At 66.9% G+C, this 43,541-nt stretch carries 47 protein-coding genes and 4 tRNA genes; 24 read left to right on the top strand and 27 right to left on the bottom strand.

Features of this window, described 5'->3' with window-relative positions:
• Positions 1-93: transposase (locus tag AC5P5R_RS20715; RefSeq protein ID WP_305099592.1), on the bottom strand; the 93-nt coding region annotated here is incomplete at its 3' end.
• A gap of 545 nt (positions 94-638) precedes the next feature.
• Here AC5P5R_RS20715 and htpG point away from each other — a divergent pair.
• The gene (gene htpG / locus AC5P5R_RS20710; protein ID WP_100438399.1) at positions 639-2,531 is read left to right on the top strand and encodes a molecular chaperone HtpG; all 1,893 of its coding nucleotides are present in this window, start codon (positions 639-641) and stop codon (positions 2,529-2,531) included.
• A gap of 197 nt (positions 2,532-2,728) precedes the next feature.
• Here htpG and AC5P5R_RS20705 read toward each other — a convergent pair whose 3' ends face one another.
• Entirely contained in the window at positions 2,729-3,028 is a 300-nt protein-coding gene (locus AC5P5R_RS20705) for a hypothetical protein (protein WP_005409088.1), read from the bottom strand.
• Between the two features lie 129 nt (positions 3,029-3,157).
• Here AC5P5R_RS20705 and ftsY point away from each other — a divergent pair, with 129 nt between their 5' ends.
• The 3 genes from ftsY (at position 3,158) to AC5P5R_RS20690 (ending at position 5,958) form a co-directional block, all read left to right on the top strand.
• A complete protein-coding gene (ftsY, locus tag AC5P5R_RS20700; protein WP_049402618.1) occupies positions 3,158-4,474 on the top strand; it encodes a signal recognition particle-docking protein FtsY in 1,317 nt (438 codons plus the stop codon).
• A gap of 84 nt (positions 4,475-4,558) precedes the next feature.
• Entirely contained in the window at positions 4,559-5,683 is a 1,125-nt protein-coding gene (gene mutY / locus AC5P5R_RS20695) for an A/G-specific adenine glycosylase (protein ID WP_100438398.1), read from the top strand.
• 5 nt (positions 5,684-5,688) lie between these two features.
• A complete protein-coding gene (locus AC5P5R_RS20690) occupies positions 5,689-5,958 on the top strand; it encodes an oxidative damage protection protein (protein WP_005409085.1) in 270 nt (89 codons plus the stop codon).
• Between the two features lie 74 nt (positions 5,959-6,032).
• Here the strand turns inward: AC5P5R_RS20690 and AC5P5R_RS20685 are convergent, their stop codons facing one another.
• The 10 genes from AC5P5R_RS20685 to AC5P5R_RS20640 all read right to left on the bottom strand — a co-directional run bounded on the left by AC5P5R_RS20685 (position 6,033) and on the right by AC5P5R_RS20640 (position 13,098).
• A complete protein-coding gene (locus AC5P5R_RS20685; protein WP_049460200.1) occupies positions 6,033-6,482 on the bottom strand; it encodes a DUF6491 family protein in 450 nt (149 codons plus the stop codon).
• Between the two features lie 221 nt (positions 6,483-6,703).
• Positions 6,704-7,417 (bottom strand): lipoprotein-releasing ABC transporter ATP-binding protein LolD, encoded by a 714-nt coding sequence (lolD, locus tag AC5P5R_RS20680; protein WP_005409083.1) that lies wholly within the window; start codon positions 7,415-7,417, stop codon positions 6,704-6,706.
• Entirely contained in the window at positions 7,410-8,651 is a 1,242-nt protein-coding gene (locus AC5P5R_RS20675; protein ID WP_005409082.1) for a lipoprotein-releasing ABC transporter permease subunit, read from the bottom strand. The genes lolD and AC5P5R_RS20675 overlap by 8 nt, the downstream gene beginning before the upstream one ends.
• A gap of 23 nt (positions 8,652-8,674) precedes the next feature.
• Positions 8,675-9,124, bottom strand: coding sequence for a hypothetical protein (locus tag AC5P5R_RS20670; RefSeq protein ID WP_100438397.1), 450 nt, complete (start codon positions 9,122-9,124; stop codon positions 8,675-8,677).
• A complete protein-coding gene (locus AC5P5R_RS20665; RefSeq protein WP_005409080.1) occupies positions 9,075-9,323 on the bottom strand; it encodes an FAD assembly factor SdhE in 249 nt (82 codons plus the stop codon). Before AC5P5R_RS20665 ends, AC5P5R_RS20670 begins: the two co-directional genes overlap by 50 nt.
• Positions 9,324-9,421: 98 nt before the next feature.
• A complete protein-coding gene (locus AC5P5R_RS20660; protein WP_005409079.1) occupies positions 9,422-10,207 on the bottom strand; it encodes a succinate dehydrogenase iron-sulfur subunit in 786 nt (261 codons plus the stop codon).
• Positions 10,208-10,273: 66 nt separating this feature from the next.
• Entirely contained in the window at positions 10,274-12,064 is a 1,791-nt protein-coding gene (sdhA, locus tag AC5P5R_RS20655; RefSeq protein WP_005409078.1) for a succinate dehydrogenase flavoprotein subunit, read from the bottom strand.
• 31 nt (positions 12,065-12,095) lie between these two features.
• Entirely contained in the window at positions 12,096-12,482 is a 387-nt protein-coding gene (sdhD, locus tag AC5P5R_RS20650; RefSeq protein ID WP_005409077.1) for a succinate dehydrogenase, hydrophobic membrane anchor protein, read from the bottom strand.
• Positions 12,479-12,871, bottom strand: coding sequence for a succinate dehydrogenase, cytochrome b556 subunit (gene sdhC / locus AC5P5R_RS20645; RefSeq protein WP_005409076.1), 393 nt, complete (start codon positions 12,869-12,871; stop codon positions 12,479-12,481). The genes sdhD and sdhC overlap by 4 nt, the downstream gene beginning before the upstream one ends.
• Before the next feature lie 56 nt (positions 12,872-12,927).
• Positions 12,928-13,098, bottom strand: a complete 171-nt coding sequence (locus tag AC5P5R_RS20640) for a DUF1674 domain-containing protein (protein WP_005409075.1) — start codon at positions 13,096-13,098, stop codon at positions 12,928-12,930.
• A gap of 39 nt (positions 13,099-13,137) precedes the next feature.
• On the opposite strand from AC5P5R_RS20640, the gene ygfZ reads away from it, so the two are divergent.
• Positions 13,138-14,013, top strand: a complete 876-nt coding sequence (ygfZ, locus tag AC5P5R_RS20635; protein WP_099484521.1) for a CAF17-like 4Fe-4S cluster assembly/insertion protein YgfZ — start codon at positions 13,138-13,140, stop codon at positions 14,011-14,013.
• Between the two features lie 106 nt (positions 14,014-14,119).
• Here ygfZ and AC5P5R_RS20630 read toward each other — a convergent pair whose 3' ends face one another.
• Positions 14,120-15,202, bottom strand: a complete 1,083-nt coding sequence (locus tag AC5P5R_RS20630; protein WP_005409073.1) for an ABC transporter ATP-binding protein — start codon at positions 15,200-15,202, stop codon at positions 14,120-14,122.
• Positions 15,203-15,554: 352 nt separating this feature from the next.
• On the opposite strand from AC5P5R_RS20630, the gene zwf reads away from it, so the two are divergent.
• The 5 genes from zwf to eda all read left to right on the top strand — a co-directional run bounded on the left by zwf (position 15,555) and on the right by eda (position 21,555).
• Positions 15,555-16,991, top strand: a complete 1,437-nt coding sequence (gene zwf, locus AC5P5R_RS20625) for a glucose-6-phosphate dehydrogenase (RefSeq protein WP_005409072.1) — start codon at positions 15,555-15,557, stop codon at positions 16,989-16,991.
• Entirely contained in the window at positions 16,988-17,995 is a 1,008-nt protein-coding gene (glk, locus tag AC5P5R_RS20620) for a glucokinase (protein WP_005412971.1), read from the top strand. Before zwf ends, glk begins: the two co-directional genes overlap by 4 nt.
• Positions 17,992-18,714: a 6-phosphogluconolactonase gene (gene pgl, locus AC5P5R_RS20615; protein ID WP_100438395.1), complete on the top strand. Its 723-nt coding sequence runs from the start codon at positions 17,992-17,994 to the stop codon at positions 18,712-18,714. The genes glk and pgl overlap by 4 nt, the downstream gene beginning before the upstream one ends.
• Positions 18,715-18,772: 58 nt before the next feature.
• Complete coding sequence (edd, locus tag AC5P5R_RS20610) at positions 18,773-20,689, top strand: phosphogluconate dehydratase (protein WP_005409069.1); 1,917 nt, start codon at positions 18,773-18,775, stop codon at positions 20,687-20,689.
• A 206-nt stretch (positions 20,690-20,895) separates the two neighbouring features.
• A complete protein-coding gene (eda, locus tag AC5P5R_RS20605) occupies positions 20,896-21,555 on the top strand; it encodes a bifunctional 4-hydroxy-2-oxoglutarate aldolase/2-dehydro-3-deoxy-phosphogluconate aldolase (protein WP_005409068.1) in 660 nt (219 codons plus the stop codon).
• 330 nt (positions 21,556-21,885) lie between these two features.
• Here eda and AC5P5R_RS20600 read toward each other — a convergent pair whose 3' ends face one another.
• The 3 genes from AC5P5R_RS20600 to ispG all read right to left on the bottom strand — a co-directional run bounded on the left by AC5P5R_RS20600 (position 21,886) and on the right by ispG (position 24,729).
• The gene (locus tag AC5P5R_RS20600) at positions 21,886-22,533 is read right to left on the bottom strand and encodes a response regulator (protein ID WP_164281713.1); all 648 of its coding nucleotides are present in this window, start codon (positions 22,531-22,533) and stop codon (positions 21,886-21,888) included.
• Positions 22,534-22,733: 200 nt separating this feature from the next.
• Complete coding sequence (locus AC5P5R_RS20595; protein ID WP_005409066.1) at positions 22,734-23,483, bottom strand: phosphatase PAP2 family protein; 750 nt, start codon at positions 23,481-23,483, stop codon at positions 22,734-22,736.
• Positions 23,464-24,729 (bottom strand): flavodoxin-dependent (E)-4-hydroxy-3-methylbut-2-enyl-diphosphate synthase, encoded by a 1,266-nt coding sequence (ispG, locus tag AC5P5R_RS20590; protein ID WP_005409065.1) that lies wholly within the window; start codon positions 24,727-24,729, stop codon positions 23,464-23,466. The genes AC5P5R_RS20595 and ispG overlap by 20 nt, the downstream gene beginning before the upstream one ends.
• Before the next feature lie 114 nt (positions 24,730-24,843).
• On the opposite strand from ispG, the gene AC5P5R_RS20585 reads away from it, so the two are divergent.
• Together AC5P5R_RS20585 and AC5P5R_RS20580 are read left to right on the top strand one after the other, a co-directional pair.
• Positions 24,844-26,070 (top strand): ATP-binding protein, encoded by a 1,227-nt coding sequence (locus AC5P5R_RS20585; protein WP_012479765.1) that lies wholly within the window; start codon positions 24,844-24,846, stop codon positions 26,068-26,070.
• Entirely contained in the window at positions 26,067-26,630 is a 564-nt protein-coding gene (locus AC5P5R_RS20580) for a response regulator transcription factor (protein WP_005409063.1), read from the top strand. The genes AC5P5R_RS20585 and AC5P5R_RS20580 overlap by 4 nt, the downstream gene beginning before the upstream one ends.
• A gap of 138 nt (positions 26,631-26,768) precedes the next feature.
• On the opposite strand, the gene pgi is transcribed toward AC5P5R_RS20580, so the two are convergent.
• The 7 genes from pgi to pcnB form a co-directional block, all read right to left on the bottom strand.
• A complete protein-coding gene (gene pgi, locus AC5P5R_RS20575) occupies positions 26,769-28,283 on the bottom strand; it encodes a glucose-6-phosphate isomerase (RefSeq protein WP_012479764.1) in 1,515 nt (504 codons plus the stop codon).
• On the bottom strand, positions 28,280-28,660 hold the full coding sequence (gene panD, locus AC5P5R_RS20570) for an aspartate 1-decarboxylase (RefSeq protein WP_005409061.1): 381 nt from the start codon (positions 28,658-28,660) through the stop codon (positions 28,280-28,282). Before panD ends, pgi begins: the two co-directional genes overlap by 4 nt.
• An 87-nt stretch (positions 28,661-28,747) precedes the next feature.
• Complete coding sequence (locus tag AC5P5R_RS20565; protein ID WP_044569834.1) at positions 28,748-29,245, bottom strand: hypothetical protein; 498 nt, start codon at positions 29,243-29,245, stop codon at positions 28,748-28,750.
• Between the two features lie 66 nt (positions 29,246-29,311).
• Entirely contained in the window at positions 29,312-30,151 is an 840-nt protein-coding gene (gene panC, locus AC5P5R_RS20560) for a pantoate--beta-alanine ligase (RefSeq protein WP_012479762.1), read from the bottom strand.
• Positions 30,148-30,963, bottom strand: coding sequence for a 3-methyl-2-oxobutanoate hydroxymethyltransferase (panB, locus tag AC5P5R_RS20555; protein ID WP_005409058.1), 816 nt, complete (start codon positions 30,961-30,963; stop codon positions 30,148-30,150). The genes panC and panB overlap by 4 nt, the downstream gene beginning before the upstream one ends.
• 34 nt (positions 30,964-30,997) lie before the next feature.
• Entirely contained in the window at positions 30,998-31,483 is a 486-nt protein-coding gene (gene folK, locus AC5P5R_RS20550) for a 2-amino-4-hydroxy-6-hydroxymethyldihydropteridine diphosphokinase (protein ID WP_012479761.1), read from the bottom strand.
• A 3-nt stretch (positions 31,484-31,486) separates the two neighbouring features.
• On the bottom strand, positions 31,487-32,866 hold the full coding sequence (pcnB, locus tag AC5P5R_RS20545) for a polynucleotide adenylyltransferase PcnB (RefSeq protein WP_032965757.1): 1,380 nt from the start codon (positions 32,864-32,866) through the stop codon (positions 31,487-31,489).
• 52 nt (positions 32,867-32,918) lie between these two features.
• Between pcnB and AC5P5R_RS20540 the strand changes: the two genes are divergently transcribed.
• Positions 32,919-32,993, top strand: a tRNA-Glu gene (locus tag AC5P5R_RS20540).
• Positions 32,994-33,316: 323 nt separating this feature from the next.
• Here the strand turns inward: AC5P5R_RS20540 and AC5P5R_RS20535 are convergent.
• Entirely contained in the window at positions 33,317-34,741 is a 1,425-nt protein-coding gene (locus tag AC5P5R_RS20535; protein ID WP_100438393.1) for a sugar porter family MFS transporter, read from the bottom strand.
• Positions 34,742-34,933: 192 nt separating this feature from the next.
• Here AC5P5R_RS20535 and fdxA point away from each other — a divergent pair, with 192 nt between their 5' ends.
• Entirely contained in the window at positions 34,934-35,257 is a 324-nt protein-coding gene (gene fdxA / locus AC5P5R_RS20530; protein WP_005409054.1) for a ferredoxin FdxA, read from the top strand.
• 185 nt (positions 35,258-35,442) lie between these two features.
• Here fdxA and AC5P5R_RS20525 read toward each other — a convergent pair whose 3' ends face one another.
• A complete protein-coding gene (locus tag AC5P5R_RS20525; RefSeq protein WP_005409053.1) occupies positions 35,443-35,958 on the bottom strand; it encodes a hypothetical protein in 516 nt (171 codons plus the stop codon).
• Between the two features lie 32 nt (positions 35,959-35,990).
• Positions 35,991-36,884 (bottom strand): 4-hydroxy-tetrahydrodipicolinate synthase, encoded by an 894-nt coding sequence (gene dapA / locus AC5P5R_RS20520; protein ID WP_100438392.1) that lies wholly within the window; start codon positions 36,882-36,884, stop codon positions 35,991-35,993.
• 164 nt (positions 36,885-37,048) lie between these two features.
• Between dapA and AC5P5R_RS20515 the strand changes: the two genes are divergently transcribed.
• From AC5P5R_RS20515 to AC5P5R_RS20470, 10 genes are all read left to right on the top strand, one after another.
• The gene (locus tag AC5P5R_RS20515) at positions 37,049-37,609 is read left to right on the top strand and encodes a glycine cleavage system transcriptional repressor (protein ID WP_005409051.1); all 561 of its coding nucleotides are present in this window, start codon (positions 37,049-37,051) and stop codon (positions 37,607-37,609) included.
• Positions 37,610-37,701: 92 nt separating this feature from the next.
• Positions 37,702-38,181: a peroxiredoxin gene (locus AC5P5R_RS20510; RefSeq protein ID WP_005412958.1), complete on the top strand. Its 480-nt coding sequence runs from the start codon at positions 37,702-37,704 to the stop codon at positions 38,179-38,181.
• Between the two features lie 84 nt (positions 38,182-38,265).
• Positions 38,266-39,666, top strand: a complete 1,401-nt coding sequence (locus AC5P5R_RS20505) for a PhoH family protein (protein ID WP_005409049.1) — start codon at positions 38,266-38,268, stop codon at positions 39,664-39,666.
• Positions 39,663-40,169, top strand: a complete 507-nt coding sequence (locus AC5P5R_RS20500) for a hypothetical protein (protein WP_100438391.1) — start codon at positions 39,663-39,665, stop codon at positions 40,167-40,169. The genes AC5P5R_RS20505 and AC5P5R_RS20500 overlap by 4 nt, the downstream gene beginning before the upstream one ends.
• Before the next feature lie 12 nt (positions 40,170-40,181).
• The gene (locus AC5P5R_RS20495) at positions 40,182-40,850 is read left to right on the top strand and encodes a YoaK family protein (RefSeq protein ID WP_005409047.1); all 669 of its coding nucleotides are present in this window, start codon (positions 40,182-40,184) and stop codon (positions 40,848-40,850) included.
• Between the two features lie 64 nt (positions 40,851-40,914).
• Positions 40,915-41,724: a bifunctional hydroxymethylpyrimidine kinase/phosphomethylpyrimidine kinase gene (thiD, locus tag AC5P5R_RS20490; RefSeq protein ID WP_005409046.1), complete on the top strand. Its 810-nt coding sequence runs from the start codon at positions 40,915-40,917 to the stop codon at positions 41,722-41,724.
• A complete protein-coding gene (locus AC5P5R_RS20485) occupies positions 41,721-42,647 on the top strand; it encodes an alpha/beta hydrolase family protein (RefSeq protein ID WP_100438390.1) in 927 nt (308 codons plus the stop codon). Before thiD ends, AC5P5R_RS20485 begins: the two co-directional genes overlap by 4 nt.
• Positions 42,638-42,714 (top strand) — tRNA-Arg (locus AC5P5R_RS20480). The genes AC5P5R_RS20485 and AC5P5R_RS20480 overlap by 10 nt, the downstream gene beginning before the upstream one ends.
• A gap of 58 nt (positions 42,715-42,772) precedes the next feature.
• Positions 42,773-42,849: transfer RNA gene (locus AC5P5R_RS20475), tRNA-Arg, on the top strand.
• Positions 42,850-42,881: 32 nt separating this feature from the next.
• Positions 42,882-42,958: transfer RNA gene (locus AC5P5R_RS20470), tRNA-Arg, on the top strand.
• 508 nt (positions 42,959-43,466) lie between these two features.
• Here the strand turns inward: AC5P5R_RS20470 and AC5P5R_RS20465 are convergent.
• A partial coding sequence (locus tag AC5P5R_RS20465) for an IS3 family transposase (protein WP_338322609.1) occupies positions 43,467-43,541 on the bottom strand: 75 nt, incomplete at its 5' end.

Genomic DNA, 43,541 nt, shown 5'->3' with positions numbered 1-43,541 from the left:
GCCGTGGCGACGGGCAATGGCTTTGACCGATGTGGAGGTCTTGCAGGCCTCTTTGGCGACCTGCAGTTTGAAACGTGCGTCATATCTGTTCATGTATCCCTCGGGGTTGGATCTGACGTCCAACTCCCGGGGGTCACTTCACCATGGGGGCTTGGCCGCGGCATCCATGCCGCGGACACCCCCACAACCTGCCCCACCCCGCCTTCGACAGTTTCCTGCGATCTGCCGGAACGTCTCTTGGGGTCAGATCCGTTTTCCTGCGGAAAACGGATCTGACCCCATTTGATGTATCGATATCTGACAGATGTGTCGACCAAGGTCGACACCTGCCAACAGCCGCGTGAACCTGTCAGAGGCGGGGCGGTGTGGGTTGGCAGGACCGTTGGCGCCATGGATGGCGCCATCGAGCCCCCATGGATGGGTTCACGGCGTGTCCTGCCAACCCACACCGCCCCGCCATCCCACGGATAGCCCGCTGCTGCTGCTGCTGCTGTTGATGTTGCTGTTGCTGTTGCATCGGCCTCTGCAGGTGCAGGGCTGCAAGCCCTGCCGAACAACCCCTTGATTTCGGGACAATCACCCCTACCCCTTGGCGAGGCCGCACGCGCTGGCGCGGCATTGCACATGGAGCCCTATCGATGACCGAGACCACCCAGACCGAAACCCTTGGCTTCCAGACCGAAGTCAAGCAGCTGCTGCAGCTGATGATCCACTCGCTGTACTCCAACAAGGAGATCTTCCTGCGCGAGCTGGTCTCCAACGCCGCTGACGCTGCCGACAAGCTGCGCTTCGAAGCCCTGACCCAGCCGGCCCTGCTTGAAGGTGACAGCGAGCTGCGCGTGCGCGTCAGCTTCGACTCCGCCGCCCACACCATCACCATCGAAGACAACGGCATCGGCATGAGCCGCGCCGAGGCCATTGCCCACCTCGGCACGATCGCCAAGTCCGGCACCGGCGATTTCCTGCGCCAGCTGTCCGGCGACCAGAAAAAGGATTCGCAGCTTATCGGCCAGTTCGGCGTCGGCTTCTACAGTGCCTTCATCGTTGCAGACCAAGTGGAAGTGACCTCGCGCCGCGCCGGCCTGGCTGCAGGCGAAGGCGTGCGCTGGACCTCGCGCGGCGAAGGCGATTTCGAAGTGGCCACCATCGACAAGGCCGAGCGCGGCACCCGCATCGTGCTGCACCTGAAGGACGGCGAGCACGACTTCGCCGATGGCTGGCGCCTGCGCGGCATCCTCAAGAAGTATTCGGACCATATCGGCCTGCCGATCCAGATGCCGAAGGAAGGTGGCGAAGAAGGCGCCGCGGTCGAATGGGAAACCGTCAATCGCGCCAGCGCGCTGTGGACCCGCCCGCGCACCGAGATCAGCGACGCCGAGTACACCGAGTTCTACAAGCACGTGGCACACGACCACAGCGATCCGCTGGCATGGAGCCACAACAAGGTCGAAGGCAAGCTGGAATACACCTCGCTGCTGTACGTGCCCGGCCGCGCGCCGTTCGACCTGTATCACCGCGATGCCCCCAAGGGCCTGAAGCTGTACGTGCAGCGCGTGTTCGTGATGGACCAGGCCGAGCAGTTCCTGCCGCTGTACCTGCGCTTCATCAAGGGCGTGGTCGATTCCAACGACCTGTCGCTGAACGTCTCGCGCGAGATCCTGCAGTCCGGCCCGGTCATCGATTCGATGAAGGCCGCGCTGACCAAGCGCTCGCTGGACATGCTGGAAAAGCTGGCCACAGACAAGCCGGAGCAGTACGCCACGTTCTGGAAGGAATTCGGCCAGGTGCTGAAGGAAGGCCCGGCCGAGGACTACAACAACCGCGAGAAGGTGGCCGGCCTGCTGCGCTTCGCCTCCACACGTGGCGACGGCGATGCGCAGAACGTGTCGCTGGCTGACTACCTCGGCCGCATGGCCGAAGGCCAGGACAAGATCTACTACCTGACCGGCGAGAGCTACAGCCAGGTGCGCAACAGCCCGCACCTGGAAGTGTTCCGCAAGAAGGGCGTGGAAGTGCTGCTGCTGACCGACCGCATCGACGAGTGGCTGATGGGCTACCTGACCGATTTCGACGGCAAGGGCTTCGTCGACATCGCCCGCGGCGACCTCGACCTGGGCGCGCTGGAAACCGAAGCGGACAAGCAGGAACAGGAAGCAGCGGCCAAGGACAAGCAGGGCCTGGTCGAGCGCCTGAAGACGGTGCTGGGCGATGACGTGGCCGAAGTGCGCGTCTCGCACCGCCTGACCGATTCGCCGGCGGTGCTGGCCATCGGCGAACAGGACCTGGGCCTGCAGATGCGCCAGATCCTGGAGGCCAGCGGGCAGAAGGTGCCGGACAGCAAGCCGGTGCTGGAGATCAACCCGGGCCATCCGCTGATCGCCAAGCTGGATGCTGAAGCCGATGGCGTGCGTTTCGACGATCTGGGCCGGGTGCTGTTCGACCAGGCTGCATTGGCCGCCGGCGACAGCCTGAAGGATCCGGGCGCCTATGTGGCGCGCCTGAACAAGCTGCTGCTGGAGCTGTCGGCCTGATCGACAAGGTGGTCGCCGGGCATGGCCCGGCTTACCCGGCGATGCTCTGGTAGAGGCCAACCTCGGTTGGCGCCCAAAAAGCGTGCCAACCAAGGTTGGCACCTACCGGGGCGGGTGGTGAGTGCCAACCAGGATTGGCATCTACCAGGCGGGTCGAGCGTGTCAACCAAGGTTGACACCCACCAAGGCCGGGCGGCTCAGGCCTCGCGATCCAGCAGCGAGCCCAGCATCTGGTCCTGGCGTCGGATCACCGCGGCGTTGGAAGCGAAAGCCACCACCTCGGCTTTCGCTGCCAGCAGATCACCCAGTGGTGCACTGACATCGGTGCCGGTAGGAGTCACCGCGGCCTGCACCCCGCCCTGCTCCACCGTACTGCGTTGCAGCTGCAGGCGCTGGGCATCGGGAGTCGCCAGGTTCGCCACGTTGTGCGCGGCCACCAGCACGCCCTGCTGGGCCGCACGCATCCCGCCGAGGGCGATTCCCATCACGTTGTTCATGGCGGTCTCCGGACCGCCCTGCGCAGCCCTCCGGACCGGTTAACGGCCGGCCGGCCGCGACCTTGAGTCCACATCGGCCCGACAGGCCCGAGTGGTAGCATATCCCTCTGATTTCAGCGCCTTTTGCCAATGCTCAGTTTTTTCCGCCGCAAGAAGCCCCAGGATGCCCCCGCAACGGAGGCACCCAAGACCCAGCACTACTCGGCTGAAGAGCTGGCGGCGGCGTTTCCGTCGGCCGCGCCGGTCGAGGACAAGGAGCCGGCACCGGTAGCCGTACCGGCCGAGCCTGCACCGGTCGAGCCGCCCCCGGCAACCGCCGTTCCGGTCGCTGTCGAGCCCACCCCGGTGATTCCGGCCCCAGCCGCACCGGTTCCGGCAGCTCCTGCGCCGACGGCGCAGATTGACGTCGCCCCCATCGCGACCCCGGCCATCGAACCGGCACCCGCACCGCTGCCCGAGCCCACCCCGGCACCGGTCACCGACGACCTGCCTGCTGCCGCCTCGGTCGACGCTGCTCCGGCACCTGCCGGCAAGCCCGGCTGGCGCGAACGCCTGCGCAACAGCGTCATCGCGCGCAGCTTCGGTGGCCTGTTCTCGCGCAACCCAAAACTCGACGACGACCTGCTGGACGAGCTGGAAACCGCCCTGATCACCGCCGACGTCGGCGTGGGTGCCACCACCGATCTGGTCGAGGGGCTGCGCAAGCGCATGAAGTCGCGCGAGTTCGCAGATGCAAATGCGCTGCTGGCCGCGCTGCGCGCCGAGCTGATCGCGATCCTGCAGCCGGTGGCCAAGCCGCTGGTGATCGACCGCAATGCCAAGCCCTTCGTGGTGCTGACCGTCGGCGTCAACGGCGTTGGCAAGACCACCACCATCGGCAAGCTGGCCAAGCGTTTCAAGGATGAAGGCCACAGCCTGATGCTGGCTGCCGGCGACACCTTCCGCGCCGCCGCCGTCGCACAGCTGCAGGCCTGGGGCGAGCGCAACGGCGTGGCCGTGGTCGCCCAAGGGCAGAACGCCGATGCCGCTTCGGTGGCGTTCGATGCGCTGCAGGCCGGCAAGGCCCGTGGCACCTCGGTGCTGATCGCCGATACCGCCGGCCGCCTGCACACCCAGTCCGGCCTGATGAACGAGCTGGGCAAGATCCGCCGCGTGCTCGGCAAGATCGACGCCACTGCACCGCACGAAGTACTGATGGTGATCGACGGCACCACCGGTCAGAACGCGCTGTCGCAGCTGCGCCAGTTCAACGCTGCGGTGAACGTGACCGGCCTGGTGGTGACCAAGCTGGACGGCACTGCCAAGGGCGGCGTGGTGTTCGCGCTGGCCCGCGAGTTCGGCATTCCGATCCGTTTCGCCGGCATCGGCGAGCGCCCGGAAGACCTGCGCGTATTCGATCCGGAAGCCTTCGTTGACGCCCTGCTGCCCGAAGCGCTGGGTGCCTGATAGACCGTGCAGCCACGCATGGCGTGGCTCTACTGCAGCCCGGTAGAGCCACCCCATGGGTGGCTGCCCACCTCCGGAATACCGATGCCCCGCCAGCCGCACGCCAGCGCCGGAACCACGCAGACCGACGACTTCGTCACCCACCTGCTGCATTGGTTCGACGACCACGGTCGCCACGACCTGCCCTGGCAGCATCCGCGCAGCCCCTATCGGGTCTGGTTGTCGGAAATCATGCTGCAGCAGACCCAGGTGAGTACGGTCATCCCGTACTTCCAGCGGTTCCTGCAGCACTTCCCGACCCTGCCCGACCTCGCCGCCGCCAGCAATGACGCGGTGATGGCGCAGTGGGCCGGGCTCGGCTACTACGCCCGCGCACGCAACCTGCACGCGGCAGCCAAGCGCTGCGTGGAACTGCACGACGGCGACCTGCCACGTGACTTCGACGCGCTGCATGCCCTGCCCGGCATCGGGCGCAGCACCGCCGGTGCGATCCTCAGCCAGGCCTGGAACGACCCGTCCGCGATCCTCGATGGCAACGTCAAGCGGGTGCTCAGCCGCTACCACGGCATCGACGGCTTCCCGGGCCTTCCGGCCATCGAGAAGCAGTTGTGGGCGATCGCCGAGGCGCACGTGGCGCAGGTGCCGACCGGGCGCATGGCCGATTACACCCAGGCGCAGATGGACCTGGGCGCGACCGTGTGCAGCCGCGCCAGACCCGCCTGCGTGATCTGCCCGCTGCAGGACGCGTGCGTGGCGCGCCGCGAGGGCCGCACCGCTGAACTGCCGACGCCCAAGCCCAGCAAGACCCTGCCCGAGCGCGAAGCAGTGGCCCTGCTGCTGCGCGACCCCCAGCAGCGCGTGCTGCTGCAGAAGCGGCCGGACACCGGCATCTGGGCGCAACTGTGGACGCTGCCGCAGGCCGAGGCCGGCAGCGACCTGCAGGACTGGTTCGATGCGTATGTTGAAGGTTCGCTGGAAGACGCCGAGGAGCTGCCAGTGCTGCAGCACACCTTCAGTCACTACAGGCTGCACCTGCAGGTACTGTCGCGCCAGGTGAACGGCCTGCGCGTGGAAGAACCCACGTTGCGCTGGGTCGCCTACGATGAACTGCGCGCGCTGGGCCTGCCCGCGCCGATCCGCAAACTGCTCGACGGCGCGACGATCAAGACGCCAAAACGAACTTCCAAGAAACCCCGCAACCACGAGTGAGTGCCATGCCCCGAACCGTCTTCTGCCAGTACGAACAACGCGATGCCGAGGGTCTGGACTTCGTGCCCTACCCCGGCGAGCTGGGCCAGCGCATCTTCAACAACATCGGCAAGCAGGCCTGGGCTGCGTGGCTGGCGCACCAGACCATGCTGATCAACGAGAACCGCCTGTCGCCGCGTACGCCGGAACATCGCGCGTTCCTTGAAGGCGAACTGGTCAAGTTCCTGTTCGAGAAGGACGCGCAAAAGCCGGCCGGCTTCACTCCGGAAGCCTGACGCACAGGTAGTGCCGGGCGCTGGCCGGCAACCTGGCATCTGCGCGATGCCGGCCAGCGGCCGGCACGACCGCGCTATTTCGTGTTTTCCTCGCGCTCCTGCACCTGCGCTTGGCGCAGCTCCTGCTCGGAAGCGCGTAGTGCCTTCACATCCAGCTTGCGGATGCTGTCGATGAAACACGGCAGGCGCGGGCCGCCGGTAGGGTCGCGCACCAGCACCTTGTCGAAACGCGCCGAAACACGATTCATCTGGCTGGTCAGGCCGATGGCGGTGGCATATGGCAGGTCCTGGCAGGGCCCCCTCAACTCCAGCAGGTAGGCCTCGCTGGGACGCGTCCATACCGCAAGCGCGCTGTCACCCAGCTCGGTCCAGCCATTGAGGGTGCCAAAGAACTGCATGTCGTTCTGCGGCGCACCGGCATGGGCACGGTACAGGTCAAGCTTATCGGCGCTGCTGAGCCGGCCAGTGGTCGCACACGCGGCCAGCGCCAGGCAGAGTCCGGCCACCAGGAACGGGGTCTTCATGGCGATCTCCTCGGGGAACTGTAGCCATCATGCGCCCGGGCCGGCAACGCCGGCGCGATGACCGACAGCCCCATTCAGGCGCTGGTCGGCGGTCGACCAAGGCCGACCTCTACCAAAGCAGACCCAAGGCCCCGGATTCCGGTAGTCACCAACCTTGGTTGGAGCCTGCCCTGCAGGAGCAGCCGATCAGGGTCGGCTTCCACCAAAGCGGCCCCGGCGCCTCAGACATCGGCGTGGGCCAGTGCGTGCAAGCGCCCTTCGCGCAGCTCCAGCACCCGGTCGAGGCGGCGCGCCAGGCTGCGGTCGTGGGTGACCAGCACCAGGCTGGTGTGACGCGCACGATTCAGTTCCAGCATCAGCTCGAACACCGTCGCGGCCGTGCGGTCATCCAGGTTGCCGGTCGGCTCGTCACCCAGCACGCAGGCTGGGTGATTGACCAGTGCCCGCGCCACCGCAGCACGCTGCCGCTCACCACCAGACAGCTCGCCCGGCTTGTGATCCAGGCGGTGGCCGAGGCCCACCGCTTCCAGCAGCGTGGTGGCCCGGCTGCTCGCTTCTGCTACCGCAGTGCCAGCCAGCAGTACCGGCATCATCACGTTTTCCAGCGCGGTGAACTCCGGCAGCAGGTGATGGAACTGGTAGACGAAGCCCAGCGCCTGGTTGCGCAGCAGACCGCGCGCGGTATCCGACAGCGCCGACATGCGCTGCCCGGTCACGTAGACCTCGCCGGCGGTTGGAATGTCCAGGCCACCCAGCAGGTGCAGCAGCGTGCTCTTGCCGGCGCCGGAGGCACCGATGATCGCCACCGTCTCGCCGGCGGTCACGGTCAGGTCCAGGCCATCGAACACCGGGGTCTGCATGCGCCCTTCGGCGTAGGTCTTGCCCAGTGCTTCGGCGCGGATCACTTCATCGCCGCGGTTGAAGACCTTATTCATAACGCAGGGCCTCCGCCGGCTGGGTGCGTGCTGCCCGCCAGGCGGGATACAGGGTGGCCAGGAAGCTCATCAGCAGCGCGACCACGGTGATCGCCACCACGTCGCCGGTCTGCATGTCGGTCGGCAGGCCGGTGATGTAGTACACATCCTCCGGCAGCAGCTTGACGTTGAACACGCTCTCGATGGCGCCGAGGATGCGTTCCAGGTTGAGGGTCAGGGTGATGCCGCCGATCAGGCCGGCCAGCGTGCCGAAGATGCCGATCAGCGAACCCTGCACCATGAACACCTGCATCACCCCGCCCGGAGTCAGGCCAAGGGTGCGCAGGATGGCGATGTCGGCCTGCTTGTCGGTGACCAGCATCACCTGCGACGACACCAGGTTGAAAGCGCCCATGGCGATGATCAGCGACAGCAGGATGCCCATCACTACCTTCTCCATGCGCAGCGAGTGGTAGAGGTTGGCGTTCTGCTGGGTCCAGTCACTTACCCGGTACGCGCCGCCGAGGCTCTGCGCCAGGTCCACGCCCACTTCCAGCGAGCGGTCCATGTCGTGCAGTTTCAGCCGCACGCCGGTAGCGCCATCGGAACGCAGCACGCGCTCCAGGTCCTGCATGTTGGCGAAGCCGACGCCGCGGTCGACCTCGTTGTAGCCGGCCTCGAAGATGCCGCTGACGGTGAAGCGTTTCATCCGCGGCACTGCGCCAGCAGGCGTGCCCTGCACTTCTGCAAAGGTCACCAGCACCTGGTCGCCAACGTCCACGCCCAGCCAGACCGCCAGTTCTTTGCCCAGCAGCACGTTGAAGCTGCCCGGCTTGAGGCTGTCATAGCTGCCCTTGGTGACCTTCTTGTCGATCACCGACACCTTCGGCTCCAGCGCCGGATCGATGCCCTGGATGATTGCGCCCTGCACGCGCGGGCCGCTGATCATCGACTGGATCTCGATGTACGGCGCGGCACCGGCCACGCGCGGGTCCTTGCGGGCGACGTCCACCACGCGCATCCAGTCAGGCATCGGCTCGCCGTCGCGGCTGATGGTGGTGTGCGCGGTCATCTGCAGCAGGCGGCTGCGGATTTCCTTCTGGAAGCCGCTCATCACCGCCAGGGTGGTGATCAGCACCGTAACGCCGAGCGCGATGCCCAGGATCGATGCCATCGAGATGAAGGAGATGAAGCCGTTGCGGCGCTTGGCGCGCAGGTAGCGCAGGCCAATGGCCACGGGAATGGGTTTGAACATGCAGGCAAGCCGGTCAATTCAGCTTATGGTGCCATCGACCGGGGCCTACGGGAAACGCCGCGTGCGGCCACGGCCAGTCGCAGTTCACGTCGCTGCCTGGAATCGAGCACATCGGGCCAGAACAGCAGGCGCCGGCGGGGCCGATCCTCACGCCAGAGCAACAGCAGCCATGGCCCACGCACGACCAGTTGTGGTGCATCGACGTCCTGCCCGGCCACCTGCAGCGGCTCGGGCGGTACCGGCAGAAGCACCTGCACGCGCGGCCTGCGCTGGCGCCAGGCCAGTTCGGCCAACCCGATGCCCCAGGCCAGCAACACCGCCGGCGTCAGCAGCCTGGGCGGCAGATCCGATGCGCGCAGCAGCCAGGGTGCGGCCAGCAGCACCGCCAGCTGGGCGGCGGCCTGCAGCCGCGAGGGGCGCCACTCAAGGCTTGAGGGCGAGGATCTTCTGCATGAGGGGGATCGCGTGCGCATGCGGGCAGGCCTCATAGCCCATGAACCAGCGCCACAACTTATCGTCCTCGCAGTCGAGCAGGAACAGGAAAACCTCGCGCTCCTCGGTCGGCGCAGTGCTCCATTCGTGGTCGAGATAACGGCCGAACAGCTGGTCCAGCTCACGCATGCCGCGGCGGCAGCGCCAGCGCAGCTTCTTCAGCAGAACGTCTTCTTCCATCGTGTTTCTCCAGATACAGCAAAGCCACGCATGGCGTGGCTCTACTGGGGTGGCACAGCCACGCATGGCGTGGCTCTACCGGGTACGGCCAGAGCCGATCAGGCGCGGCGTTCCATCATCAGTTTCTTGATCTCGGCGATCGCCAGCGCCGGGTTCAGGCCCTTCGGGCAGGTCCGGGCGCAGTTCATGATGGTGTGGCAGCGGTACAGCTTGAACGGATCTTCCAGATCGTCCAGGCGCGCACCGGTGTCCTCATCGCGCGAGTCGATGATCCAGCGGTAGGCCTGCAGCAGGATCGCCGGGCCCAGGTAACGCTCGCCGTTCCACCAGTAGCTCGGGCAGCTGGTCGAGCAGCAGGCGCACAGGATGCACTCGTACAGGCCGTCCAGCTTCTTGCGGTCTTCCGGCGACTGCAGGCGCTCACGGTCCGGCGGTGCCGGGGTCTGGGTGCGGATCCACGGCTTGATCGAGGCGTACTGCGCGTAGAAGTGGGTCAGGTCCGGAACCAGATCCTTCACCACGTTCATGTGCGGCAGCGGGTAGATCGGCACTTCCTTCTTGCCGCAGTCCGAGATGGCTCGGGTGCAGGCCAGGGTGTTGGTGCCGTCGATGTTCATCGCGCACGAACCACAGATGCCTTCGCGGCACGAGCGGCGGAAGGTCAGGGTCGGGTCGATCTCGTTCTTGATCTTGATCAGGGCGTCCAGGACCATCGGGCCACAGGCGTCCAGATCGACTTCATAGGTATCGGTGCGCGGGTTGCTGTCGTCGTCCGGACTCCAGCGGTAGATCTTGAAGGTGCGCACGTTCTTGCCGCCGTTCTTGACGGGGAAGTGCTTGCCCTTCGTGATCTTGGAATTCTTGGGGAGTGAAAACTCGGCCATGGCTGCTCTCGTTGGCTCAGGCGGCCCGCGCCCTTGGGCGCGGATTGCATGGTAGGCGGGGTCGGATCAGTACACGCGCGGCTTCGGCGGCACCACGGACACGTCGTCGGTCAACGTGTACATGTGCACCGGACGGTAGTCGAAGCTGCACTTGCCCTTCTCGTCGACGCTGACCAGGGTGTGCTTCTGCCAGTTGACGTCGTCGCGGTCCGGATAGTCCTCGTGCGCATGCGCACCACGGCTTTCCTTGCGCTGTTCGGCCGAGTTGATCGTCGCCACCGCGTTGAGCAGCAGGTTGTTCAGCTCGTAGGTCTCGATCAGGTCCGAGTTCCACACCAGCGAACGGTCGGAGACCTTCACGTCCTGGAACGAGTCGAAGATCTTGTCCATCTTCTCGCAGCCTTCCTTCAGCGTCTGGCTGGTGCGGAAGACGGCCGCGTCGGCCTGCATGGTGCGCTGCATGCGATCGCGGATGACCGAGGTCGGGGTATCGCCGTTGGCGTGGCGCAGCTTGTCCAGCAGGCCCAGCGCCTTGTCGCAGGCATCGGCCGGCAGCGGCTTGTGCGATGCGCCCGGCTTGATGGTCTCGGCGCAGCGGTTGGCCACCGCACGACCGAACACCACCAGGTCCAGCAGCGAGTTCGAGCCCAGTCGGTTCGCGCCGTGCACGGACACGCAGGCCGCTTCACCGATGGCGTACAGGCCCGGCACCACGGCATTGTCGTTGTCGCCGACCTTCTGCACCACTTCGCCGTGGTAGTTGGTCGGGATGCCGCCCATGTTGTAGTGCACGGTCGGGATGACCGGGATCGGCTGCTTGTGCACGTCGACGCCGGCAAAGATGCGGGCGCTTTCGGCGATGCCCGGCAGCTTGTCGTCGATCACGCCCGGGCCGAGGTGGGTCAGGTCGAGCAGGATGTGGTCCTTGTGCTCGCCGACACCGCGGCCTTCGCGGATCTCGATGGTCATCGAACGGCTGACCACGTCGCGCGAGGCCAGGTCCTTGTAGTGCGGCGCGTAGCGCTCCATGAAGCGCTCGCCGCTGCTGTTGCGCAGGATGCCACCTTCACCGCGGACACCCTCGGTGATCAGGCAGCCGGCGCCGTAGATGCCGGTCGGGTGGAACTGCACGAACTCCATGTCCTGCATGGCGATGCCGGCACGCATGGCCAGGCCGCCACCGTCGCCGGTGCAGGTGTGCGCCGAGGTGGCGCTGAAGTAGGCACGGCCGTAGCCGCCGGTGGCCAGTACCACGCCCTGGGCGCGGAACAGGTGCAGGGTGCCGTCGGACATGTCCAGGGCCAGCACGCCGCGGCAGGCGCCTTCGTCGTCGAAGATCAGGTCGAGCGCGAAGTACTCGATCATGAAGCGCGCATCGTGCTTCAGCGACTGCTGGTACAGGGTGTGCAGCATCGCGTGGCCGGTACGGTCGGCCGCCGCGCAGGTACGCTGCGCCGCCGGGCCTTCGCCGTACTTGGTGGTCATGCCACCGAACGGACGCTGGTAGATCTTGCCTTCGGCGGTGCGCGAGAACGGCACGCCGTAGTGTTCGAGCTCGATGATGGCCGGGATGGCCTCACGGCACATGTACTCGATGGCGTCCTGGTCGCCCAGCCAGTCCGACCCCTTGATGGTGTCGAAGAAGTGGTAGCGCCAGTCGTCTTCGCCCATGTTGGCGAGTGCGGCCGAGATACCGCCCTGGGCGGCAACGGTGTGCGAACGGGTCGGGAAGACCTTGGTCAGGCACACGGTCTGCAGGCCCTTGGCGGCCAGGCCGAACGTGGCGCGCAGGCCGGCGCCGCCGGCGCCGACCACGACCATGTCGTACTTGTGTTCGGTGATCTTGTAAGCGGACATCTAATCTGGATTCCTGTGTTGGTGCCTGGGCTCAGGCAACGCCGAGGGCGATGCGGCCCACCGCAAACACACTGACGATCATGCCGAGCACGGCGACGAACTTCACCGCGGTCTGCAGCACCAGGGCCAGCAGCGATTCGTGGATGTAGTCTTCCAGCACGACCTGCATGCCGAGCTGCGCGTGCCAGAACATGGCGATCAGCAGGCCGATCAGCGGCACTGCGTTCCACGGCTTGGCCACGGCGGCGGCGGCGGTCGCGTAGTCCGAGCCCAGCAGGCCCAGCACGAAGACCAGGAACCAGATACCCAGCACCACCAGCGCGGCGGCGGTCAGGCGCTGATGCACGAAGTGCTCGGTGCCGGTCTTGGCCGAGCCAAGGCCACGCACGTTCTTCAACGGGGTACGGAACTTGCTCACGCGGCACCTCCGAACATCACATAGGCCCACACCAGCAGGGTGATCACCAGGCTGCCGGTGACCGACAGCCAGCTGCTGCGGATGAAGGCGGGGATGCTGAAGCCGATGGCGAAGTCCTGCACCACATGGCGGATGCCATTGCACAGGTGATAGGCGAACGACCATGTCCACGCGAACAGGAACACGCGGCCATACCAGGCCCCGGCATGGCCGGTGAAGCAGTTCCAGGACTCGGGCCCCATCATCAGGGCCAGCAGGCCGGCAGCGATGATGAGGGCACCAACAGACAGAAAGACGCCAGTGGCTCGATGCAGGATCGAGGTGGCCATCTGAATCTGCCAGCGATACACCTGAAGGTGCGGGGAAAGTGGGCGTTGTCTGGTCGCCATTCGCTGGGCTCGTTGTCTCGGCTGGGCGGCACGCGGCCGCGTTGGCTCAATGCTGATCAGAAATCGATGCAGCGTCCGTTTTTCTCCCAATCGCCATACCGCACCGGATCAAGTCCGCCGCGGCCGCCGAATTCTTCTGCTTTTTCCTGTTCCACGGGCACGGGTGCCGCGGGGACCAGCGGGGCTTCAGATTCGTCGTCGGGAGTGGGGGTTGTTTGGCCTATCATGTTCGGTCTCGCAACGCACAAATTTTAGACCTCGTTCACGTGCCTGACAACCTGCCCCCTGCTTTCGTCGGATATCCGCGCCTGCCCGGCCACCAGCTGCTGAGCCTGCAGGGCCCGGATGCGGCTGTCTTTGCCCACGCCCAGTTCAGCAGCGATGTCACCGCCCTGCCCCTGCTGCACTGGCAGTGGAGTGCCTGGTTGAGCGCCAAGGGCCGCACCCTGGCGGTGTTCCAGCTGCTGCGGTTGGCCGACGACCACCTGATGCTGGTGCTGGCGGATGGCGATGCCGATGCGATTGCGTCGCAACTGCAGCGCTTCGTGTTCCGCCGCAAGGTGAAGGTGCTGGTGCGCGATGATCTGGCGGCGGCCGGGGCATTCACTGCGCCCGAGGCCGCCAGCGGCGCCGCGATTGCGCAGGCCGCAGGTGATGGCTGGGAACTGGACCTGGGCAGCGATGCCCTGCCGCGCACCCTGCGCATCGGCGCCGCCGATGCCTTTGCGGCCGGCAGCGAAACCGATGAGGCCGCTTTCGCCCTGGCCTGGCGCCAGGCCGACCTGCGCTACGGGCTGCCGCGGCTGGAAGAAGGCCAGCGCGAGGTGTGGACCCCGCAGCAGCTGGGCCTGGACCGTCTGAACGGCTACAGCGTGAAGAAGGGCTGCTATCCCGGCCAGGAAATCGTCGCCCGCACCCACTTCCTCGGCAAGGCCAAGCGCGCGGTGCAGCTGATGCATACCGCGGCACCGGCGCAGGCCGGCGATGGCGTGCAGCAGGACGGCGCGGCGCTGGGCACGATCGCCTGCGTGGCCGGCGACCTGGCACTGGCGGTGCTGCCACTGGAGGCGGGTGATGCTGACCTGCAGGTGGGTGATGCCATCGCGCAGCGCGTGCCGTTGCTGGATGGATTGGCACGCTGAATCTGTTGGGCTCTCATCCACGCCTTCGGCGGAGGAATGGTAGTGCCGGCCGCTGGCCGGCAACCACGCATGAATGAGGTAGCCGGCCAGCGGCCGGCCTTACCCGTTACAGGCGCTCGCCGGTTTCCGCGCTGAAGAAATGCAGGCCCTGCGGGTGGATCGCCACGCGGATCTGCTCGCCCACCGCCGGCAGCGCCTGCGGCGCCACGCGCATGGTCAGCGCGTGCTGGCCACTGCTCAGATTCACGAAGATCTCGTTGCCGACCGGCTCGATGCCTTCGATGCGCGCGGTGAACGCATGCGCATCATCGGCGCTGGCCGGCTGCAGGTGCTCCGGACGCACGCCCACCGCGATCGGCTTCTGCAGCCACGCCGGATCGATCGTGGCCTGGCCCAGCGGTGCACGCCAGTCGCCGTCGACCACGGTCACGCCGCCGGCATCGCCCTGCAGCGTGCCGCGCAGCACGTTCATCGCCGGGCTGCCGAGGAAGCCGGCCACGAACAGATTGGCCGGACGGTCGTACAGCGCCATCGGCGTATCGATCTGCTGGATGATGCCATCCTTCAGCACCACGATGCGCTGGCCCAGGGTCATCGCCTCGACCTGATCGTGCGTCACGTAGATCATGGTGGTGCCCAGCTTGCGGTGCAGCTGCGCGATTTCGGTACGCACGCTGTGGCGCAGCTTGGCATCCAGATTGGACAGCGGCTCGTCAAGCAGGAACACCGCCGGCTCGCGCACCAGCGCCCGGCCCAGCGCAACACGCTGGCGCTGGCCGCCGGACATCGCCTTGGGCAGCTTGTCCATCATCTCGGTCAGGCCCAGCGTCTGCGCCGCCTCGGCGATGCGCTTGTCGATGGTGGCCTTGTCATGGCCGCGCAGCTTCAGGCCGAAGGCCAGGTTCTCGGCCACCGTCATGTGCGGGTACAGCGCGTAGCTCTGGAACACCATCGCGATGTCGCGATCCTTCGGCGCCACATCGTTGACCACGCGATCACCGATGGTCAGCGTGCCGCCGCTGATCTCTTCCAGGCCAGCCACCATCCGCAGCAGGGTCGACTTGCCACAGCCGGAGGGACCGACCAGCACCATCAGCTCGCCATCGGCGACCTCGAAGGTGGCGTCCTTCACCGCGACCTGGCCGTTGTCATAGACCTTGCGCACACCCTGCAACTGCACTTTTGCCATATCACCTATCCGGTCCGCCCGAAGCCGGGCTGTCTTTTGGGACTGCCTCGGCCCTCCCGATGGCAGTGATGATTGCGCGCTTGCCGCATGACGGCGAGCACTGCAATCGAATACAGTTGCCCATTCTGCCATGTAAACGTTTTCACGTGGCACTATCCGATGATCGGTGCGCACCGATCTGCGTCGGCGGTTGAACGAAGGTTCCGCCGGGGTAGTGGTTTCGAATGGAACGGTCTTCCGGTGCCCCGGAGAACGCCCCCAACGAACCTCGGACAGGCAGTTGCGCGGATGTCCCCCGAACCCAGCCATGAAGCGATTGACAACGATGTCACCCGGATCTGAAACTCGAGCGATGCACGACACCCTCTTCCTGTTCGGTGCCACAGGTGATCTGGCCCAGCGCTACCTGTTCCCTTCGCTGCTTCGCCTGCTTGGCGACGGCCTGCTGCCGGAGGACTTCCGCATCCGCGCACTGGCGTTGTCCGGGCATGACACCGAAGCCTTCCATGACATCCTGCGCCCGCGCCTGCAGCAGGCCATGCCGATGGCCTCGCAGGACGACATCAACGGCCTGCTGCGCCGCATCGACTACCGTTCGGTCGACCTGCGCGACGTCGACTCTGTCGCCGCCGCCGTCTCCGATCTGGTGCATCGCAAGTGCGTCAGCTACCTGGCCATTCCGCCGGGCCTGTACATCTCCACCTGCGAAGGCCTGGCCAAGGGTGGCGCCCTCGCCGCGCCGGCACGCCTGATGCTGGAGAAGCCGATCGGCAGCGACAGCGAGAGCGCCGAGGAAATCATCAGCACCATCGGCCAGTGGATCGACGAGGACCGTGTGTTCCGTCTCGACCACTACCTGGGCAAGGCGGCGGTGCAGAACCTGATCGCCCTGCGCTTCGGCAATACGCTGCTGGAAGCGGTATGGAACCGCAACTACATCGAATCGGTGCACATCCTGGTGGCCGAGAGCGAAGGCGTGGATGGCCGCGACGCCTACTACGCCCGCTCCGGCGCGCTGCGCGACATGGTGCAGAGCCACATCCTGCAGCTGCTGTGCATGGTGGCGATGGAGCCGCCGGCCTCGCTGGAAGCCGATCGCATCCGCGACGAGAAGGTCAAGGTGCTGCGCGCGCTGCGTCCGCTCGATGCCAGGCACGCCGCGCGTGACAGCATCCGCGGCCGCTATACCGCCGGCACCATCAACGGCCAGCCGGCGCAGGCCTACCAGCCGCCGGAAGGCAGCGACGTGGAAACCTTCGCCGGCGTCACCGCGCACATCGACAACTGGCGCTGGAGCGGCGTGCCGTTCCACCTGGTCACCGGCAAGCGCCTGCCCGAGCGCACCACCCGCGTGGTGGTCACGCTGAAGCCGGTCACCCACTGGCTGTTCGAGCGCCCGCAGCGCGCCCAGGCCGCACCGAACCGCCTGGTGTTCCAGCTGCAGCCGCAGGAGAACATCGAACTGGGCCTGATGAGCAGTCTGGCCGGCCCGGAATGGGGTGCGCTGGAACTGCATCCGCTGGAACTGGAACTGTCGGTGCCGACCGGCCTGCATCGCCGCATCGCGTACGAACGCCTGTTCCTGGATGCGTTCAACGGCAACCACACCTTGTTCGTGCGTGACGACGAAGTGCGCGCCGCCTGGGCGTGGATCGACAGCGTGGCCGACGCCTGGAAGGAGGCCAAGCTGCCGCTGGAACCCTATCCCGCCGGCCAATGGGGCCCGAGCAACGCAACGGAGTTCCTGCCGCAGGGCGTGGACGCACCGGACAGCGAGGCGTCGGCATGAGTGCCAACTCGCAGCCGGTGCTGGTCGCCGACATCGGTGGCACCAACGCCCGCTTCGCCCTGGCCGACACCTCGCTGGACGCGCCATTGCTGAAGGAGAGCATCCGCGAGTACGCAGTGGCGGAGTTCCCGTCGCTTGGCGATGCCGCCCGCCATCACCTTGAGCAGATCGGCGCTGCCGCCAGCCGCGGCGTGTTCGCGGTGGCCGGTCGCGTAGACGGTGACGAGGCACGCATCACCAATCATCCGTGGGTGATCTCGCGCAGCCGCACCGCGGCGATGCTCGGTTTCGACGAGCTGCACCTGATCAACGACTTCGCCGCACAGGCAATGGCGATCTCGCTGCTGCAACCCGAGGACGTGGTCCAGGTCGGTGGCGCCGCCTGGGTGCCGGGCAAGCCGGGCCAGCCACGCAACTATGCGGTGATCGGGCCCGGCACCGGGCTCGGCGTCGGGGGCCTGATCCTGCGCCACGGCCGCTGCTACCCGCTGGAAACCGAAGGCGGCCATGTCAGCTTCCCGCCGGGAACGCCGGAGGAGATCCGCATCCTGGAGATCCTGTCCGAGCAGTTCGGCCGCGTCTCCAATGAGCGCCTGATCTGTGGCCCCGGCCTGGTCAACATCCATCGCGCGGTGTGCGAGATGGCCGGTATCGACCCGGGCCAGCTGCAGCCGGTGGACGTGACCGCCCGCGCCCTGCATGGCGATCCGCAGGCAATGCGCACCGTCGATGTGTTCTGCGCCGTGTTCGGCGCCATTGCCGGCGACCTGGTACTGACCCAGGGCGCCTGGGACGGCGTGTTCCTCACCGGTGGACTGACCCCGAAGATGCTCGATTCGCTGCAGCACTCCGGGTTCCGCCAGCGCTTCGAACACAAGGGCCGGTTCTCTTCGATCATGGCGCGGGTGCCGTCGCTGGCCGTGATGCATCCCCATGCCGGACTGCTGGGCGCCGCCGCCTATGCCGCCGATGCCGAACGTGACGCACCTGGAGTTGCCGCATGAGCCCCACCTTCCACGACGACCGCGTCGAGTTCATCCACCATGGCGATGCCGACGGCTGGATCGAAGCGGTAGCCGCCGAGATGGCGCAGAGCCTCAACCACGACATCAATGAAGTGGGCCGCGCCCGCATCCTGTTGTCCGGCGGCACCACGCCGGCACCGGTCTACCAGGCGCTGGCCGAACTGGACGTGCACTGGGACCGGGTTGAAGTGAGCCTGGCCGACGAGCGCTGGCTGTCGCCGCAGGATCGCGACAGCAACGCATGGCTGGTGCGCGAGCACCTGCTCAAGCGTGCCGAAGGTGCGCATTTCGATCCGCTGGTGCGCATCGGCAAGCCGCTGCAGGAATGCGTCTACACCGCCAACCTGCAGGCCCAGCACAGCCAGCCGCCGAGCCTGGTGGCACTGGGGATGGGCAACGATGGCCACACCGCCTCGCTATTCCCGGGCTCGAAGGACCTGGCCCGCGCACTGGAAAGCGCCCTGCCCTATGCCGCGCTGGATGCCACCGGCTGCCCGGGCGCGAACCAGTGGCCGCTGCGCATCACGCTGACCCCGCATGGGCTGCGCCAATGCCGCCAGCGCCTGCTACTGCTGCGCGGCAAGCAGAAGCTGCAGGTGCTGCGCCAGGCGTTGGACAGCAACGACGCCCAGCAGTACCCGATCCTCAACGCGATCAACCTGGAAGGCGCGCGCCTGCGCGTCCACTGGGCTGATTGATGTCGGCGGCGGCGCCCTGCCGCCGCTTGCCTCTCGCCACCTTGAACGCCGGTAGCCAATGAGCCTCCATCCGCAACTGCAAGCCATCACTGAGCGCGTCATCCGCCGCAGCGCCGCCTCGCGTGCCGCCTACCTGGCCGCGATCGACGCCTCCCTGCGCGAAGGCCCGTTCCGCAGCCGCCTGAGCTGCGGCAACCTCGCCCACGGATTCGCCGCCTGTGGCGGCACCGACAAGAGTCGCCTGCGCGGCGGCGTGACGCCGAACCTGGGCATCATCACCGCCTACAACGACATGCTCTCGGCGCACCAGCCGTTCGAGACCTATCCCGAGCAGATCCGCGAGATCGCCCGCGAGCTCGGTGCTACGGCACAGGTGGCCGGCGGCGTGCCGGCGATGTGCGACGGCGTCACCCAGGGCCGCGGCGGCATGGAACTGTCGCTGTTCTCGCGCGATGTGATCGCGCAGGCGACCGCGATCGGGCTCAGCCATGACATGTTCGACAGCACCGTCTACCTCGGCGTGTGCGACAAGATCGTGCCCGGCCTGCTGATCGGTGCGCTGGCCTTCGGCCACCTGCCGGCGGTGTTCGTGCCGGCCGGCCCGATGACCCCGGGCATCCCCAACAAGCAGAAGGCGGAAGTGCGCGAGCGCTATGCCGCCGGCGAAGCCACCCGCGAAGAGCTGCTGGAAGCCGAGTCCGCCTCGTACCACGGCGCCGGCACCTGCACCTTCTACGGCACCGCCAATTCCAACCAGGTGCTGCTGGAAGCGATGGGCGTGCAGCTGCCGGGCGCGTCGTTCGTCAATCCGGGCACGCCGCTGCGCGACGCGCTGACCCGCGAAGCGACCGAACGTGCACTGGACATCACCGCACTGGGCGACGACTTCCGTCCGCTGGGCCGGATCATCGACGAGCGCGCGATCATCAACGCGGTCATCGCGCTGATGGCCACCGGCGGTTCGACCAACCACACCATCCACTGGATCGCAGTGGCGCGTGCCGCCGGTATCGTGCTGACCTGGGACGATTTCGACGAACTGTCGCAGCTGATTCCGCTGCTGGCCCGCGTCTATCCGAACGGCGAGGCCGACGTGAACCGCTTCGCGGCCGCTGGCGGCCCGGCGTTCGTGTTCGGCGAGCTGATCAAGGCGGGCCTGATGCACGGCGATCTGGTCAGCGTGGCGCGCGGCGGCATGGCCGACTACGCACGCGAACCGCAGCTGCGCGATGGCCAGCTGGTCTATCTGCCGGGCCTGGAACGCAGCGCCGATGACGAGGTGGTGCGTGGCGTCGACAATCCGTTCGAGCACCAGGGTGGCCTGCGCCTGCTGCGCGGCAACCTCGGCAAGTCGCTGATCAAGCTGTCGGCGGTGAAGCCGCAGTACCGCACGATCGAAGCGCCGGCCGTGGTGGTCGATGCACCGCAGGTGCTGAACAAGCTGCACGCCGGTGGCCTGCTGCCGCAGGACTTCGTGGCGGTGGTGCGTTACCAGGGCCCGCGTGCGAACGGCATGCCGGAACTGCATTCGCTGGCGCCGCTGCTGGGCCTGCTGCAGAACCAGGGCCGGCGCGTGGCGCTGGTCACCGACGGTCGCCTGTCCGGCGCCTCGGGCAAGATTCCGGCGGCGATCCACGTGACGCCGGAAGCGGCACGCGGCGGTCCGCTGGCCAAGGTCCGCGAGGGCGACATGATCCGCCTGGATGGCGAGGCTGGCACGCTGGAAGTGCTGGTGGACGCGGCCGAATGGGCGGCACGTCCGCTGGCGCCGAACACCGCGCCGGCTGCGCATGACCTGGGCCGCAACCTGTTCGCGATCAACCGTCGCGTGGTGGGTCCGGCTGATCAGGGCGCGATTTCGATTTCGTGCGGGCCGGCGGCGGCTGATGGCGGGCCGTGGGAGTACGACGCGGAATATGAGCTGGGGCACGATGCCGCAGCGGCGGCGGCGCCGCATGAGGCAAAAGACGCCTGAAGCGAAAAGCCGCGGCAGGCTTCCCGGCCTGGGCAGTAGAGCGCCGTGGCCGGGACACGCCGTAAACCCATCCATGGGGGCTCGGTCGCGGCATCCATGCCGCTCACGGTCCCGGCCAGGGCGCTCTACTGCCCTTGGACAATTCCCGGCGCGTCATTTGCGCTGCGGCCACTGAATCAAGAAGAGCAAAAGGCAAGGGCAAAAGCATGGGTATCGAACAACATCAGGTGAAGGCGGCGGAGCTGTTGCGTGCGGCGGGCATCCTGCCGGTGGTGACGATTCATACGCTGGACCAGGCGCGGGCGGTCAGTGCGGCGCTGCTGGAAGGTGGCTTGCCGGCGATCGAGCTGACCCTGCGTACGCCAGTGGCGATGGAAGCATTGGCGATGCTCAAGCGCGAGCTGCCGGACGTGGTGGTGGGTGCCGGTACGGTGCTGACCGTGGAGCAGATGCAGCAGTCGATCGATGCGGGTGCGGACTTCCTGGTGACTCCGGGTACGCCGCCGGCACTGGCTGATGCACTGGCCGCTGCACCGCTGCCGGTGGTGCCGGGTGCGGCCACCCCGACCGAGCTGCTGTCGCTCTACGCCCGCGGCTTCCGCGTGTGCAAGCTGTTCCCGGCCACGGCTGTGGGTGGCCTGGCAATGATCAAGGGACTGGCCGGCCCGGTGGCGGACCTGAAGCTGTGCCCGACCGGCGGCATCACCGAGAACACCGCCGCCGAATACCTCGAGCAGAAGAACGTGGTCTGCATCGGTGGTTCGTGGATGGTGCCGGGCAACTGGATCGCCAACGGCGAATGGGACAAGGTGCGCGCCAGCGCCGCAGACGCCGCCAAGATCATCCAGCGCGTACGCGGCCACTGAGCCCGACAAAGGTGCAGAGCCGAGCCCATGCTCGGCTCCGGCATCATCAGGGGTCAGAGCCCTTTCCCACCGGGAAAGGGATCCGACCCCGGGCGACGAGTGCGGAAAGCGCGCGACCCGCTCCTGCTCTTCCTTCTTCATTCCGCGGTGGCGGCGCACGGAAACCGTCCGTGGCCCTGCGGAGGGATTGCGCAGGGGCGTAAGCGCCATGGATGGCGCGCCCGAGCCTCCAGGGATGGATTCACGGCGTCCCCTGCGCAATCCCTCCGCAGGGCCAACCCCACGAATCCGGCCGCACACCGCGAGGGGCTCAGCCGTTGGCCGAACCCCTTACAGCGGCCGTGCCGGATCCACCAACCCGTACTGGCTGGCCATCCGCGCCAGCGCGATGTTGTCGTGGATCCCCATCTTCTCGAACAACCGCGCCTTGTGCGTGTTCACCGTCTTCGCACTCAGGCTCAGGCGCCGCGCGATGTCTTCCTGGCGCAGGCCCTGGGTCAGCAACAGCGCCACCTCAAGCTCGCGCGGCGACAGGTTGTCGAACGGCGAACCATTGCCTTCCACTGTCGACAGCGCCAGATTCTGCGCGATGCTGGTGCCCAGGTAGCGACGACCGGCCGCCACATCACGCACCGCACGCAGCAGTTCCTGCGCATCGCAGCCCTTGCCGATGTAACCGGCCGCACCGGCTTCGAGCAGGCGCTTGGGTAGCGGGCCGTCTTCCAGTACCGACACGATCACCACGCGGGTATTGCGGTGGCTGCGGACGATGCGCTCGGTCACTTCCATGCCGCTCACGCCCGGCAGGTGCAGGTCGCACAGCACCACATCCGGCAGCAGCTGGCGGACTTCACGCAGCGCGTCTTCGCCGGTCTCGGCTTCGCCCACCAGCTCGATGTCGGTTTCCCCCGACAGAATCATCTTCATACCGGTGCGGACCAGCGCGTGGTCATCCACCAGGTAGACTCGAATCGTCATTCATGTACCTCTTCGAATGCGGCCATTGCAGGTCAAGCTAGGCAGGGTGCCGATACCCTGCAAGCGCGTCCGGAATGCGGCGTCGGCGATCTGCCTTGCGCATCACAGTACCGCGCGTTGTGCTTGCCCCCTGTCTTGCAGAACCTGCTGCAACGAAACAACTGATCTATCACGTAGACGTCCCTCAAGGGCCATCCACGTCAAACCCCCTGTGTTGGTGCTTCGCTGGCCTTCGCTGGCGGCGGGCCGTGACGTCGCCAAGGGTGCCGGCGACTGAACATGACCAGATAGCACCCTACCACCCAAACCAGCGCGGCACACCATCCGGCCAGGATGTCGGAGGGGTAATGCACCCCCAGATAGACCCGCGACACGCTTACCAGCAGGCTGAACGCGGGTGCCAGCATCAGTACCGGCCAGCGCCAACGGGTGTTCCAGGCGAGCAGTACCAAGGTCACGGCAAGGGTCATCGAACCCATCGCATGCCCGCTGGGGAAGCTGAACGTCGATTCCGGCGCGATCGATTCCCACAGGCTGGGGCGCTGCCGCTGGAAGAACTGCTTGCTGCCCATGTTCAGCAGCGCCGACCCTACGAAGCTGACCGCGACGAAGGTCGCCTCGCGCCAGCGCCGGTAGCCCAGCAGCACGCCGATGATCAGCACGTCGGCCGGGATCAGGAACCACTCGTAGCCCAGTTTCGAGATGAGCACGAAGAAGCGGTCCAGCCAGGGCGAATGCAGGCCATGCATCTGCCACAGCAGGGGCGCGTCGAAATGGAACGATTCAAACTCGTGCACTTCATCCGCCAGGGCAACAAAGCCTGCCAACGGCAGCAGCACGCCACCGAACAACAGGACCAGGCGCCAGGCGTTGCGCGCCATCCAGTGGCGGAAGCCGGAGGCGGACTCCGGTGCGGCGAGGATCGCAGGCTTATCCGGCGCTTCGGACATACGTGTGTTCGACGTAATCGTCGATCAGGGCGACGAACTCCTGGGCGATGTTGTCGCCACGCAGGGTCACCTTCTTCTCACCATCGACGAACACCGGCGCCGCAGGCGTCTCACCCGTGCCCGGCAGCGAGATGCCGATGTTGGCGTGACGCGATTCGCCCGGCCCGTTGACGATGCAGCCCATCACCGCCAGGGTCATGTTCTCCGCCCCCGGGTGGTGGATCTTCCACAGCGGCATCTTCTCGCGCACGTGGTTCTGCACCACCTTGGCCAGCTCCTGGAAGAACTCGGAAGTGGTGCGGCCGCAGCCCGGGCAGGCCGTGACCAGCGGCGTGAAGGCACGCTGGCCGGTGGTCTGCAGCAGTTCCTGGGCGACGATCACTTCCTGCGTGCGCGACTGGCCCGGCTCCGGGGTCAGCGAGATGCGGATGGTGTCACCGATGCCTTCCTGCAGCAGCACGCCCAGCGCCGCGGACGATGCCACGATGCCCTTGCTGCCGATACCGGCCTCGGTCAGGCCCAGGTGCAGGGCGAAGTCGGAGCGCTGCGCCAGGTCGCGGTACACCGCGATCAGCTCCTGCACGCCACTGACCTTGGCCGACAGCACGATGCGATCGCGCGGCAGGCCCAGCTCCACCGCCTGCTCGGCCGAATCCAGCGCCGAGCGGATCAGCGCCTCGCGCAGCACGCGGCCGGCGTCCCAGGGCTGTTCGCGCAGGTTGTTCTCGTCCATCAGCTTCGCCGCCAGGGCCTGGTCCAGCGAGCCCCAGTTGGCGCCGATGCGCACCGGCTTGTTGTAACGGATGGCGAATTCGATCAGCTGGGCGAACTGCAGATCCTTCTTCTTGCCGAAGCCGACGTTGCCCGGGTTGATGCGGTACTTGGCCAGTGCTTCGGCACATGCCGGTTCGGCGGTCAGCAGCTGGTGGCCGTTGTAGTGGAAATCGCCGATCAGCGGCACGTCGATGCCCATCATCGCCAGCTTGTCGACAATGCGCGGGATCGCCGCAGCGGCTTCCACGGTATTGACGGTCAGCCGCACCATCTCCGAACCGGCACGCCACAACTCGGCCACCTGCTTCACGCTGGAGGCGACGTCGGAGGTGTCGGTGTTGGTCATCGACTGCACCACCACCGGCTTGCCTCCGCCCACGGTGACTCCGCCGATCTGGACGGCATGGGTCTGGCGGCGCGGCCAGGCAGTGGCATCGGAGGGCGGAGTCGGGCGGGTGACGGCGTCGTGCATGGGCGCATTCTACCGCCCGGCCCTGCATTCGGGGTGACTCGCATTCAGCCGGCGGCACGGCTGCGGCCGATTGTCGCAGGCACGGTCACGCGCGAACGCATACGATGAGCGTGAATGACCGGTCCCGACGCCCCGTTTCTCCGAACCCTGTGCAGCCTGCGCTGGCTTGCAGTAGGCGGCCAGGCCGCCACCATCCTGGTCGCCACCTGGGTGCTGGGGCTGCCGTTGCCGCAGCTGCCGCTGTGGGCGGGTGTGGCGGTGCTTGCCCTGTTCAACATCTACACCCAGCTGCGCCCGGAAGCGGCCGACACCGCGCCGCTGACCGCATTCGGCCACATCCTGGTGGACGTGATCATCCTGACCTGGATGGTGGGCTGGAGCGGTGGCATGGCCAATCCGTTCAGCTCGCTGTTCCTGATCCTGATCGCACTGGCCGCGTTCGCCCTGCCCCTGCGCTGGGCGCTGGCGGTCGCGCTGGCCTGCCTGCTCGGCTACGCCGCCAGCGGCATCTTCGGCCAGCCCCTGCCGGACGGCTATTTCCGCGCGCAGGACCTCAACCGCTGGGGCGTGGTCGCCAACTTCCTGATCTCCGCTGCGGTGGTGCTGACCTTCTCCACCCGGCTGGCGCTGGCGCTGCGCCAGCGCGAACTGGAACTGTCGGCGCTGCGCGAGCGCTTCGCCCGCAACGAGGGCATCGTCGCCCTGGCCACCCATGCCGCCTCGGTGGCGCATGAACTGAACACGCCGCTGGCAACCATGACCCTGCTCGCCGACGACGTGGCCGAACGCAGTGAAGAGCCGGAAGTGCGCGAGGACATGGAAACCCTGCGCGAGCTGCTGGTGCAGTGCCGTGAGCGCGTGCTGGCGCTGGCCGCACCGGCCTCGGCCGATGCGCCCGGACGCAGCCATTCCAGCGCGCAGCAGGTGCTGGAGCAATGGCGCCTGGTGCGACCGACCATCGACCTGCACCGCAACGACGATGCGCCGCTGCGGCTGCCGCTCGACCCGGGCGTGGGCCACCTGCTGATGGTCCTGCTCAACAATGCCGCCGATGCCGGCGAACAGGCCGGCCGGCCGCGCGTGGACCTGGACCTGCGCATCGAAGGCGACGATCTGATCGGCGAAGTACGCGACTACGGCCACGGCTTCAACGCGCGCGCCGCGGTGCTGCCGGGCAAGCTGTTCGGCAGCAGCAAGAGTGAAGGCATGGGGGTCGGCCTGGCCCTGTCCCATGCCACGATCGAACGCCTCGACGGCGAGATGTGGATGCGCCCGGCCCAGGGGGCCGGCAGCCGCGTCGGCTTCCGCCTGCCGCTGGCCCCACGCGAGGAAACCCCATGAGCGCCTCAACCCTCGGCCTGCTGGTCGACGACGACGAACTGTACCTGCGCACCCTGCAGCGCAGCCTGGCCCGCAAGGGACTTGAAACGCAGACCGCGCAGGATGCCGCCAGTGCGCTGGCACTGGCCCGCCAGCACCCACCCGCGTTCGCCCTGATCGACCTGAAGCTGGGCAGCGATTCCGGCCTGGCGCTGATCCAGCCGCTGCGTGCGCTGCGCGCGGACATGCGCATCCTGCTGGTGACCGGCTACGCCAGCATCGCCACTGCGGTGGAAGCGATCAAGCTCGGTGCGGACGATTACCTGCCCAAGCCAGCCACGGTACCGATGATCCTTCGCGCTTTGGGCGAGGAGGATGACGGCCCGGCCGACGATGGCGAAATGGAAGTGCCCGACGCGATGACACCGATCAGCCGCCTGCAGTGGGAACACATCCAGCAGGCGATGCACGAGACCGGCGGCAATGTGTCGGCAGCCGCGCGCCTGCTCGGCATGCACCGGCGCTCGCTGCAGCGCAAGCTGGCCAAGCGGCCCAGCCCGGAACGCGACCCGAGCCGCTGAGGCACCACGCCCTTCATGGTAGTGCCGGCCGCTGGCCGCCAACCCGTCCGCTCCGGTAGTGCCGGCCGCTGGCCGGCATCCAGGTGATGCTTCGATCGTTCATGAGGTTGCCGGCCAGCGGCCGGCACTACCAGAGCCTCAGCCCTTCAGCTGCGCAAGGATCTCGCGGGTCATCGGGTCGGCAACGGCCACATCCTCGCCCTGAAGCGCCGGCAGCAGGCCGCTGGCCAGCTGCTTGCCCAGTTCGACACCGAACTGGTCGAAGGCGTTGATGTTCCAGATCACCGACTGCACGTACACGGCGTGTTCGTACATGGCGATCAGCGCACCCAGCGCCTGCGGGGTCAGCGCGTCGAGCAGGATCAGCGTGCTCGGGCGGCCGCCCGGGTAATCACGGTGCGGGTCGTCGCTGCCCTGGCCATTGGCCAGTGCTTCGGTCTGCGCCAGCAGATTGGCCAGCAGGGCCTGATGATTGATCGTGTAGGGATCGTCGTTGTGCACGCAGCCGATGAAGTCGGCCGGAACGATGCTGGTGCCCTGGTGCAGTGCCTGGAAGAAGCTGTGCTGCACATCGGTGCCCGCGCCTCCCCACCACACCGGCACGGTATCGGTGGTGACCGGCTGGCCATCACGCTGCACACGCTTGCCCAGGCTTTCCATCACCAGCTGCTGCAGGTAGGCCGGCAACAGCGCCAGGCGCTGGTCGTAGGTCATCACCGCATGCGTGGCATGGCCCAGCAGGTTGCGGTTCCAGATGTCGGTCAGGCCGTGCAGCACCGGCAGGTTGCGCTCCAGCGGTGCATCCAGCGCATGCGCATCCATCTGCGCAGCACCTTCCAGCAGCTGTTCAAAGCGCTCGAAGCCGATCGCCAGCGCGATCGGGAAACCGACCGCAGACCACAGCGAATAGCGGCCGCCGACCCAATCCCACATCGGCAGCACACGATCGGCGGCGATGGCAAAGGCCTTGGCGGCACGTTCCGGATTGGCACTGACCGCGTACAGGCGATCGCTGCCCCCCAGCCAGTCGTGCAGGATCTGGCCGTTGAGCAGGGTTTCCTGGGTGCCGAAGGTCTTGGAGATCAGGATGCCGGCGGTCTTGGCCGGATCCAGCGTGGCCAGCGTACGCTGCATGGCCGCGCCGTCCACGTTCGATACGAAATGCACGCGCAGGCGCGCACCGCTGACCGGACGCAGCGCGTCGGCGACCAGGCGCGGGCCAAGGTCGGAACCACCGATGCCGACACTGACTACATCGGTCACGCCACTGTCTTCCAGCGCGCGCACCAGCACGCCCATGCGCTGGCGGATCTCGCGCGCGGTGGCATAGGCCTCGGCCGCCACCGGCGCATCGACCACGTCGCCGCGCAGTGCGGTGTGCAGCGCGGCGCGACCCTCGGTCAGGTTGACCTGCTCGCCACGGAACAGGCGGGTGATGGCACCACCGACATCACGGTCGGCAGCCAGCGCCAGCAATGCCTGCAACGCCGCGGCATCGTATTTCTGCCGGGCGAAGTTGACGTACAACGGACCGACCCGCAGCGCCAGGTCCTGCACGCGGCCGGGTTCGGCGGCGAGCAGGCCGGGGATGCTTGCGCCCTTCAGGCGCTGGGCGTGGGAATGCAGCGAGTCGAATCCGTTGTTCGTTGTCATGCGGCCTGGGTCGGGATCGTGTCGTTGGTGTGGGTGATCTGGTTCTTGCCATCAACGTACACCAGCTTCGGCTTGAAGCTGTCGGCTTCCTGCTCGGTCATGCTGGCGAACGCGGCAATGATGATGATGTCACCGACCTGCACGTGGCGCGCGGCGCCACCGTTGAGCGAGACAACGCCACTGCCGGCTTCGGCGCGGATGGCATAGGTCGAGAAGCGCGCACCGTTGGTCACGTCCCAGATGTGCACCTGCTCGAACTCGCGGATGCCGGTGGCAGCCAGCAGGTTGTCATCGATGGCGATCGAGCCTTCGTAGTTCAGCTCGGAATGGGTGACGGTGGCGCGGTGGATCTTGGTCTTGAGCAGGGACAGGTGCATGGGGGCGCTGCAACGGCAAAGGAAAGAGCGGATTCTAGCACCCGCTTGGCCGTCGTCAGGGGCCTGCGGCAGGACGCTGAAGGCCGTTCAGGCGCCCTCGCCCGGCGGCGGCGGCGTGGCATGGACGGCACCGCCCTGCAGTGACAGCCTGAACACCGTATGGAAGGCCAGCCCGGAGGCCAGGCCCAGGCCCCCTGCAGCCAACACCGTCAGCCCATAGCTGATCACATCGAATGTATCGACATAGCGCAGGCGCTGCAGCAGCGGCCCATGGATCGCGCCCGGCCACTCATGGATGGCCATGGCCAGCGCGCCCAGAGCAGACCCTGCAAGCACGAAGCGGGTCCGGCGCAGGGGCCACCGAGACCGCAGGAGCAACGCCATCGGCAGGAACACCGCGATGGCGACGCAGACGCCCAGCCCGAACATCAGTCCACCGCCGGTGAGCGCGGGCATCGGCGTGCGCCTGAATTCGAGCGCGAACAACAGGCCGCCAAACAGTTGCGCCGGCAGCATGCCGGCAGCCAGCACGGCCAGGATCAACGCCTGCGCAAGCCGACCAGCGTCAGTGGAGGGTGTCTTCATTGCCGTTCTCCCGTCCATGGGAAGGTGCGAGGCGCCCATTGTGGGCGCCCCCGGGCCGCATGCGGCTCAGAACTCCAGGTTGTCGATCAGACGGGTGGAGCCCAGGCGCGCGGCGATCAGCGCTACGCGGCCACCGCCATCGAACGTCGGCTCGGCCAGCTCCGGGGTGCGCAGCACCGCATAGTCGACCTGGAAACCGGCCGCCTGCAATGCCGCCGTGGCGTCGGCCTCGATGCGATCACGCGCCTGCCCGGCCACGTAGCCTTCGCGCATGCCCAGCAGGGTGCGGTGGATGGTGGTCGCGACCGGGCGCTGTTCGGCGCTCAGGTACTGGTTGCGCGAACTCTTGGCCAGGCCATCCTCGTCGCGCACGATGTCCGCGCCGACGATCTGGATCGGGAACGACAGCTCAGCCACCATCTGCCGGATCACCGCCAGCTGCTGGTAGTCCTTGCGGCCGAACACGGCCACGTCCGGCTGCACCTGCAGGAACAGGCGCGCCACCACCGTGCAGACGCCATCGAAGTGGCCCGGGCGGCTGGCACCTTCCAGCACCTCGCTCACGCCGGGCGCGTGCATCTGCGTGGTCTTGTCCACGCCCAGCGGGTACATGGCCTCGACGCTGGGCAGCCACACCGCATCGCAGCCGACCTGCTCAAGCCCGGCCACATCGGCCTCGGGCGTACGCGGATAGCGGCTGAAATCCTCGTTCGGCCCGAACTGGGTCGGGTTGACGAAGATGCTTGCCACGACCTTGTCGGCGTACTGGCGGGCCAGGGTCACCAGCGAATGATGGCCACCGTGAAGGTTGCCCATGGTCGGCACCAGCGCCACGCGGAGGCCCTCGCGCTTCCACTGGGCGATCTGCTCGCGCAATGCGCCGAGCTCGTTGAAGGTCTGGATCATGAGGCGTAAGCGTGCTGTTCGTCGGGGAAGCTGCCGTCGCGCACGGCGTCGGCGTAGGCGCGGGTGGCACCGGCCACCGAACCGCCTTCGGCAAGGAAATCCTTGACGAACTTGGGGCGGCGATGGCCACTGTCCAGGCCGAGGAAATCGTGCAGCACCAGCACCTGGCCGTCGCACTGCGGGCCGGCACCGATGCCGATGGTCGGCACCTCCACCGCAGCGGTCACCTCGGCGGCAACCGGGGTCGGCACGCACTCAAGCACCATGATGCTGGCGCCGGCAGCGGCCACGGCCCTGGCATCTTCCACCAGCTGGCGCGCGGCATCGCCGCGGCCCTGGATCTTGAAGCCGCCCAGGCGCAGCACCGACTGCGGTGTCAGGCCCAGATGCGCACAGACCGGAATCTCACGCTCAACCAGGTAGCGGATGATGTCGACCTTGAAGCCGGCACCTTCGATCTTGACCATCTCGGCACCGGCCTGCAGCAGCTGCAGCGAAGCATCCAGCGCGCGCTCCGGAGTGGCATCGGCACCGAACGGCAGGTCGGCCACCAGCAGCGCGCGCTGCAGCACACGGGCCACGGCGCGGGTGTGGTAGACCATGTCGGCCACGGTCACCGGCAGGGTCGAATCATGGCCCTGCACGACCATGCCCAGCGAATCGCCAATCAGGATCAGGTCAACGCCATTTGCGTCGAAAGTGCGGGCGAAGCCAGCGTCGTAGGCGGTCAACATGACCAGCTTCTGGCCATTGCGCTTGGCCTCGGCCAGGGCGGGAACGGTCCAGGGCTTGCTGTCTGCGTGGGTGCTCATGTGCTGATAACCGGGGGAGATAACCCGGGCATTATCACCCTATCGGCGCGATCCCGCAGGCATCCACCCGCATCACTGCATCCCGCACGCGGCCATGCCCGGGGATGGCCAGATCCGGCGCGATTTCGGCCAGCGGCACCAGCACGAAGGCACGCTCGTGCATGTAGGGGTGCGGCACCTGCAGGCCGGGCTGGTCGAGCACCTGCGCGCCATACAGCAGCAGGTCCAGGTCCAGCGCGCGCGGCCCCCAGTGCACCGCCGCATCACGCACGCGGCCAAAGCCCTGCTCCAGCGCCAGCATCGCCTGCAGCAGTTCATCGGCTGCCAGTGACGTTTCGACCGCGGCCACCGCGTTGACGAACGGTGGCTGGTCTTCATTGCCCCAGGCCGGCGTTGCGTACAGGCGCGAGGCCTGCAGCACGCGGGTCCCAGGCAGGCCGTCCAGCGCAGTGATCGCCGCGCCGACAGTCGTGGCCGCATCGCCGAGGTTGGCGCCGAGGCCGATCCACGCTGGCGTCATTGCTTATTCGCCAGCTGCACCGGCCGAGGCCCCCGGGCGGCGGCGACGACGGCGACGCTTGCGCGGTGCTCCGTTCTCGTCATCGCCCTCTTCGCTGTGCATCGCGTCCAGCGAAGATTCCAGCTCGCGGCCCGACTGGGCCTGTGCCTCGCGCCAGAATTCAACATCGGCAGCGTGCTCGGCCGAGGCCACCTGGCGCAGGCTGAGGAAGTCGAACGCGGCGCGGAAGCGCGGATGGGTGAGCGTGCGGAACACGCGCTTGCGCTGGCGCGAGCTGAAACGCGACTGCAGCAGCCAGATTTCCTGCATCGGCAGCGAGAAGCGGCGCGGCAGCGCGATGGTGCTCAGCTGCTGCACGGTGACGCGGTCGGCGGCACGACGCTGCGCCTCTTCCGGCGCCACGCCCTGCTTGAGCAGGGTCGCCTGGGCGCGGCAGAACGCCGGCCACAGCAGCAGCGCGAACAGGAACGCCGGCGAGACCGGCTCGTCGTTGGCCACGCGGGCATCGGTATTGGCCAGGCCCTCTACCAGCATGCGGCGCAGCGCGCCGGTGCGGTTGGACTTCAACGCCCTGGCGCTTTCCGGGAACAGCACGTCGAGCAGACCGTAGCGCTCCAGGCCTTCGAAGCTGGCCACGCCGTGCCCGGACAGGAACAGCTTCAGCACTTCCTCGAACAGGCGTGCCGGCGCGGCTTCGTTGAGCAGGCCAGCCAGCTGCGGGATCGGCGCGGCGGTGCCCTCTTCGATCTGGAAGCCGAGCTTGGCCGCCAGGCGCACGGCGCGCAGCATGCGCACCGGGTCTTCCTGGTAGCGCTGTACCGGGTCGCCGATGAGCTTCATCAGGCGCGCCTGCACGTCTTCGAAGCCACCGGTGTAGTCACGCACCGAGAAGTCCTCGATGGCGTAGTACAGGGCGTTGCAGGTGAAGTCGCGGCGGACGGCGTCGTCTTCGATGGTGCCGTACACGTTGTCGCGCACAAGCATGCCGTTTTCCATCTCGCGGTCGCCACTACCGTCATCGCTGTTGGCGCGGAAGGTGGCGACTTCGATGATCTCGCGGCCGAACACAACGTGGGCGAGGCGGAAACGGCGGCCGATCAGGCGGCAGTTGCGGAACAGCTGCTTGACCTGTTCGGGCGTGGCGTCGGTGGCCACGTCGAAATCCTTGGGTTGGCCATTGACCAGCAGGTCGCGCACCGCGCCGCCGACAAGGTAGGCGCCGAAGCCGGCATCGCGCAGGCGATAAAGCACGCGCAGGGCGTTCGGGCTGATGTCCTTGCGGGAGATCGTGTGCTGGTCGCGCGGGATGACGCGCAGGCTGAACGGTGATGTAGCAGAGGAAATGATGTTGGCGCTTCCGGTTGAAGTTTCGGGATTGCCCAATGGCATCGAGGTGCATATACTAGCGCTCCTGCCTCGGCAGCGACACAGTTACGCTCCCTTCGTCTAGTGGTTAGGACGTGGCCCTCTCAAGGCTAAAACAGGGGTTCGAGTCCCCTAGGGAGCGCCAGTCGCTGCAGCAGGAACCGAAAAAGCCCGCCTTGTGCGGGCTTTTCTGTTTTCCGGGCCTGCAATCGGCTTGAGCCGGTGGGGTCACCCAGGGCAGGACACGCCGTAAACCCATCCATGGGGGCTCGATGGCGCCATCCATGGCGCCAACGGTCCTGCCCTGGGTGACCCCACCGGCTCTGGACGGTTTCCCGCGAGCTGCGGCAACAACCGACCAGCGCTTCGCCGCATCCGCACGCACCATGAACTGTCAGGAGGGGCAGGCCGCCCTCTCACACTCTGGACAAGCAGGCGCCAACGGAACGCAACCGAAGCCAGTCGCCGTCAGCCTTCCATCTGCTCCAGCTCCTTGCCCTTGGTCTCGCGTACGTAGCGGACCACGAAGACGATCGAGAGGATCGCCGCGACCGCGTAGATGCCATAGGCGCCGGCCAGGCCGATGCCGGCCAGCAGCATCGGGAAGGTCACGGTGATCGCGAAATTCGACGTCCACTGCGCCGCACCGGCAACAGCCAACGCCGGGCCGCGGATCTGGTTGGGGAACATCTCGCCCAGCATCACCCACATCACCGGGCCCCAGGACATGTTGAAGAACACCACGTAGACGTTGGCCGCGACCAGCGCCAGCCGGCCCATGCCGTCGGACAACTGCAGTCGACCGTCGGCCAGGCTGCCACTGGCGAACGCGACCACCATCAGCACCAGCGCCACCGACATGCCGACCGAGCCGATCCACAGCAGCGGCTTGCGCCCGATGCGGTCGATCAACAGCACCGTCAGCAGGCAGGCACCGATGCTCAGCCCACCGGACAGCACGTTGATCAACAGCGCGTCGCTTTCCGAAAAGCCGACCGCCTGCCACAGCACTGCGCCGTAGTAGAACACCACGTTGATGCCGACCAGCTGCTGGAACATGGCCAGGCCAATACCCACCCACAGGATCGGCCGCAGCTTGCCGGTGGCCTTGTTGCGCAGGTCGCCGAAGCGCGGCTTGTGCTGGTCCTGGGCCAGGCTGGTTTCGATCTCGGCCTGCTTGGCCGCCGCTGCGGCCTCGCCGTACAGCCGCGCGAGCACCGCCCTCGCCTGCTGCTGGCGCCCCTTCAGGACCAGGAAGCGCGGGCTTTCCGGAATCACCAGCAACAACAGCAGGAACAGCCCCGACGGCAGCGCCTGCATCCAGAACATCCAGCGCCAGGCCTCATGACCCAGCCACAACGGCTCGGTCGACGCCCCGGCGGCGCGGGCCAGCAGGTAGTTGCTGAGGAACGCCGCGAACAGGCCGCAGATGATCGCCATCTGCTGCACTGTGGCCAGGCGCCCGCGATAGCGCGCCGAGGCCACCTCGGCGATGTAGGCCGGCGACATCACGCTGGCCGCCCCTACTGCAAAGCCGCCCAGCACGCGGGCCACGATGAACAGCCACGAGGCGTGGGCTGCGCCGGCGCCCAGCGCCGAAACCAGGAACATCAGCGCCGACACGATCAGGACGCCGCGGCGTCCCAGGCGGTCGCCCAGCCAGCCGGCCAGGAACGCACCGATCGCGCAGCCCAGCAGCATCGAGGCGACTTCGAAACCGAGCGCCGCCTCGCTGGAGTTGAAGGCCTGGCGCAGGCCATCGACCGTGCCATTGATGACACCACTGTCGAAGCCGAACAGGAATCCACCGAGCGTGGCCACGCAGCTGATCAGGACGATGAATGCAGTGTTCTCACCGCCATGGGGTGCGATGCTGGGCTTGGCTGGCGACATTGACGATCCTGCTGGGAAGGGGGCCGGCCACCCGACGCAGCCGGCTGACCCGCAGCGTCGCACAGGCCCCGCCCTGCCGCCAATGACTGCCACGGCCGCGCCTGCCAGACGCCCGATTTCCGCCCCGCGCCGACAGCGGGGGCCAACCTGTTCTAGAATTGGCGGGTTCAGGAATCGATCCACCCCCAGCCCATGCCCTTTGTCGTCACCGAAAACTGCATCAAGTGCAAACACACCGATTGCGTGGAAGTGTGCCCCGTGGATTGCTTCCACGAAGGCCCGAACTTCCTGGTGATCGACCCGGATGAGTGCATCGACTGCACCCTCTGCGAGCCGGAGTGCCCGGTCAATGCGATCTTCCCGGAGGACGATGTCCCCGCCGGCCAGGAAGGCTTCGTCGCCCTCAACGCCGAGCTGGCGAAGGAGTGGCCGGTGCTGACCGTGCGCAAGGACCCGCCCGCCGACGCCGGCGAATGGGATGGCAAGCCGGACAAGCTGAAGCTGCTGGAGCGCTGAGAAGCGCCCACGGCGGCAACGAAAAGGGCGCCCACGGGCGCCCTTTTCTGTTTTCCGGTGAACGCCAACCGCAGAACCGGTATGCCAACCTCGCGATACGGCATGCCAACCTTGCGATCCGGTAGGTGCCAACCTTGGTTGGCACAGAAGCACCGACCAAGGTCAGTCTCTACCAGAGGCAGCCCTTACTGGGCCAGCTTCGCCTTCAGCGCGGCGATCAGCTTCACCGGCGCTTCGGCGGTGGCCGGCAGGCCACGCGGGTCGACCGCGGAGATGTAGGCGCCGGCATCGACGGCGACCACGCGGACCAGGAAGTTGCTGCCTTCGTAGGCCACGTCATACGAGCCGAGCAACTGGGCGCGGCTGGCGATGGTCACGCCCTCCACGCCTTCCAGCGCGGTACCGACCTTGGCGAAGGCTTCATCCTTGCCACCAGCAATGGTGAAACCGGTATTGCCAACGGCCGGAGCCGCGGCCGCCGGTGCTGCCGGCTTGGTGGCCGACACCAGCGCCGGCACCTTGTTGTCACCGGTGGTGGCCGGCAGGTTGAGGTCCGGCGGCACTTCCAGCGGACGCATTTCCGGGGCCAGGGCATAGTCGCCCTTGACGCCACGCTTGAAGCAGCCGGTGGTGCCGGCGGCAACGGCCACCGCAAGCAGGGCGTAGGACAGCACGCGGACAGTGGAAACGGATTGACGCATGTGAATCTCCTGGGTCAGACCAAGACGAAAGGTCAGTGGCTGGAAAGGGCTTCAAGGGCGGCGATGTCGCCGGCAAGATGGTCGGCGGCCGCGTGGTGCGGCGCCGACAGCGGCAGCAGCGGCAGGCGCAGGTCATGGCCGATGCCGATACGGCGCAGCAGCGCCTTGACCGGAATCGGGTTCGGTTCAACACCGCAGAAATCATGGAACGGCTGCAGGCGCGCATCCCAGGACTCGGTGGCTTCGTGGTCATGGGCGGCGGCCAGCTCGCACATGCGGCGGTAGGCGCCGGGCAGCACGTTGGAGCCGACCGAGATCAGGCCGTCGATACCGGCCCGGATCGAACGCGCGGCCGTACCGTCGTCGCCGCTGAGCACGGCGAACTGCGGGCTGCGCAGTGCGAGCAGCGCCTGCACCCGGCCGGTGTCGCCCACCGCCTCCTTGATGCCGACGATGTTGGGGTGGCTGGCCAGTTCGGCCACGGTCTCCGGCTGCATGTCGCAACCGGTACGGCCGGGCACGTTGTACAGCACGACCGGCAACCCGCCCTGGTCGGCGACCGCACGATAATGGACAATCAGGCCGGCCTGGGTCGGCCTCACGTAGGGCGGGGTGACCACCAGTGCATGGCTGGCGCCAAGCGCGGCCGCACGACGGGTCTGTTCGATGGTTTTGGCGGTACCGGACAGGCCGGTGCCGGCCATGACCGGGATGCGGCCGCCAATGCGTTCGACCGCGCTGGCCAGCAGCAGGTCGTACTCGGCATCGGTGAGGGTTGCCGCTTCGCCGGTCGAGCCGGCAACGACAACGCCATGGACGCCACCTTCCAGTTGCAGGTGCAGCAGGCGCTGCCAACCGTCGGGATCGAGGGCGCCGTCGGCCCGGAACGGGGTCGCCAGCGCGGTGATGAGGCCGGAAAGGGACAAGGACGTGCTGCTCTTGGCTGGAAAGGGAAAACGCCCGCCACGAAAGGCCGGGGGCGACCTGAATGTTACTTGCGGCGCGAAAGCACGGGCAAGTATGCTGGACACCGGTGGATCCCCGCCTCTGGCGGGCATTCAGACTAACGCATGCATTACCCGGAATCGCCTTGACCGACACCACCCCGCGCCCCGCGCCGAGCGAAAACCACCTCCTGATCAACGCCTATACGACGCATCCGGAGTCCCCCCTGCTGTCCGTCACCCGCCGCATCGCCGACAGCGGCTGCAATCTGGTGGACGCACGCCTGGCCACGGTCGGCCGCGATGTCTCGGTCACCGCCCTGGCCACCGGCTCCTGGGACTCGGTGGCCAAGCTGGAGGCGATGCTGACCCGGCTGGAGCGCGAGGAAGGCCTGAAGCTGGTCTGGTACCGCACCGCGGCCAAGCAGGCGCAGTCCAACCTGCTGCCGTACATTGTCGAAGTGATCGCCGCCGACAAGCCGGGCATCCTGTTCCAGCTGGCCGATTTCTTCGACCGCCAGGGCATCACCATCGAGAACCTGCAGAGCACGCGCTACCGCGCCATGCAGACCGGTGCGGAAATGTTCAGTGCTCAGGTCACCATCGGCGTGCCGGCCAACATGCACATCGCCGCGCTGCGCGACGATTTCCTTGAGTTCTGCGACCACCTGAACCTGGACGCGATCATGGACCCGATGAAATTCTGATTGGGAGTGCGGATTTTTCGCGCGCCTCTCACGGGCGCGTGGCGTTTCATGCAATTGTCGTAGAAACAACCCAGGCTCGACAGAAGGACCTCATGAACAACGGCGATACCCTGGACAGCACCACCCTCTCCCTGCCGCTGGCGCTGTCCGGTGGCGACCAGGCCACTCTCGGCGACTATGCCGGCCAGTGGCTGGTGCTGTACTTCTACCCCAAGGACAGCACTCCCGGCTGCACCACCGAAGGCATCGACTTCAACGCCCTGCTGCCGAAGTTCAAGAAGGCCGGCGCGGTCGTACTCGGCGTCTCTCGCGACTCGGTGAAGTCGCACGACAACTTCTGTGCCAGGCAGGGCTTCAACTTCCCGCTGGTCAGCGATGGCGACGAAGCGCTGTGCAGCGCCTTCGACGTGATCAAGATGAAGAACATGTACGGCAAGCAGGTACGTGGCATCGAACGCAGCACCTTCCTGATTTCCCCCGACAGCCGCATCGTGCAGTCCTGGCGCAAGGTCAAGGTTGCCGGCCATGCCGATGCCGTTCTCGCCGAACTGAAGGCCTCCCAGTCCAAGTGAGTCCCACTGCCTACTGTGTCTGCCATCACCCTGCCCCGCAGCAGGCCGTGGTGGTTTTTCCCTGTCCGTAACCAGGAATCGACGATGACCCGAGGCAAGCGCATCTACGTGCTGGATACCAACGTGCTGATGCACGATCCGACCGCGCTGTTCAAATTCGAGGAGCACGACATCTACCTGCCCATGCAGGTGATCGAGGAGCTGGACAACGGCAAGAAGGGCACCTCCGAAGCGAGCCGCAACGCCCGCCAGGTGAGCCGCTTCCTCAACGAACTGGTGCAGGAATCCGGCCTGGACAACCTGGCCGACGGCATTCCGCTGCAGCGCCCCAACGGCCTGCAGCTGCGCGGCAAGCAGAGCGCCGGCAAGCTGCGCTTCCAGACCAGCCACTTCGACGCGGGCAAGAGCTTTGGAAAGGTCATTCCCGACAATGCCATCCTTGGCGCGATCCTGGCGCTGAAGGAAGAAACGCCGGACCTGCCGGTGGTGTTCGTTTCCAAGGACATCAACCTGCGGATCAAGGCCGCCATCGCCGGCATCGTGTCCGAGGACTACGAAAACGACCGCGCGCTGGACGATTTCAGCCTGCTCTACACCGGCGCCACCGAGCTGCCGGAAGACTTCTGGAAGCGCCACGGTGACGACCTGCGCAGCTGGAGCGACAAGGGCCGCAGCCATTACGAAATCCAGGCGCAGGACGGCGAGGAGTGGTACCCGAACCAGTACGTCTACCTGCCCGGCGAAGACGAAGTCGAACTGCGCGTCAGCCGCGTGGTCGGCGACGGCAAGGTAGTGCTGTCGCTGGTCGATGATTTCCGCCACGGCAGCCACGCCGTCTGGGGTATCAGTGCGCGCAACCGCGAGCAGAACTTCGCGCTCAACGCACTGATGGATCCGGAGATCGACTTCGTCACCCTGCTGGGCACCGCCGGTACCGGCAAGACCCTGCTGGCGCTGGCCGCCGGCCTGGCGCAGACGATGGACCAGCAGCGCTACCGCGAGATCATCATGACCCGCGCCACGGTCAGCGTCGGCGAGGACATCGGCTTCCTGCCGGGTACCGAGGAGGAGAAGATGACGCCGTGGATGGGCGCGCTGACCGACAACCTGGAAGTGCTCACGCACAACCAGGAAGGCGGCACCTGGGGTCGCCAGGCCACCAACGACCTGCTGGCCAGCCGCATCAAGATCCGCTCGATGAACTTCATGCGCGGCCGTACCTTCCTGTCGCGCTACCTGATCCTGGACGAGGCGCAGAACCTCACCCCGAAGCAGATGAAGACGCTGATCACCCGTGCCGGCCCCGGCACCAAGATCGTCTGCCTGGGCAACGTCGAGCAGATCGACACCCCGTACCTGACCGAGACCACCTCGGGCCTGACCTACGCGGTGGATCGTTTCAAGAACTGGCCGCATAGTGCGCACATCACCCTGCGCCGAGGCGAACGCTCGCGCCTGGCCGATTACGCTTCGGAGGTGTTGTGAACCGCTGCACCCGCCTGCTGCTGCCCACGGCTGCGATCACCCTCGCAGCCACCCTGGGCGCCTGCACCACCATTCGCGGCCCGACCAGCGTGCCGACCGCCGAGCGCACCGGACAGTCCTGGGTGGTCACCCGCCCGATCATCGCCGCGCAGGTGCTCGACACCTGCTCGCGCACCAGCCCCGGCCGCGAGGCCGGGCGGGTGTCGGGGTACTGGGCGCCCAGCCGGCAGCAGATCGACCAGCTGGAGGCGAAGCTGTCGTCGCTGGAAGCGCAGGTGCCGAAGGTGCTGGACTTCGACCGCCAGTACGTCGGCATCGAAAGCACCGGCAAGCGGCTGATCTACATCAACGCCTTCCACCTGCCCGACGACAGCGGCATCAATCCGGCCCGCGAAGCGATCCGCGTCTGCGATGGCGGCGCGCAGTTCTGGGGCGCGGTGTTCGACCCGGCCAGCAACACCTTCAGCGAGCTGCAGTTCAACGGCGGCTTCGGCGGGCCCTGAGGGGCCCCGCCGATGGGAATACGCCTGCCCACCTGGGTCTGGATCGGCGCGGTCGCGCTCTCGTGCGTGGCCGGCATGGTCAACGTGGTCGGCTTCCTCGGTTTCGAGCACCAGGCGGTCAGCCACATGACCGGCAGTACCAGCCAGTTGGGCATGGCGCTGGCGCAGGGGGATTGGCGCGCCGTCGGGCACCTGTGGGGGCTGCTGATCGCGTTCTCGCTGGGCGCGATGCTCAGCGGCCTGCTGATCCAGGACAGCGCCCTGCAGCTGGGCCGGCGCTATGGCGTGGCACTGGCGCTGGAATCGGCGCTGCTGCTGGTGGCCATTCCGCTCTTTGAACAACACCAGATCTGGGGCGCGCTGGCCGCCGCCATGGCCTGCGGCCTGCAGAACGCGATGGCCACCACCTTCAGTGGCGCAGTGGTGCGCACCACCCACCTCAGCGGCATGTTCACCGACCTCGGCATCGGCCTCGGCCACCTGCTGCGTGGGCTGCCGCTGCAGGTACGGCGGCTGACCCTCAGCGGCCTGATCATCAGCGGCTTCCTCGCCGGCGGCGTCCTCGGCGCCTGGCTGTTCATGCGCTGGCAGTACGACGCCCTGCTCGCCCCCGCCCTGCTGACTGGCCTGACCGGGCTGGGTTATGTGCTGTACCAGCAATGGGCGCGTTGGCGGTATTGAATCAAGGACATCCACGCATGGCGTGGATCTACCTTCCCCTGCGGGACCACGGCACAATCAACCGATGAGCCCGACCACTCCCGTTTCCGCCCTCACCATCGCCGGCTCCGACTCCGGCGGTGGCGCCGGCATCCAGGCTGACCTCAAGGCCTTCGCCGCACACCGCGTGCATGGCCTTTCCGCGATTGCTGCACTGACCGCGCAGAACACCCGCGGCGTCATCGCCGTGCACGTGCCACCCATCGAGTTCCTGCGCGCGCAGCTGGATGCCTGCTTCGACGACTTCGACATCCACGCGGTGAAGCTGGGGATGCTGGCCAACGCCGAAGTGATCCATGCCGTCGCTGATGCACTCGAAAAGCACCGCCCGCCACACGTGGTACTGGACCCGGTGATGGTCGCCACCAGTGGGGCACGCCTGCTGGAAGACAGCGCATTGCAGGCCATGCGTGAGCGCCTGATCCCGCTGGCCACGCTGATCACCCCCAATACGCCGGAAGCAGAACTGCTGGTCGGCCGGAAGATCAGCAACGGCGAAGACGCAGAACAGGCCGCCTCGGCCCTGCTCGACCTCGGTGCCGGCGCAGTGCTGCTCAAGGGTGGCCACCTGCATGAGGGCAATCGCGTGATCGATCGCTACTTCGACGGCGTCAGCAGCGAAGAATTCATCCACGCGCGCCTGCCGCTGGACGCACATGGCACCGGCTGCACGCTGGCCTCGGCCATCGCCGCGCAGCTGTGCAATGGCCTGAGCCTGGCCAACGCCTGCGAAGCCGGTATCGACTACGTTGCACGCGGCCTGCAGCAGGGCTATGCCCCCGGCCGCAGCGAGGTGCTGGTGCTCGACCACTTCGGCGCGGCACCCCACGCATGAGCCCGACGCCGAGCGTCCTTGCCGTGCAGTGCGACGACGGCCATCGCTTCGAGGTGATCGCCTGCGTGCCCGCACAGCCCATCGCACGCCTGCTGTGGCTGCCGGCACTGGGCGTGGCCGCGCGCCACTACCTGCCACTGGCTTTGGCGCTGGCGGCGAAGGGCGTGGCGGTCTACCTGCACGAGTGGCGCGGCAACGGCAGCAGTTCGCTGCGCCCATCGCGCACGCAGGACTGGGGCTATCGCGAGGTACTCGAACAGGATCTGCCGACCAGCCAGGCCGTCCTGGCCGCAGCGGATGACGAAGGCGACGCCCTGCCCTGGATCATCGGCGGCCATAGCCTGGGCGGGCAGCTGGCCTGCGTGCATGCCGGCCGCAACCCGCAGCACTTCAACCGGCTGTGGCTGGCCGCCAGCGGCTCACCGTTCTGGCGCGGATTCCCACCACCGCGTGGCTGGCTGCTGCCGCTGGTCTACCGCTTCCTGCCGTGGATCGCACAGCGCCAGGGCGTGCTGCATGGCCGTCGCCTCGGCTTTGGTGGCACCGAAGCGCGCGGACTGATTGCCGACTGGGCACGCGTCGGCCTGAACAACCATTACGCCGCCGTCGGCATGGACGAAGACCTCGATGCGCAGATGGCGCGTGTGCATGGCAGCGCACAGGCGGTGCTGATGGAGCACGACTGGTTGGCCCCCACCGGATCGATGCAGACGCTGCTGGCGAAGCTGCCGAATGTGGACGCGCAGCTGCGCGTGCTGTCCACGCAGGAACTGGGCACGCGCGCCGATCATTTCGCGTGGCTGAAGGCCCCTGATGCTGTGGCTGACAGCTTTTTCATTCAGTTGGATGAAAATTTTCACAAAACTGTTGACGGTACGCGCCGACATCCGCATAATTCCGCTCCTGTCGCAGGGCGCCCGTAGCTCAGTTGGATAGAGTACCTGGCTACGAACCAGGCGGTCGGGAGTTCGAATCTCTCCGGGCGCACCACTCGACAGGTTTCCAGCATCCGCCGCTGGAAATGCAGTAAAATTTGATTGTGTACCGCGCGCCCGTAGCTCAGTTGGATAGAGTACCTGGCTACGAACCAGGCGGTCGGGAGTTCGAATCTCTCCGGGCGCACCATACACAGTCAGCACAACAAGTTCATGTAATTGGCGCCCGTAGCTCAGTTGGATAGAGTACCTGGCTACGAACCAGGCGGTCGGGAGTTCGAATCTCTCCGGGCGCACCATTACACCGAAACAGCAGGCCTCGGCCTGCTGTTTTTTTATGTGTGTTTTTCGGCAGGGCTGTGCCCTGCACCCTGGTAGTGCCGGCCGCTGGCCGGCAACCTCAACGGCCACGGCAAAAGCTGGTATTCCTTGGGATGGCGGGGCGGTGTCGGAGTGCGGGGACGCCGCAAGTACGTCCATGTAGGCTTGGCAGCCGCATCCATGCGGCTGACACCCCGCACTCCGACACCGCCCCACCTCTGACAGATTTCCGCGATCTGATGGATCCACGCCATGCGTGGATGAATCTCCATCGAGTTCGAACATTTCGACAATTGATCGAAGAGCATCCACGCATGGCGTGGATCTACCGTGTCGACCAAGGTCGACACCTACCAGAGCAGTACGCCGTTCCGACAGATCGCGGAAACTGTCGAAGGCGGGGTGGGTCCGGTTGCGGGAGTGTCCGCGGCATGGATGCCGCGGCCAAGCCCCCAAGGTGAAGTGACCCCCGAGACTTGGACGGGGTCAGGCGGCCGATTGGGCCCGCTCCCGGTACTCTACCGGGCTCAGACCTTTCAGTTTCAGTTTGATGCGCTCCTG

The sequence above is a fragment of the Stenotrophomonas sp. YJH_SMC_19 genome, assembly GCF_059367915.1.
The sequence above is the reverse complement of the archived record's forward strand: the minus strand, read 5'-3'. Positions and strand labels throughout refer to the sequence as shown.

Coding starts and splice junctions, on each gene's coding strand:
- htpG (WP_100438399.1), top strand. CDS start 639: ATGACCGAGACCACCCAGACCGAAACCCTTGGCTTCCAGACCGAAGTC.
- AC5P5R_RS20705 (WP_005409088.1), bottom strand. CDS start 3,028: ATGAACAACGTGATGGGAATCGCCCTCGGCGGGATGCGTGCGGCCCAG.
- ftsY (WP_049402618.1), top strand. CDS start 3,158: ATGCTCAGTTTTTTCCGCCGCAAGAAGCCCCAGGATGCCCCCGCAACG.
- mutY (WP_100438398.1), top strand. CDS start 4,559: ATGCCCCGCCAGCCGCACGCCAGCGCCGGAACCACGCAGACCGACGAC.
- AC5P5R_RS20690 (WP_005409085.1), top strand. CDS start 5,689: ATGCCCCGAACCGTCTTCTGCCAGTACGAACAACGCGATGCCGAGGGT.
- AC5P5R_RS20685 (WP_049460200.1), bottom strand. CDS start 6,482: ATGAAGACCCCGTTCCTGGTGGCCGGACTCTGCCTGGCGCTGGCCGCG.
- lolD (WP_005409083.1), bottom strand. CDS start 7,417: ATGAATAAGGTCTTCAACCGCGGCGATGAAGTGATCCGCGCCGAAGCA.
- AC5P5R_RS20675 (WP_005409082.1), bottom strand. CDS start 8,651: ATGTTCAAACCCATTCCCGTGGCCATTGGCCTGCGCTACCTGCGCGCC.
- AC5P5R_RS20670 (WP_100438397.1), bottom strand. CDS start 9,124: ATGCGCACGCGATCCCCCTCATGCAGAAGATCCTCGCCCTCAAGCCTT.
- AC5P5R_RS20665 (WP_005409080.1), bottom strand. CDS start 9,323: ATGGAAGAAGACGTTCTGCTGAAGAAGCTGCGCTGGCGCTGCCGCCGC.
- AC5P5R_RS20660 (WP_005409079.1), bottom strand. CDS start 10,207: ATGGCCGAGTTTTCACTCCCCAAGAATTCCAAGATCACGAAGGGCAAG.
- sdhA (WP_005409078.1), bottom strand. CDS start 12,064: ATGTCCGCTTACAAGATCACCGAACACAAGTACGACATGGTCGTGGTC.
- sdhC (WP_005409076.1), bottom strand. CDS start 12,871: ATGGCGACCAGACAACGCCCACTTTCCCCGCACCTTCAGGTGTATCGC.
- AC5P5R_RS20640 (WP_005409075.1), bottom strand. CDS start 13,098: ATGATAGGCCAAACAACCCCCACTCCCGACGACGAATCTGAAGCCCCG.
- AC5P5R_RS20630 (WP_005409073.1), bottom strand. CDS start 15,202: ATGGCAAAAGTGCAGTTGCAGGGTGTGCGCAAGGTCTATGACAACGGC.
- zwf (WP_005409072.1), top strand. CDS start 15,555: ATGCACGACACCCTCTTCCTGTTCGGTGCCACAGGTGATCTGGCCCAG.
- glk (WP_005412971.1), top strand. CDS start 16,988: ATGAGTGCCAACTCGCAGCCGGTGCTGGTCGCCGACATCGGTGGCACC.
- pgl (WP_100438395.1), top strand. CDS start 17,992: ATGAGCCCCACCTTCCACGACGACCGCGTCGAGTTCATCCACCATGGC.
- edd (WP_005409069.1), top strand. CDS start 18,773: ATGAGCCTCCATCCGCAACTGCAAGCCATCACTGAGCGCGTCATCCGC.
- eda (WP_005409068.1), top strand. CDS start 20,896: ATGGGTATCGAACAACATCAGGTGAAGGCGGCGGAGCTGTTGCGTGCG.
- AC5P5R_RS20600 (WP_164281713.1), bottom strand. CDS start 22,533: ATGACGATTCGAGTCTACCTGGTGGATGACCACGCGCTGGTCCGCACC.
- AC5P5R_RS20595 (WP_005409066.1), bottom strand. CDS start 23,483: ATGTCCGAAGCGCCGGATAAGCCTGCGATCCTCGCCGCACCGGAGTCC.
- ispG (WP_005409065.1), bottom strand. CDS start 24,729: ATGCACGACGCCGTCACCCGCCCGACTCCGCCCTCCGATGCCACTGCC.
- AC5P5R_RS20585 (WP_012479765.1), top strand. CDS start 24,844: ATGACCGGTCCCGACGCCCCGTTTCTCCGAACCCTGTGCAGCCTGCGC.
- AC5P5R_RS20580 (WP_005409063.1), top strand. CDS start 26,067: ATGAGCGCCTCAACCCTCGGCCTGCTGGTCGACGACGACGAACTGTAC.
- pgi (WP_012479764.1), bottom strand. CDS start 28,283: ATGACAACGAACAACGGATTCGACTCGCTGCATTCCCACGCCCAGCGC.
- panD (WP_005409061.1), bottom strand. CDS start 28,660: ATGCACCTGTCCCTGCTCAAGACCAAGATCCACCGCGCCACCGTCACC.
- AC5P5R_RS20565 (WP_044569834.1), bottom strand. CDS start 29,245: ATGAAGACACCCTCCACTGACGCTGGTCGGCTTGCGCAGGCGTTGATC.
- panC (WP_012479762.1), bottom strand. CDS start 30,151: ATGATCCAGACCTTCAACGAGCTCGGCGCATTGCGCGAGCAGATCGCC.
- panB (WP_005409058.1), bottom strand. CDS start 30,963: ATGAGCACCCACGCAGACAGCAAGCCCTGGACCGTTCCCGCCCTGGCC.
- folK (WP_012479761.1), bottom strand. CDS start 31,483: ATGACGCCAGCGTGGATCGGCCTCGGCGCCAACCTCGGCGATGCGGCC.
- AC5P5R_RS20535 (WP_100438393.1), bottom strand. CDS start 34,741: ATGTCGCCAGCCAAGCCCAGCATCGCACCCCATGGCGGTGAGAACACT.
- fdxA (WP_005409054.1), top strand. CDS start 34,934: ATGCCCTTTGTCGTCACCGAAAACTGCATCAAGTGCAAACACACCGAT.
- AC5P5R_RS20525 (WP_005409053.1), bottom strand. CDS start 35,958: ATGCGTCAATCCGTTTCCACTGTCCGCGTGCTGTCCTACGCCCTGCTT.
- AC5P5R_RS20510 (WP_005412958.1), top strand. CDS start 37,702: ATGAACAACGGCGATACCCTGGACAGCACCACCCTCTCCCTGCCGCTG.
- AC5P5R_RS20505 (WP_005409049.1), top strand. CDS start 38,266: ATGACCCGAGGCAAGCGCATCTACGTGCTGGATACCAACGTGCTGATG.
- AC5P5R_RS20495 (WP_005409047.1), top strand. CDS start 40,182: ATGGGAATACGCCTGCCCACCTGGGTCTGGATCGGCGCGGTCGCGCTC.
- thiD (WP_005409046.1), top strand. CDS start 40,915: ATGAGCCCGACCACTCCCGTTTCCGCCCTCACCATCGCCGGCTCCGAC.
- AC5P5R_RS20485 (WP_100438390.1), top strand. CDS start 41,721: ATGAGCCCGACGCCGAGCGTCCTTGCCGTGCAGTGCGACGACGGCCAT.